Raw genomic sequence first — 57,671 nt, 5'->3', positions numbered from 1 at the left:
CACCTTAGCCCCGAGTTCTTTCATGGTGATTCGTCCATTTGCCGTTAACTCCTCGATGATGGCAAAGTCGGTTTTATCAAGCATCGTCTACACCTCTTTCATAAATCAAATATTCAGCGGAATTTGTTTTCGTTTCTCTGTGTACCCCTACTCCACGCTTCGTTAAGATTATGATATCAAAAGTAAAGGGAGAGAAGCGATTTGAAACTGACACAAGTTCGCAATGCAACTTTAAAACTTGAATTTGGAGGAACCTGTTTTTTAATTGATCCGTTCTTCGCTGATGTTGGTACACTGCCGCCATTTCCGAACACACCGAACAGTGACCGGTGGAACCCAATGGTGCCATTACCGGTTTCGGTCGATTCGTTGTTGAATGTCGATGCAGTCATTGTTACACACATGCATCCTGATCATTTCGATGAGTCTGCAGTGCAAGCAATTCCAAAAGAAATGCCTATTTTTGCTCAATCAGAGGCGGACGCTTCGGCTATGCGAGAAAAAGGGTTTGAGCATGTAGGGTTGTTGAAGAAGGATATGAGGATTGGTGACGTAGTCCTGCATAAGACGTCTGGCCAACATGGAAAAGGGGAAATTGGCAAGCAGATGGGTCCGGTCTCGGGCATTGTTTTTCATCATCCTGATGAAGATACACTATACATTGCCGGAGATACCATTTGGTGCAAAGACGTTGAGCAAGCCATTAATACGTATCAGCCAGATGTAATTGTTGTGAATGGAGGAGCTGCCCAGTTCCTTGAGGGTGGCTTGATTATTATGGGTCAAGCAGACGTGTTGTATGTACATGAAGCGGCGCCAAGCTCAACAATTGTCGTCTCACATATGGAAGCGATCAATCATTGTCTGCTCACAAGAGCAGAACTTAGGGCGTTTGCCGTAGAAAAGGGACTCGAACGGACGCTCCTCGTACCGGAAGATGGAGAAACACTCATTTTCCTTCAAGATGGTCTTTCGCCGCTTGAAGCTTAAGCTCAGCAGAATAACTGCGGTTATGGGTATGAACTTTCCTTTTGATCACAAAAATGCCCCCTACAGTAACAGGTTTTATTCTTTCACCTGTCTACCGTATGGGAGCATATCAAAGGAAATATAGAGCGTCTTGTTTTTAACAAGCTTGTTACCTCAATAAATCAAAATTCCCTTGTCAAGAACAGATTTGTTTTGCACTTGATTCCCAAAAATATATAGCTTCTGCAATTTGGGCAGGTTCACTAAAGGCTCTATATTGGAAATCGCGTTATTTTCCAAATGAAGCTCCTCAATTTGCTGCCAATTTTTCATAAAACTTAACGATCCAAGCGAGGTATCCTGCATCGTAAATGAACGCAGAGCCGTAAAATCAGCAAAGTAAGGCATCATCTTGTCTGTTTCATGCAGCCAGTCTCCATTGCCTATGCGAAAATATGGGTTATTTAACGTTAAATGTTCCAGCGTCTTATTCGCAAACGGCTTCTCATCATTAAATTGAAACGAACATTTATTACAATTTAACGTTTTTACATGCTGCAAATTGAATAATGCATCCGTTTCACTGAAAAAAGTCGTCTCATCCAAATTCAGTGTTTGCAAATTCGGCAGACGGTTTAAAGAACTAAGGCCTGCAAATTCTCCGCGCTCTATCAATGAAAGCTGCCCCATCTGGGGAAATTTCACTAAATCCGCCCCATCCAGATTATCAATCGACCCGAGGTGAACTGTTAAAGACTTTAAAGCGGGCGCCTCTAACTTTTGCAAGAATGAGTCTGCTAGTTCCGCCTGCTTTACATTTGGTGCTGTGATCGGTGATGCAGTGCCACTGTAACCCGTTATTGTTAATTCGGTCAGTGAAGGCAGACTATTCACAACCTCAAAAGATTCCACATGATAGAGAGAAGCTAACCGCAGCTTCGTTAATGATTGCTTATTTCTCAGGTGTTCTAAATTCGTAATGTCAGCATTTTCAATATCAAGCGACTGCAGCTTCGGCATATTTTGTAAAAAATCAAGTGTTTTTAAATTTCTGACCAACGTAAGCTTTAACTTTTGCAATTGACTTAGAGCATAAAACGAACTGAAATCTGTCGCATCACTATTATCGAGTGTTAATGACGTTAAACCAGTTAATGAAGACAGCCACTTCAAATCATTGATCATTGCTAAAGACAAGGATTTTAATGATGACAGCTGATTCAAGATATGGAAGTCGGTAACAGACTCATCGACATATGAAATTTCAAGCGACTGCAGATTCGGGAACTGTAATAATAAAGCCATTTCCTCATTACTTCGAATTTGTGTGGAAAGTTCTACGATATTCGCTTTATCGCCAAAATAATGGGCAAACGAACTAAATGATTCGTTAAAGCCACCTTTATAGCTTTTCAGCCCTTGTAAATGCCGAAAGCTAACTTGGTCACTTTGTGTAATTTCGTATTCACCATTCAAATTTAACACGGATAGCCCGCTAAATGCCTCAAAGTCTTTCTGTTCGATTCTTTGTTTATTCAACAGCTTATCTTTGATTACATAGCTGGAAATCTCAGCTTGCTCATTCGTGAACGGATCGTCAAAGCTGTAGCCTATGTGCCACTGATCATCATCACGATAAGCGGACAAATAGCGGATCGTTGCGATTTCCTCTTCTGTCGGCATCGCTGCCCCTTTATTAAAAATATCCTTTAGGAAGAACAGGAGAGCTTCGCTTTCAGGCATCGTTCGGACAGGTATCTCTTTTTGAATGCTGTACTCTGTTTGATTGTTGGCCAAAAAGAAATATCCAACTACCGCACAAATGATGATCAACGGCAATAGGAGGATCTTTGAGTTCGAGTTCGATTTTGGCCGTGCCTGGGCAGGGGTGGTTCCATAATAATTATTAATCGTCTGGTCCACATAATAGACGTTATTCTCCTTCAACAATAATTCGGTTCCACAATACGGGCATTTGATCTTCTTTCCTTCTTTATATTCAATGTTCCCCTGACAATTGGGACAACTTAATTTAATTAATTCCACTTGCCGCCCTCCTAATATCCTTATCTACTAAAGCAAATTCGCTTGTCTTTAAAATCATATCACAAATTGGCGAATATTGGGCGAGTTACGGAAGACGTTAATTATGAGATTCATCAAGATTTACTTATTCATAGCAAACCTGCCCGCTACTTCACCAAATAAAAAGGAACCGCCGTTTGGCAAGCTCCTCCGTAATCGTATCCCGTTAGTTATATTTATTTTTCCCTAGTCTGACTAAGTCCGGGCCTGGTTCCACACATGGGATGTTACAACCATATGGCACAAGCAGTTCTATTGCTTTTCCACTACCCGCACCAATCTCAAGAATAATAAATCGATAAGCGCCGCGGCGCATAGTTTTCAACCGACTCACCATTCATAAAATGTTCCTTGAGCAGGGCACCTCAAACAAATCCACCAACGGGACCCTGGATGGTCAAGCTACGATGAACGCTCGTCGATCAACCGTTCTAAAAACTCCGCAAACGTCGAAGCATACGTGTCGATCAAGTCATTCATGAGATCATAACACATAATCGGAAATTCACCCTGTTCATCTTTGGAAGACGTATCAAAAAAATAAAGCTCGTCACTATCCGGAACGAACAAGTCTAGTCTGTGGGGAAACCGGCTTACCCACCAGTCCTCAGCCAAATTCAGCCTATGTATATAAAGAAGGTCGCTGTCGTTAATTTCTCTGTGTTCCGGAGATGCGATCGTTAGAATATTTCCACCATTCAACTGGGCATTTCCATAATGAACCAACCACCAGCGGTAAGACGGAGGCAGGCTGAATCCTAATTCCTCTTCCACTTCCGCTATCCAGCTCTCTTCCGCCCCATGACCAGGAAACCATTTTAAAGCGGAAGTCGTCTTCAGTTTGTCTGCCAAACGCTCATACATGGGTTTCATCCTCTCTCCCTGCAGCTGTTTAATTGCCAACTTTCATCCTATTGTATCACATGAAAATTACTGGCATCAGTGCCCAATATCCCAACTCTTCAATGTCACTTAGGATACTTCTCGGCTTAACGGATCGACCGGCGATATCCGCCGCAGCGCTTATCCGCCAACCTTATATACCCGATCCAAGGGCTTCGTCTAATGAGCACGGGGTCTGCTTTTCTACGACGCCCTCTCTTTCCCGCCGTTGACTGAAAAGATATGAAGTGGTCGATTCGGCGAAATATCGACCTCAAGTGGAATGTTCAGCTTCCATGCGGCTATATGCAAATTTTGCAGCAGCGTGAACCATTCTGCGTCCGAGCATGCATAATTTTTCGTTTTGATGGTCAAGTTCCTGCCATCCTGCTGCTGGAATGTGATCTTTATGCCTCCAATATTTTCCATACTTGCATTGCAATCTACGACGATTTTCCTGATTTGATCTGTAGGCAATTGATTTTTTTCAGAAAAAATAATCCGGTTATGCTCATAATCTACGACGATCCGCTGGGTCTTTATTGTGCTGTAAGTAAGTGTTAATCGAGTCGTGGGGGATATGGACGAATCTGTACTTGCTTGCAACTGCGCCGTTGCTTCAAGCGCCTCCAATCTCCGATTATTCAGCTGTTCATTTATTTGCAACAACCGATCCTCCACTTTATAATGGCCCTCGATATATCTAATAGGCAGTTTGATGACCTGCTCGGGCGTATAAAGAATGTATTCTTGCAACCAGAAAAAACTAAAGCGTGCGATTCTGAATTTTTGCTCGACCCCGATCAGTTCATCGAACGCCACATCGTAGCGGCGGCCCCATTTCGAGAATTGAATCCGATCATGCGACTTTACGATGGAATACGGTGGCCGCAAGTAGCCGGATAGCGCTGTTCCGCTTATGAACAAAAAAATGCCCAGACACACAGCTGAAGCATTGATCGCCAGCATTTTCAGATCTTCCGACAGAAAGGACAACCATCCCATGAGGGGAAATTTTACCGAAAGGATCAGAACCGAAAATATTCCAATTAAGAGAAGTGACACAAAAAGTGATATCAATGCAGCAAATCCAAGAGATTTAAACAACGATTCCCGCCTCAGTGTTTCAGCCGGCGGTTTGTTCTCTTGCTCCCATTGCTTCAGTTTACGCTGATGTTTCGTGTTTATTTGTTTATTCATAGTTAAATTATAACACTTCCCCTAGTACAGATGAAGCGTGCCGGAATAAATCGGGCGATTAATCAATCATTGACTGGGGGACTATTCTGATTAATCTCTTTAAATGCTAAAATAGAGAGATACGGCCAAGGAATTGCAGTGAAAGTGCTTGCTTTATAAGAGGGAAGAAACTATACAAATATCTGGAGGAATACGATGATTCTACTGTCTCCCACGAAAATGCTCGTAGGCTCTTATGGCTTTTGCGCGAGAAACAATGAGGCACCCGAGGTCTTTTTGTATGACAAGGAATGCAGATTATACCGCCTTGATGAGGGCTTGACGCTTCATGAAGCAGGGTGTATTTATAACCATGCAAAGCTCCATTTCAACACCATATCGTTTCATCCGTTTATGGAGCGGGCTGCCTTTATGATGGAGGAAGATGCACTTGGCGTAGGAGATTTTGCGGGTCAACTGTTGTGGAGCAAGGTCGGGGAATTCGCATGCGTCTTGTTCTCGCGTGATGGGAAGCTGATTTGGACTGCACAGAAGTTGGACGAGAATCGTCTTCAAATATTGGTGTATCGTAGCGAGGATGGCACGCTGGTGCATGCACACGAAATGGAAGATCCGCTATGTGACAGTACGCTGCGAATGATGGATATACCTGCCTCGGACTCCGTAACGCTTGAGCTTGCGGCTGGTCAGGATGGCGTCTCCGTATACGAATTGTCGATTCAAGGGAACAAGCTCTGTATCCAAGACATGTTTCCGAATAGATGCTATATTACACCTGCATGGCATCCTGGCGGCAGAAAGTTGTTCACACTAGAAAACGATATGTGTTTGTTTGCTTGTTTTTCTTACCCTGGATTGGAGCTGTCCAAGGAACAGCTTGAAGAAGACCACGATTACGAGGACTCCGATATGAACCCGGGCTATGAGATGCTCTATCTGAAAAATGGTCTAACCGTTACGCAAAATATGAACAATCGGTTTTTCCTGTTTGATCCAAGTCAAATGGAGCAAATTGACGAATTAGCCTTCGCTGGATATGAGCCTGTACCAACGAATAAGGTATTCCCGCGTTTGGAGGAAGATACTTCCCCCTACTCGCAAATTAGCTCGTTTGAGAGAGTCGGCAAGCTATTCATAGCCAAAACCGGCTCACTACACGAAACACAGCATGTGCTTATTATTGAGGAAGCCGCAGTGGTTGAGGCAATCAGCCTTCATTTACATCGACTTTCATAATGCAGGCGATAAGAAGAAGGGATGAAGGAAATGCCAAATAATAACCCAGCTCGGCCCCCCGTTGGTTCTATTAAAGAAGATGGTCGTTATCCCATCGATCTAACAGGCCCTCACAGCCATACGCTTGTCATTGAGCCCGGCGTGGGCAGCCTCTCCATTGGACCGTCGCAATTGAGCAAGAAGGCAGACCTGTACGTCGAGCCTGATGCACATATCGATTGGACTGTGTTCGATGCCTTTGCCACGCCGGCCGGCTCGCCCTGGCCACGATTTCTGTACTACACAGGCAGCGACGCCGGATTCTTCGACTGGGCTCGGGAACGCCCCATTGAAGAAATGACGTGGGTTCCGATCTTGTCTGCAGACACGGTGGCTGACGCCAGCCGCTCCAAATTGCATGGCTTGCATATCGAGCTGGACCAGTCTGGAAGCCGGCTGCACCTGAAGCTTCAGAAGCGGCTTGATTATTCCCGCCTAAGTGTGTCCGGCGATCTGTCCCGCTTCTCGGCAGATGGCGATATGCCATACTCTCTGACACTGGCGCCGCGCACCAGCCGACGCAATAATGGCGTTCCCTTCCTGCTGCCCGACCTGGGTGAGCTGCATCAGGTCACGAATCTGACGCTCCGAAACGAACCGTTGGCACAGCCTATCTCGCTGGAGTGTCTAAGCCGGTTCCCAAACCTTACATCACTGAGTTTGTGGGGCAACTTCTGCGACTTGGACCAGTTGGCTCGTCAGGCCCAGTTAACAAATCTGGAGCTGCGCTTCATGCCTGATCTGGGTGACTTGCCGCCCTTGAATACATGGCCGTTGCTTGACAGATTTATCGCCTTTAACGTAGAGGAGATCACGGGCAAGCGTCTAAGGCAGCAAATGAAAACACGGGCTAACATCCGCCCGTGGACCGAGTATACTTCAGTGAGCAAATTGCGAAAGCCTGAGTGGTGGACGACCGAGTTTGGCCGCCCGTTTTCATCCTGGCCCAAACGTCTGGCTAAGCTGGCTAACGAAGCCTACGACGTTGCCCAGGTAACCCTGGCCCAGGCTCGCAGCCTTGCCGAGGCCGAGGCCGCCATTACCGCCTTTACCGTACGCTTCAATTCCCTCAAAGGCATCGAAACTGTTGAGAGAGAAGACCTTGGCGAAGCAGTATGGCAACTAAGCCAGTCTGACCACCTAATCAGCCAGCCTATACCGGAGGAGATGGCTCAACGCTGGTTCGATGCAGCGCGCGATTACTGAATAAAGTGAAGGACCTTCCGATTGAAAGGGACGCTTCCAAAAGTCATATTAAATGACTTAGGGGCGCCCCCTTCTTCATTTTTCCTGCGGGATGCTCCATTCCGCGTGCCCGATCGTGCATCATTTTTTCGATGCATAATCGCCAGAAGCCAGCATTTTAACTGCTAAATTGGACGCAGTAGTTTCGTGCAGTTGATTGGACCCGGCAAACCGGCATATCCGGAAGCATTTGAACGGCTGCGAAAAATCCGCCGCGGCGCATGATTGCATTAGAAAGTGTTGGTATTCACTCTGTATTGCCGACTTTCGTCAATTCGGCCAGCCATTTCGCCTCATGTTCAAACAGCTTATCCGCTTTCGAGGTGCGCAGCGCTTGCAGCAGTTTGTTGACTTCTTCCCTATTCGGCGCGACTTTCCAAAGAAACGATATGCCGTGCATCAGTTCGCTCATTGGAAGTTGCCCGCCCCCTTTGCGCTGCCGCGATACAATCGTTTTGACCCGGCTCAAGACGGTTTCCGTTTCCGAAGCGCCTCCCCATTGGTCGAGAGCTTCCATCGCGCTCCATTTCACATCAGGTGACCTGTCGTTTTCAAGCGCCGTTACAAATAAAGGCACATGAGCGCCATCCCCGAAATCGGCGGCAAAGCGGATCGCGAGACTGCGAATTTCGGCGTTGGGGGATTCGATGAGTGCAAGCACGTCGGGGAGCGCCTCCCCCAGACGGAGCTCCTTCAGTGCCCACAGCGTATAGATGATGTCGTACTCGTCGTTCGAGCGGCGGATTATTTCAAGCAAACGACCCTTCACTTCCTCCGGCCGGCAGCGGGCCAGCACCCGAAGCGCTTCTCTGCGGATCGAACCGTCGCGTGACTCTGACAACGTGAGAAACGGTTCGGCGTCCGGTACTTCCGGCACCCGCGCGAACGACCACATCAACCGGGACTTCGTTTGCATCCTCGTCGTTTTCGCGAACTCGTCCAGCATCAGGCGGACGGCCCTGGAATCCTCCGTATTTTTCGCCAGATGGCTCCATAGGAAGCAGACGTTCACCCTTGTTTCATCGTCCCGCGCTTCCTCTAAAACTTGTGCCGCCGCATCGATCATAGCCGGATCGTCCAAGCGTTCCGCTTCACGCAGCGCCTTCCAAGACACTTGGTCCTGCGAGTTCCGAACTTCCCTCCCTTGCTCATCCGTCTTGATCGTCATGCGGTGCAGCAGGTCTCGAACGTATTGTATACCTTGACTCATAATCAGCCCTCTCCGTTCTTGTTTAACGTTATGTGCGATTATCGGGAACCTATTTCTGATCAAATGGTAATTCCCGTACCCGCTCCAGGGGGTGGAGAACGTAAGCAACTTATAAGAGCTCATCTGCGATCATTTTTGCCTTTTCCGCAAGCTCCTTCATATCTTCAGCTGGAACAAGCTCGGCTAAGTCGTAAGCCAGCGGATTACGGGAAAACTTGTACAATTCATCCCGAAGCAGGCTTCTTTTTTCTTCGGAGGCATCAATATAAAGTTTGCACGGCTGCCTAGCCTCATCCAAGTCATGCAAATCGACATAGCCTGATTTAAGGGACTCCAACACATTAGCTGAAAGATCGATTAGAGCACTGCAGGCGAAATCAAGTTTTACCCGAAACATGCTGTTAGCACTTTTCATATCAAATCCAATACTTCCGCCGTTTTTCAAGTCTCCCTCGGAAAGCAGAACATCGAAACCCATGTCCTTTAAAATCTGAAACGAAATATGTTTACCTTCATCTTAGTAATGACTCATTTTCCTAGCATACTAGTTATCCAACAACTGATAACATTTTTCAATTTTCCTTCTAGACGGTTACCATTAACAATTATATCGGCGAAATTCTTAGTACGCAGTACATATTCTATTTCTCTATGTTTTGCAGCCTCTAGGTAATATGTTGCAACTTCCTCCAAACCCATTCCCCAACTTTTCATATTTCTGCTTATCCTTCGATACATGCGTTCATCTGAATCAAGATCAACAAAGATCTTTAAATCTAACATTTGTCTTAACTTTTCAAAGTATAGTGCGAAAACGCCCTCTACAAGAACGACATCAGGATGCTCTTCAGCATTCAGTAAATTGTTTAAGTACTCCATTAACTTGTTATAGTCCAATGCGTCTGGATGGTTGAAATCGTCGTATTCCACATTTGATACAGGCGACACTATCTTTGGCAAAGTCTTTTTATAGAAATCGTCTGTTGAGACAACAGTTACTTGATATTCTTTGAGTTCTTTCGCCAGTATTTCGCAGAAAGTCGACTTCCCGCTGCCCGAACCGCCTGCAATTCCTACAATAATAGGTTTCAATTTTGCCAGCTCCTATTTTTTTGAATTTGAAATAATTAAACACTTCAATAAAACTTCAACTAGGGAGAGCCATTTTCCTGTCTCTTAGGTTTTCTATCATAAACTTCCCGAACTTATCTAGTGACAGAATTACTGTTATCTGACGAAAACAGCAGTTATGGGAAACTGAACATATCCCTCTTGGACTAAATAATCCATAACTTTGTTAATTATGTGTCTGGATTTATTGGACAACCCCATTAAATCTTGTACGGATAAAATGATATTATCAGTTATAAATACATTAATACTAACAATTATAGTAAGTTCGTCGAGCGATGCAGGTCTCTTGACGGGAGGATAAATTTGGAATACAATAATGTCAGTCACCACTGACAGACATTATGTGTATCCTACAGAAAGGGAGCTGATCATGCGTCAAACTAAACAGAGGAGCGCGGAGAAATTGTTACGGGCTGCGATCGACCTAATTTCGGAGAGAGGCTACCACGGCGTGACGACACAGGAGATCGCCTTATCTGCCAACTTAAGCGAAAAGACGCTTTTTCGACATTTCGGAACCAAGCAAAATTTGCTCGAAGCCGCCCTGGAACGTTTTCAGTATGCCGAAGAGATGCGAGTACTCTTCAACGAGCAGATTGTGTGGGAGTTAGAAATCGACCTACTAGCCATCAGCAAAAAATATCATGACATCATGAACCGAGACCGAAAGCTGATTCTGATTGCCTTAAAAGATGAGGTCCATATCCCTGGCTTTAAAGAACGTCGACTGCAGCATCCTCGCCAACTGTTGACGTTTCTGACAGATTACTTCACTACAATGAGCGAGAATGGAAAAATAGCTTGTTCGAACCCCACCATGCAGGCATTTACGTTCATGATGGCTCAATATGGTGCGTTCATTAACAATTTGGATTCCAGAGAGAACTATCCCAATATCGGTCTTGAACAATTCATACAAGAGAACGTGAAGATATTTGCCAGGTCCCTAACTGTCTAAAAGGAGCTGCAAAATGATGATGAACGAGGAAGTATCCGCATTTATCGAAAATCTTAATCAGCCGTGGCAAATCGAGGTTAGTAACCGACTGCGCCAAATGGTGCATCAATCCATCCCGGAAGCCGAAGAGCGCATGCAATACAAAAAGCCTCATTTTCTAAAGCGTGGACATTACGCGGCCGTTATTTCGCCATCGAAAGATGCCATTGCATTCATGATCATGAACGCAACCGGTCTTGCTTTCCCGAAAGGTTTCGAAGGTCCTGCCGAGCGAAAATGGCTTAAAATTCGCGAAGGAGATACGCCTGATTACGAGCTGCTGTCAAATCTGTTGTTTCAAGCTTCAAGCACGTTGTAGCGAAGAAGAATCACCAGAACATTAACCTGGGTGCTGACACCCTTCCAAAACAAGGAGGATTCTCATGAATAACAATCCGAATCAACCGATAGAAATGGCATTCACGCGAGTATTCGATGCCCCTCGTGAACTTGTTTTTAAAGCGTGGACGGAGCCCGGACATTTCGCGAAATGGTGGGGGCCCAAGGGATTCTCCCTCGAAGTCGCCAAAATGGAGGTTCGACCAGGCGGCATGTTTCTAGGTTGTCAGAAGTCTCCGGACGGGAGCCACGTCATGTGGGGGAAGTTTGCATATCAAGAGATAGTTGCACCGGAAAAAGTGGTTTTTGTTCAATCCTTTTCCGATGAGCAAGGCAACACGATCCGAGCGCCATTTAGCGGGAATTGGCCTCTTGAAATTATTAATATTATCACGCTTGATGAAAACGAAGGGAAAACTATCCTGACGCTGAAAGGCGGACCTCTGAACGCATCCGCTGAAGAGCAAGCGGCCTATGATGCCATGGCACCAATGCTTCAACAAGGTCTCGAAGGTACATTCGATCAACTCGCCGACTACCTGGTCTCCCAGAAGTAAATTCCGATAAAAAAGTTAATAGACCAAATAGAATATAATCACTTTAATGGACATTGCGCATTTATGATTCAACTAAGAAAACATTAGCTCAATACAACAGTGGCAGTCTAAGACTTTATTTCCGAGTCCTAGTCCGCCGCTGTTTCTTTTCTGATACACATTGTCGTGACTTCGTTAGTTTAGTTGTGTTAAGTGATCTCTTTCGCGCCAAAATGAATCCTGACGAGTGTGTCCAGAGTCACTTTGCCGTCATCAATTAAAAATTCCTCGAACCATTTACCCGTCATCATATATTTTTCCTGTTGATCAAACCATTTGTAAAATGCTTTTCCTGTCGGTTCTAACATACGATGTACTGCAGGCGTGACAACAAACAATTCACCTTCACAGTCCATCAAGCTGATACGGGATTCTTCTGTTGTCGATACATTTTTCCCGGTTACGTCCATATGAACCTCATAATAAAATTCCTCTTCCGATACTCCTCCGTTGTTCTGTGCTCGAATCCTCAGACAAGACTGGTCAATGCCTTGAGATAACGCCCAAGCTATCATGACGTCAAATGCTTCTTTCTTTACTTGGTGCCATTTCCTTCCCTTTCTGCCGACAGCCTTGTAAGAAGCAGCCCGGTAAGGTTGAAGTTCAATGATTTCTTTTGTTTCCGTTACTAGAGGTTCGATCGGAATGTAGATCTCCATTTCATGCTTTTCTAGAGGCGTTCCAAGGTGGGTAGCACAACGCATATCATATTGTTCCATAATCGGCCCGGCGGCTGTTTGATACGACGAACTTGGGAACCACTCTCTGAATATGTAGTCATACGTTCGTCCTATTGACTCCCCAACCGGTCCAATCGCCGTAAACCTAGCATATTTTGTTTTTGGGATGTTCCGCACTGTTGTTCCAGGTGGTACATGCTCTACACTTGTTACCTCAATTCCAATAAAATAAGTGTATCCGCTTTCGTCTCGATCGACCGATAATGCGTAATCAATTTCTTTTTCTGGTTCTACTCGTAGATGTGAGATATTGCCGAAGGTTTGCTGCCACTCATCGAAATACTGTTTCCACAGAGCGGTCGAAGATGCATCATCTTCAATTCTACATTCTATACCAATCAGCTTCAAAGCCGGTTTTGTAACAATCACAGTACGAGGCTTGTAGTTCATCACATCTACAGCTCCTTTTTGCTGTTGTGCGAGATTGACAGCGTGGAGTGCAGGCAAAAGAAACCGGTTCCTTCGATAGTTTTCTGGAGTTATTCCATACGTACGTTTGAACGCTCTTCCAAAAACGTCATGGGATTCAAAGCCGAAATCATATGCGATATCAACTATTTTTTCATTGCTTTGGCTTAGTCGTTCTGCAGCAAGGTAGAGCTTGCGGCCTCGTACATATGACATGATGGTGGAACCCGTGTAGGCTTCAAACACACGTAAGAAATGTGACTTAGAGAAACCGGTCAATGCTACAAGTGACTCACACGTAATGTCTTCCTGCACATGCGTCTCAATATAATTTAGTACGGATTGAATTCTTTGCTCATAATCCATGGATGTGCACCTCCACAGCATTGATTGTAGCATGGAGTACAGTTGGCTTCTCGATGTTTTTTCTCGTATTGATGTGGAATTATGGACTGTTAGCTTGATAAAATGAAAATTCCGCCGCGGCTCATAATTGCCATCTGACCCAAGGGCTACAATCAAGCCTTCATAACATGTGCAGAAAGGCCGTCGAAGTACTCGGCGGCCTGGATGTATGTGATTTCAACCAACGTATCCGTCAGCAGAATGGAACTATTATTTACTTACCTTCTCGAAATAACAATGCCCGAACAGCAAAACGAGGCAAGATCAATTGCCGTTTCCACCTTGAAGGTTGTTGGATCAACCTGTAAAGCCACTCCAAGTTTAGCCGTTTCCAACTATCTGGAGTCGCCTTTACTTTTCCGGCAATTACATCAAGACTGCCTCCAACACCAATAGCAATCTTTGCATTCAGTTTTGATTTATATTTATGAATCCATCTCTCTGCATATGGTGCTCCAAGTGCAACGACCAAAATATCAGGCTTCAAGGATCCAATTTCTTCGATTATCTGATCTTCTTCACTTTGTTTAAAGAAGCCATGATGCCTACCCAATATTAAAAGATCAGGATATTTTTCTCCAATAACTTCACATACTTTTTCATTAGTAAGCGGATCCGCACCCAAAAAATAAAATGACCACTTCTTTTGGTTGCCTGAATGTAGTAACTTTAACAAAGTATCGTAGCCAGTAACTCTTTCCGGAAGGTTTCCGCCCCTTAAACGAGATACCATCACAATTCCGATACCGTCGGCTGTAATAAGACCTGCTTCATCGATTATTGAACGCAAAGAACTATCCTTTTGACAAGCCATGGTGATCTCTGGATTAACCGTAATTACATGAAAAAGTTCGGCTCTATTTTCTTGAATTACATCACTGAGAATTTCTACTGTACGGTCTAATGTGTTTTTGGGAAAGTTAATCCCCATTACCCTGGAATATTGTTCCATGATAGCGTATCCACCTCATTTAATGTTACCCGTATTCTAACATGGATCAAGTTTCCATACCATCCTGCCCGTTTAAAAAGCGCCGCGGCACGTAACAGCCAACGTTCTTGCCTATTACAAAAAACTGCGGTTAACGCCCTTTTAAGTGCTCAAGCGAGTTTCACCCCAAAACCCGCTGCCGTTACTTATGGTACGGCTCAGCTTAATGGGTCTATAGGTGAATATAAAAAAACTGACGTTACTTCTTGAGTATCGTCAGTTAAATGCTATGAATGGACTCCAACAACTCCCTGGTGCCAGCTAATCCTTGAGCCTCAAGCCTCGGCAAATGCCGAGAGGCTATCTACTATTGAGGAGGTTTACAACATCCGTTTACTGTATGGAGTCAGTCAACTGCTTCTCAATCTGATCCGCGCCAGCAGCTCTCGCTTTTTTTACATAATCATCGAATGAATCGACCGATTGAGTGCCCGTAATAATTTTAATATACGTTTCGAACGTCAGCTTCTGTATGTCGGTTTTATATTTCCCCATCGCTTCCACGCTAGGCAAGTAAGCTTTCGGCGTGCCTGTGCCTTTGACCCGTTCGGCAAGCTCATACTTCGCTTTATTCCTTTCCTTTAGCACAGAAGGATTTTGTAAGAAGTAACTAAAGGTCGTCACGCCCCGTTGAACTTGTTCGGTCATATTTTTGAGATTGGATGCGATTGAACCGTCCGGGTTGATCGTGTAATCCTTATCTTTAACCCCATAGTTCATCAGCATATAGTAATCCTGATCCGTTACCAACGTGTCCAGCATTTTGAATATCGCATCCACTTTATTCGGATCTTTGAAGGCGCTCGACGTAATGATGATGTTTTCATTGCTATAGCCCCAATAGTTGCCCCCGAATGCGCTGCCGTCTGGGCCCTGAATCGCTTTGCCATACTCGTACGTTTCGCCGAGTTTGGCGTCAGGCTTTACCTTCATAAATTCCTGATACACGGCTCCACCCGGATCTCCCTGAGTCAGCGGCGGCGCCCAGTGGTAGAACATTGCGTTGCCTGTGACACCGATTCTGCCGTTAATAAAGGCATGGGAAGTTGCCCAGTATCCGCCTTTATTCTCGCCGGTCAGGAACTCCGGATCGATGACGCCGTCTTTGTACCATTTGGCCAACAGCCTCAGCGCTTCCTTCATTTGCGGCTGAATGGCGTTCAGTGATACTTGGTTATCCTTAATGGTAAACCATAAGTCCGAGTACGGGGTCGTTCCTTTAAGATTGTCCGTCGGGAACGGACCGAATGCCCCGAATACGGTTTGCAAGGCTGTGCTGGAAATACCATACGTGTCCTTCTTACCGTTTTGGTCCGGATCGTTGTTCGTGAATTTGTAGATCGCATCCTCGAACTCGGAAAGCGTCTCGGGTATTTTGTTAATGCCGACATTTTTCAGCCAGTCCGTCCGCCAGATCAGGCTGGTTGGATATGTCCCATCCAGGTTGAAGTTGGGCAACCCGTAATTCTTACCCTTGTATATGGTTGACTTGAATGCGGCTCCCATTGAGTCGTTATCCATAATCAACTGATAGTAATTCGGTGCTTTTTCCTTGATGAGTTCGAGAGGCACTTCCGCCGCGACACCGCTCTCCACCAACTTCGACAGATCGAACCCCTTCAGCCGGAGAACGTCCGGCAATTCCCCGGAAGCCATTCTAACGTTGAATACTTCATTGTGCTTCTGGCTATCCGCAGTCCATATGTTCATCTTGACGTTAAACCTTTTTTCGATATCTTTGAGCACTTCCGAATTCGGATCGGGAGCCACATCGTTCACGTTGTAAGCAGCCCATTCGATCGTGATCGGCTTTTGCACCTCATGGGATACCGAAGTTCCGCTACCGACTGACGACGGCGGAGACGATGAAGAATCGTTGACGTTATTCCCCCCGCCGCCGCATGCGGCCACTGTTCCTGCCAATAAAGCTGTTATGACGAGACTGCCCGCTTTTCTCCATGCACCTAGCTTCATTTGTTGACCTCTCCTTCATCTTAATTATATATTGTTAAACCATCCGGGTGAGGATAGAATTAACCTTTAAGCGACCCGATCATGACGCCTTTGACGAAATATTTCTGAATGAATGGATAAATCACGAGAACCGGGATCAAGGAGACCATTAGCGCCGCCATCTTCATCGTGTCCGTATTCACCGAGATCGTATTGGCGACTTCCGTCGCCGTAGGATCCGTTCCATCGAACAATATTTTTCGAAGCACGAGTTGAAGCACGAATTTTTTGGAATCGGTCAGGTAGATCATCGCGTTAAACCACTCATTCCAGTGATAGACGAGCGTCCAAAGTCCTACCGTAGCGAGAATCGGTATCGACAGCGGCAATACCATGCGTACGAGAATGACAAACTCGTTCGCACCATCGATTCTCGCCGATTCCATCAGTTCCTCCGGCAACGACATGAAGTAATTGCGGATGATCAGCATCGTGAACGTATTGATTGCAGTGGGCAGAATAAGCGCCCACATGCTATTGTATAGCCCGATTCCTTTGATAAGCAGAAAGTTTGGAATGAGTCCGCCGCTAAAGAACATCGTGAATACCATGAAAATCGTCCAAAACTTCCGATGCTCCAAATTTTTCTTGGATAACGGATAGGCGGCTAAAATCATCAGGGTCAGGGAAACCGCCAAACCCAAGACGACCCGAATCAATGTATTCGAATAACCTGCCCATATTTGCCCGTATTCGAATACTTTGCGGTATCCGTGGAAATCGAATTCAAACGGAATCAGATGAACGCCGTAACTGCTGGCTACATGGGCAGGACTCATCGAGATGGTGACCACCTGCATTAACGGGACTATCGTACACATGCTCAGGAAAGTTAACGAGACGTAAACGAACGAATCCACGATCCAATCTTCTGCCGATCTTCTTCTCTTATTGCGTACTGCTCTCATGCTTCAACACCTACCATAGTGTGTAATCGTTCGTTTTCTTGGCGACGTAGTTAGTCAGAACGATCAGCATGAAGGCGATGATGTTCTTGAACAACCCGACTGCCGTCGCATAGCTATAGTCCGCCTTGACAAGCCCGACCTCATACGTGTACGTCGAGATTACATCTCCGACGGACAGAACCGAAGCGTTCAACAAATTGTAGATTTGGTCGAAATCGTCATTTATGATATTGCCGACTGCGAAGATAAACATGATGGTGACGACCGGCACGATAGATGGCAGCGTAATATGCCATATTTTCCGCAATCTCCCTGCCCCGTCTATGTCGGCCGCGTTGTACAGCTCCGGGTCCACATTCGTAGTGGCGGCAAGATAGATAATCGTCCCCCACCCGATTTCCTTCCAGATCGAAGAGGTGACCAGAATCGTCCGAAACCAGACCTCGCTAGTTATGAAATATATCGGTTCATAACCGAATGCCGAGATGATCGCGTTCACCACGCCTCTTGAAGGGGAAAGCACTTCGACGACGATGCCCCCGAGAATGACCCATGAGATGAAGTGGGGAAGATACGTAATCGTCTGAATCGTCTTCTTGAAGAAGACGAGACGGACTTCATTTAGAATGAGACAGAGAATGATCGGTGCCGGGAATCCGAATATCAATTTGTAGAAACTTATGATGAGCGTGTTCTTGAGCACAGGCATAAAATAAAGGCCAGTAAATAGTTCCTTAAAATGCTCCAGACCGACGAATTCGCTGCCCTGGATGCCTTTAACCGGGTAAAAATTTTGAAATGCGATCACGATGCCATAAAGTGGCGCATAGTGGAAAATTAAATAATAGGCGAAGACGGGCAAGAGCATCAGAAAGAAATATTTTTGCTTCCAGTAACGGTAGATCAAGTTCCGCTTCGGCATCTTTCCCCAAGGTCGGTCCTTCACCGGCGTTGAAGCTGCGGCCGCGATGTCCATGTTGCAAATCCTCCAATTCGTTAAGGTGACTCCATCATAATGCCCCTTCCCACTCTTGCCAACGAACAACAATTTTACTTAAGGGGGCTTTTTTTTGCTCAATTGGCATCATCCCACCCGTATGTGGGCATTAGCTTCTTAAGAGTCACCACTTTTACTTGCGGCCACAATGTTTACCTTCACACAAAAAAAAGAGACTATGATGAAGGTTCATCATAGCCTTGGATTCAGGCTGTCGCGGTACTTCTGGGGCGAGCAATCATACTTCTCCTTGAACAATCTCGCAAAATACTTCGGGCTGGCGTAACCGAGCCGCTTGGCAATTTCCTTGATCGGCAAATCCGATTTCAATAGCAGCTTCTCGGCATGCTTCATCTTGACATGAGTCAGGTGCTCCGAGAAATTCATGCCAATCACCGATTTGTAAATGCGGCTCAAGTAACTGGCATTCATATGAATACTTTCGCTCAAAGACATTAACGAGATTTCGTTGTATATATTCCGTTCAATATAAGTCAAAATTTGCTGCTTAAAGGGGTTGGAGGTGTCGTCTGGGACTTCCGCGAGCGCAGGGGTTAGAATCTGATCGACGACTTCGGACAGCCAACCTTTCAACTCCGTCACGTTGTTCAGCTTTTTACCGTAATCCCGAATATCGTAGCCGAGCAGACGCTCCAAATCGATATCCAGCGAAATGGCGGACGTTCGCACCATTGAGACCGCGTCAAATATCGTATTTCGGCAATATTCGATTCCATACCTTCCGGATACAAGCCCCTTCTCCAGTATATCGAGTATCGACGCCACCCGGTCTTTGTTGCGGTTACGAATCGCCGCGGAAAGCTGTTCGATCAATTGCGAACTGCTGCCGAAATCCTTCCGCATCTCGATCTGCAAATCTTCATACACGATCATGCTTTGCCCCGGCATAATAAACGAATATCGCAAGCTTTCGCAAGCCTCTTGGTAGGCAATGGCAATGTTGTCATACGAGGTTTCATGCTTCCTGCTGAACGCGAGCACAAACTCGCCTTTCACTTGGCTGCCGATGCTGTCATGAATTTTCTCTATATCCATCCGGCTCGTATAATTCCATACGGCTACGATACTGCCGGCGTGATCGATGGTAGAGAAGAGATGTCCGTCCTGATCCTTCTCCAGATTTTGCAAAAGACTGTACTGAACCACCATCTCGTTCTCGAAACCGATGGCACCCGTCCCGAATACTTTGAGCACCATGCATGTGATGCTAGGGTACGTAAAATGAATGCCAAGTGATTGCTCCAAAAGGCCGACTTGATGGTCGTCCGGATCAACATCCCCGTGCAGCAGCCGCATAATGAATTTATCGCGGATTACCGGTTTGTTTTGCTCCCATTGATCATTGAGGTCCGCGATCTTCTCGGATACGCCATTGATGACACCACTTAGCAGCTTATATTCGTTATTCACGCCTTGCTCAATGACGCTTTGGTCCCTGCCCAAATTAAGGATCGTCTGAACGACCCTCCGCAGCGGCTTGTTCGCCCAATAAGTCAAGTAGACGGACAAAGCGCCATTCACGAAAAGCAGGATAACCGTCGCGGTAACCAGATAAGTCTGCATCTGTTGGGATTTCTGGTATAAGGAATTTACCGAGTTTACAGAGATGTATCGCCAGTTGTTGTAATTCGATTTCGAATAGGAAATGATGCTTGCCGCTCCGTCTACCGTTGAGTCGAAGGTGCCTTCGTCCGCATTTTTCAATACTTTTCCGGTAAATTCCATCTCCAAAATATTCGTATCTTGCCACTTATCGTTGCTGTCGACGATCACGTTGCCTTCCTCGTCCATAATGAGCAATTGCTGCTCATCGGAGGATGGAGAAGATCCGGTTAAATTTTGAATGGCACTCTCCCTAATATTGACTGCGATGACAGCTTGTTTTTGCTTCTGGTCGCCCATTAACGGAATGTTGGATAAATAAGTGATAACACGGGTATCCGACGGCCGCGTAATTCGGGGTTTCAGCCACCGGTTGGGCGTCTGGATATTTTTTAATTGCTGAATCCACTCGCCGTCTAGCCCCTTAATAGAACTTTCCGAATTGAGATACGAATTGAACCGGTCGTTGATATACAAGTTCCCTTCCGTGTAAAGAACCTCGACCGATTGCAAAAACGTGAGCTTGTTGGGGATGTCCGTGAGAAAGTTGCCCACTTCGGCGATTTTCAGACCGTCCTGGCTTATATCGTGCGTCAGAGGGTACACGAGCGTTTCGTTGCTCGGCAAATCCGTGAAATAAATGTTGCCGAATCGGATCACGCTATCGAGAATCGTCTCGTCCACGACATATTTCAGTTTTCTGACATTTTCAGCGCTCTGATTGTTGATTTCTTTGTTGTAAGCGCTTGTAAAATATTGAATGAAAAGCATCTGTGGACCTAACGAGACGATAATCACAATCATCAGATTAAAAATAAGTATGCGCGCGCCGATCGTATTCAGCTTGGATCGGATTTTTAACATCGCATGACCCCCCAGAAGTTTAACCCGGAAAGAATCAACATCCCACCGTATACTCTATCGTAATATCAGGAGCTGCATCTGACAACGTCAAAGATATTTACCTTCGGTGTCTTTATTTTACTTGGCTTTCCAAGCCTTATCGCATAGCTGTGCCGAACTCCACCTCTTGCGCCCCTCACCTTTCCGGAACGCAGAAAAAGGGCTACGATGATATACCCACCATAGCCTGCTTCCTGGTTACTGTACGGTAACATTGTCCATATACGCTTTACCCGGAGCTGTGGCACTCGACTTATACAGAAAGATATCTGCATAAGTATTGCTTGCCCCCGTACTGAAAGTAATGGAGACCAACTGATAGCTCGTGTCGGTTACGGTTTGGAAGAGTTCCATCCCGCCGTAATTTTTAACCCCAACGTTCACGGAATCGCCCTCATGCTGTACTTTAACGTAGGCGGAATAGGTATAGGTCGTATTCGGGCTCAAACCTGTGATCCGCTGCGTAAGACTGCTCGATTGTGTAACGTAGCCTGCCGAAACGCCGTCGAATACGTTGCTGGAACTATCCGTGCCTGCTGTATGCCAAGCCGTCCATGGGGCCTTGATACCTGTTTCGAAATCGCCATTCACTGCATAATTGTGCTGCAAGACCGATGCATGGTCGATGTATGCTTTCCCTGTGCCCGTTGCTCCGGATTTGTATAGGAATACATCCGCGGAAGTGTTGCTTTCTCCTGTCTTAAAGGTTACACTCATCAACTGATAGGCCGTCGAAGTTGCCGTTTGAGAGAGTTCAGCCCCTCCGAAATTATTCACGCCCATTAGGACGGAATCACCGCCGTTCTGCAGCTTCACATAAGCGGAATAGGTGTATGTCGTGTTTGGGCTCAAGCCATGAATGGTCTGGGTTAAGCTGCTGCTGCGCGTCACATAACCACCGAAATTGCCGGAGAATGGTTGCGTGCTGTCGATCCCAGCCGTATTCCAGGAAACCCAGGGGGACATGCTGCCTGTTTCAAAATTGCCGTTGCTGATCTTGTTGCCTGGAAGGTTTCCTTCATCCGGAGTCAGCACGATGAGCGATACCGCATTAACGCCAAGGGCAACCATCAAATCGTCATCTCCCAGAGGTTTGACACCATCCATGACTTTGGAAAGACTGGACGATCCGTCATAAGCATAGTTACTGTGCGTAGCATCGATAAGATATTGTTCATATTTGATCGCTTTACCGGCAAAACCCGCAGGTAAATTGCTGATCGACAGATTCACATCATAGGTATTGGTCCCGGTATTCTGGTAGTTCCAGAGAAGTACCGCTGCCCGATTATCGGACTTCGTAGCGAGCACACCAACTCCCTTGCCATCCGTCTCTTGACCGCTGCTTATCGTCGCAGGCACTCTTGTATCCTCCAGCATACTCCACAATCGATATACATTGCCAGCCGGCAAAGCTTCTGAGCTTCCGATGACATCCATCCAGTCGGTAAGATCCTGACTGACTCTGATTTTGAACTGCTGTTGTCTTGCGGCGCCGTCCGCAAACGCGATTTTAACGTAACTTATCGTCTGCACGGCGCCTAAGTCCAAAGTGACATCCTGATCTTTGCCGCCCGACCAGTAGGTTGACAAGTTTCCGTCATAAACCGACGCTTTGTTCTCCGCATCGGACGATGCGTACGAGTCCCCAATATTCAATTTATTGTTATTATTGTCGTAGACCTCGATTTCGGAGACTTTGGTCACCGGGTTGCTGCCAGACACGTTCACTTGCAACTGAACATATCTGGCCGGCGTATTGGTAAAATCAAACGTTTCAAGATTCGAAGATGTTCCGCTCGATTTCTCGAACCGATAAACAATCTGGCCTTGGGCATCATTCCAAGGAGACTTATATTTATAGTAGATGCCATGGATGTTCTGATTGGTCAGGTTGAACATATGAGCTGCCGTATTGGCCGCCGCGAGCGCGGCGAATGTGTTGGTAGGTGGATTCACGCTCGTCGCGTAGCCCCAGTTAAACTCCGTAATCCACATTTCCGTATTCGTAAAGCCTTTCGTATTCAAATAGTTTCTGATATTGGAATAATCGGGAATCGACTTGTAGCTGTAGTCATGCCAAGATACGAAGTCGAGCGGCAAGCTATTCGCCGTACAGTAGTCAATCAATGCCGTAACCCGATTCGGATTGCTGTCCGCAAACCCTCCTACCTTGAGCTTATTGCCATTGGTAACGGTACTGTTCACGTATTCTACTGCCTGCGTCAACAATTTGTAAAGTTGAGAAGCCCGGGCTAATCCTTCACCGCTTTCGTTCCAAAATTCGATGTATTCCAAATTAGCGTGCTTTTCCTTAAAATATTTTATGGCCGTTTTCAAATTGTCCAAATACGCCGCATCATTCGGCGCGGTTCCGTAAAATTGTAAATTCAACATGAACGATTGCGAATTCTTAGCTACATTATCGATCGAATGCGCGTTCTCCGGAACAAAGTGGTTGGCGGTAGGAAACAGACTATCCATATACGCATACGCATGCATGAGCGTCATACCGTTATGGTTCATCTCGGCATAGTCGCTTTTTCCGGGTATAGGATTGATATTGCTGTTATTATAACCATTCTGATGAATATAACTGCCTAACGTTTGCGAGAAATCGATTGAAATGTCAGACGGAGCCGCAGCAGATGTGCGAAGAGGCACACACGCAATCCCTATCATCACAAACAAACATAACCATACAACCAACCTTCTTCTAATGATCATGTAAAGCCCTCCTTTTTCATGATCTTTCAATCTCATCATAGTACCCAGCCGTCCGATTGTCGTCGGATCATTATTTTACAAGCGGGGGCAAATTTTTTACTCTTTCTACTATCAGCCCACTTACCGCATGAAAGTATCTTGGTGCTGATTCGATTTTGTCCATCGGATCATCGGAATCGGACGCTTCCTTATATATACCTGATGCTTGGGCCGCTTCTCTTTTTGGTGCCCCCTACTGCCATACAACAAAAAAAGCATGGTGGATTTATTCCATCACGCCTTTTTTTGAAAGAGTCTATACGTAGATGATCTCGCCCACCTCGTTTTGCAGCGTCGTATACCTGGCTGGCGAGTGTCCTATGAATCGTTTGAATTCCTTTATGAAGTGCGCTTGATCGTAATAGCGATCGTTGAAGTGTCTGCTTTGCAGGAAGCCGCGCTTGTCTCGGAGCAACGCCTGGAAGCTCGATTGGAAGCGAACGATCGAGGCGAATGTTTTGGGGCTGATGCCCAGCCGCTCCGCAAACTTGGCACGAAGCCACCGATCGCTTCGTCCCGTCTCGTGCGAAAGCGCAGCCATCGAGATCAGGCCGTGCGCGTTCATGATAGCGGCTGCGCCGTGTTCGAATGTCGTGTCCCTCTCCGTCCGCGTGAGTGCCCCAGTCAGGTATTCTTGAAGCAGAACTGCCTTATGCGCCGGACTCGACGCCAGATACATCCGCTCTTCCAGCATGCTTGCAGCCAATGTGCCGATAAGCTCGCCAAATGGCACGATTACATTGCGCAATTCATGTTGCGGAACGGCGAGCAAACGATATGCGGCAGCGGGATTGAGTTCGATACTGATGCAGCCGAACGGCTTGCCTCGATTGAAATCAGCGATAGTAGGGCAGTCGGAGACCCCTGCGACGAACAGCCGATGTCTCGGCATCAGAAACGAATGGCCGCCGGTCCGGACCGCAGCAACATGCCCCTCATAGTACAAGATCAACTTCACGGAGCCGTTGGGCGCGATGATCTGCATCTCGTCTTCGGCAAGCCCTCCATTGCTCTCAAACACCCAAATGTCTTTGATACATTCTTTCAGAGCAAGGCGTGGGGATAAGCGTCCGATGGCAAGCTTGTTCATGAGGATCTCACCTCCAAGATTTATTGCACAAAGAACGATAAGCGGCAACCTCTTTTTGACGCTAATGTATCACAAAATCCATAGTTTGAACAGGATTGGCTTTGCAGCACTCATCAAACGGAAACTAGAGTATATTTTTCGGAAAATATGGTGTACCGTTCAAGAAACGGCTTCACCGAAATTATAGCATGAACATAGAACTTCCGATTCGTACAATACAGATTGTCTCATTTGATGTACCTTAAAAGGAACGCTAGAGAAGTATTAATCGCAACTCGAAACGAGGCGTTTTTCAACGCGATGATACTGGGACGGACGAGCTGCTTGGCGAGCGCCCCACACGATGCGCATAGTGTACGCAGTAAAACAAAAATACTTTTGAGGTGATCGAAATGGCATTGACATCAACCCACATTTTTGTGAACTTGCATGTGAAAGACGTAAAAAAATCGATGGCGTTTTTCACGGGGCTCGGCTTCGAGTTCAACATGCAGTTCACAGACGAAGAAAAAGCGGCTTGCCTTGTGATCGGCGACAACATGTTTGCCATGTTGCTAGTGGAAGATTACTTTAAATCGTTTACAAAAAGGGATGTTGTCGACACCGGAAAATATGCCGAGTTGACCATCGCGCTGTCCGCCGAAAGCCGGGAGAAGGTCGACGAAATCGTAAACAAGGCGGTCTCCATAGGAGGGAAGTTGTACTGCGATCCGGTAGATCACGGATTCATGTATCAGTGGGGCTTCCAGGATCCGGACGGCCACATTTGGGAAATTGCGTACATGGACATGAATGCGTTCGAAGGCCAGAGCCAAGAGTAAATCATCCCGCCAAGCGGACGTAGCCTGCACAATATCACTCTAACTATTAACCGACGAACCAAATCCACCGAACAAATTGAGTTCACGATAAAGATACAGAAAAGAGGCATTTAGCGATCTGCTAAGTGCCTCTTTTTCGTTTCCTAACGCTTTAAAGAATTTCAACTGCTTCTGATGTGGGAGGTAATTCTATTAAGGATAATCAAAACGCAAAATTGCATTGAGCACATCCGCCGCGTAAAGGCGCAGCCCGAAAGCTATCTCGCCCGTGGTATATTTAAGGTTCGCACCGGTATTCCTGTCGTTTCTTCCTTTATTCTCCGTCAAGTTCTGATCGTGTGTCTGATTGATTTGTGGCTCCTGCTCAAGAACTGCGAATTTCCGCGATGATGGAGCTGAGAAACTTTTGCTGTTCAACGCTCACTTTTTCACATATTCCCCATATCAACTGATTTTCATGTTCGGTCAAATCTCGATTGAGCGTCGAATGAATTCGTTGCTTTAAGTTGAAATATTCGCCTTTTCTTCTACCGCCCGAAAATAATGCCCATCAGGATCGTAAAAGGTGAAATAGCCGAATTCATTAGTAAATACAGGTTCATTATCAATACGGGCGCCTGCTTGTTTAATCCGTTCATGCAAAGCAAGCAAATCATTCGTTAACATTTCAACCATCGTCACATGCCTCGCGCTGTTTGTGATCCAGAATGAATGCGGAAATTCGAACTTCAAATGAGTAATATCTTCCGGCTTGGTTTCCATCAAAAATATACCTGGACCGTTTCCATTTTTCAATGAAACGTGTGCTTCTCCAAATGAATAGTCTGCCGAAATCAATTCATAGCCCAACACATTGCAGTAAAAATCTACCGACTTTTTCAAATCCGTAACTGGAAATCTCATGCAACAGTAACCGCTCACATCCGCATTATTCGTTTTTTTGCTCAGCATATGCTACATTCTCCTTTTTCAATTGCATTCTTTGATTTCCATTACAGAATCTGTCTATTCGCTAAATTTATCAAATACAGACGAGAAGACTCCTTCCTCAAAGGGGAAGCTTAGGTAGGAGATGAATCGTCTTCGGACAAGGTGGTAACTGTACCATCTTAATCGTCCGACATGATTTTAAAGCAGTCCCTTCGCTAATTGAAACCGAACTGATGTTCTGATATAATAGTAGATATAGGGGGTGGAAATGAGTCTGAATACGATTACGATCAAACTTCCTTTGTATCGGCCCACATTGGTGAAACAAGACATGTATAGAGCCATGCGATCCCACTTTTCACAAGCTAGCAACCAAGCCCTTCTGTACCTACAAGAAGTCCCAGTACGTAAGGCAACAGAGCTGGATCGCCTGCTTCGTTCCATACCACTTCCATCCACATTGCTTCAAGAAGCAAGAAAACAGGCGGTCAGCCGGTATCAGGATTGGAGGAAGCATGCAAATACTAAGGGTTTTCCTTCCTTTCGAGCAAACATCTCGATCCTGTTTGACAATCAGAACTGGCGGCTCCGTTTCGATCAAGGACACCTGAAAATCGGCATCCCTACCATCGAAGGCCATCTAACCATCGATAAATATGTGCCTGTGAGCGCCAACGATTATGCTTTGTTTTGGGTGAACTACCTTCTGACTGGGGAAATGGATCCAACCAGCAAACACTATAAACCTTCTTACAAAGGAATCTCGAAACCGAAAAAAGGGAATGTGCAGCTTTTTGAGCGCAAGGGAAAGTGGTATTTTGCTTTCACCCTTTCTTTTCAACTTCAGGAATCGCCGAAAACGAACAAAGCGATTGGCGTTGATCGCGGATTACGCCTCATTGCGGTTGCTGCCGATGCCGATACGGGGAGATACCTGACCTTTAACGGCAAACGTATCGGCCATATCCGTAGGCGGTATGCCCGTTTGCGAAGGGAAATCCAGCAAGCGAAAAATATGAAAGCGCTCAAACGACTCGAACATAAAGAACGGCGCATGATGCAATATTGGAACCATGTCATGGCCAAAAGTATCGTGCAATTTGCGAGTGTGAGCGGGGCGTCCATCATCAACTGGAAGACCTGAGCCGCATCCGTTCGATGAAGAAATATTGGAAGCGTGCAGATCGCAATATTCATGCCTGGGCGTTCTATGATTTGGAACAAAAGATCACCTATAAAGCCGCATTAGCCGAGCTAAACGTGGAAAAGGTGAATCCCTATAAAACCTCTCAGGAATGCAGTCAATGTGGAATCATTCGGAAAAACCATCGCAGGAAAGATCAATTCCAATGCTCTTGCGGCTATCACGATAACGCGGACATCAATGCCGCCTTCGTCATAGCCCGCAGACCATCACTTGTCATATAAGACAAAACGACGGCGTAAAAGCCGTTGTGCAGGGCTAGATACCTTGCATAAGGCACCTGACTGTGCTGAATACCTAACCGAGAAGTTCTATCCGTCACACCAAAGACGTTCAACATGGACGGAACTGAACCCCGGAGTTTGCTTGGATACAGAAGCGAGAGTAAGAACCTCTTCTGTGATCATGGAACAAATTCCTAAGGTAACGGTAACTGAACCTGCTTCTCGCTAATGAGTGAATAAGGGGAATCCCCTGCCTCTAAGCAAAGCGTAGGCGGGGGAGGATGTCAATATTCGGCAAAAGTATAGTACTTCCTTCATAATATCCTGGGCGTTAGGCCGGTTAGAAACTTGCCGTCACTTATGATACGGCTCAGCTTAACGGGTTCATCGGGAAAAATCCGCCGCGGCGCATGATTCTCGCTATGAAACCGTTCCCTCTTCCTTAATACTCTTGTCCTTGAACCTGCTTTACAGCCAGAGAAAACCAGTGGTAAACTGAATAAAATTGGAAAAGCAGGAGTGAACACTAATGAGCTGGGATGTTCTCATCATGAAAGAGAAATATGATTTCGACACACCAGGGGAGAATCAACCAGATATTGCGCCTCTCGGCAAACGGGATGAAATCATCGAAAAATTGACGCAATGTATTCCTAATTTGGATTATCGGGATGAAGCGTGGGGAATCTTGAATGACGAAGGTTACTCGATCGAGTTTAACACAGGAGACGAGGAGATTGTGGATTCCATTATGCTGCATATCAGGGGCGGAGGAACTGTGATGAATACCATCCAACTGGTTTGTAAGACGCTGGACGCATATGCACTCGATACATCTGACTGTGCCTATATTGATTTTAAACAACCTGATCAAGCAGAGGAATCATGGGAGCGATTCCAGAAGTACCGGGACAAAGTTTTAAACAAAGTGAAATAGGTGCGGAACTTATTCATGGTAGTGAAACGACGACAACGGGGAATGCCATAGGTCCAAACGAAAAGCCTGCTTTCGTTCTTCCTAAATGCCATCCCCCTTTTACAAGAAGGTCATATGCGTCAGTCGTCCTGACTATTTCCAATCTTTATCGGATTAAAGAGCCCCTACCCCCAACAATCGGCAGCGGGCTCTTTACAGTGCCGGAACCGTTAGAGCCTCTGAATTCCAAGTCTTATCCTTTTACGCTCCCCAGTACGATCCCTTTCATGAAATACTTCTGCAGGAACGGATAAGTCAACATGATCGGGAGAGCCGCGAGGAAAATCTGCGAGGCCTTCAGCGTCCGGTTGTTGATATGGGAGAGCAGTTCTGCTTCCTTGACGTTCATAATTTTCAGATCGAAGCTGATGACCAGCGTCTGTAAGTAGCTTTGCAGCGGATAATGCTCGGTCTTGTTCATCAGGATCAAGCCGTCGAACCAGGAATTCCAATGTCCGACCAACGCGAATAAAGTAATCGTGGCGATAGCCGGAGCCGATAACGGCAGGAAGATTTGCCAGAGAATTTTCCAATGGCTGCAGCCGTCGATCAGTGCAGCTTCTTCGATTTCCTTCGGGATGCCGCGGAAGAAGTTGAGCAGCAGGATAACGCTGAACACCGGCACCGCACCGGGAAGGACGAGTGCCCAGAACGTATCGAGCAACCCCAGCGTCTTGACGGTCATGTACCAAGGGATAAGCCCGCCGTTGAACAGCATCGTGAAGATGAACGCCCAGGAGTAATACTTGCGCCACCGGAACAGTTTGTCGTCCTTGGACAGCGGATAGGCGACGAGCATCGTCAGAATGATGTTCACCGGAGTTCCGATCAGAATCCGCTTGAACGAAACCCAGTAGGCCGCCGAAAATTCGGGCTTACTCAAAGCATACGTATAAGATTTCAAATTAAAGTCGATAGGCCAGAACTTCACAAGGTTGGCGGTTGCCGCCGTGCTGGAGCTGAACGAGATCGCCAGAACGTTGACTAGCGGCAGCAAGCACAGAATGGCCAGTCCAATGAGAAACGTATAGTCTAATGTCAAAAATAGCTTTCTTCCGAAAGATAACCGCGTCATTTTCTCCCCCCTTAAAAAACCCGGTAATTGGCGAATTTCGACGCCAAGACGAACGAGGTGATGATCAAGACGCTGGAAATGACCGATTTGAATAGGCCAACTGCGGTCGCCAGTCCGTATTGCGCGTTGACCAGCCCCATTCGGTATACCCAGGTGTCGATGATATCCCCGGTGTCCATCACGCTCGGATTAAGCAGGATGAACACTTGGTCAAACCCGGCGTTAAGGACGTTGCCCAAGCTGAGGGTGACCATCAGCACGACGATCGGCGCGATCCCCGGGAGGGTGACATGCCAGGTCTGGCGCCACCGGTTCGCCCCATCGATGACCGCCGCCTCATAATGGGTCGGATCGATGGAGGTCAGTGCCGCCAAGTAGACGATCGCACCGAACCCGAATTCCTTCCATACGTCGGAAAGAACAAGCGTAAACGGGAACCATGAAGAGCTGCCCAGGAAAAAGGGAGACTTTATGCCAAGCAGGCTGAACGCCCAACTGACGACCCCTGACGACGGGGATAAAATATCGATCAGAATGCCGCCAAGGATGATCCAGGACAGAAAGTGGGGCAAATAGACGAGCGTCTGGATCGTTCTCTTGAAGAAAGCTTTGCCCAATTCGTTCAGCAACAGCGCAAAGCCGATCGAGGCGATCAAACCCGAGACTATCTTCGCGACGGCGATGACGACTGTGTTCCGGATGATCTGGGCGAAGTCCGGCTGCTCGAACAGAAAACGGAAATTATCGAAGCCGACCCACGGGGAACCAAAGATTCCCTTGGACGGAATAAATTTCTCAAAAGCGATTACAATGCCCGCCATGGGCACATAACTGAAGATAAGAACCACCAGCAAGCCGGGCCAGACCATGATGTGGAAAGGCAGTTCCCGGCTCAATGAGCCTTTCATTTCTGCATTCCTCCTTGCGATGTCTATTAACGGGAAGGGGGAGCGCCGCGATGGTGACGGCTTTCCCCCTTCTCGTTAACGTTAGGCTAATGAGTGGCTTTCCACTCGTTAATCTCGTTCGTAATCTGATCCCCGCCGAGCTTGTTCCACTTCTCCACGAAACGGTCGAATTCGTCCACGGAGCTTTCTCCTACGATGATCTTGGTGAACGTCTCCAGTTCGAGCTTGTCGAGCGTCGCCTGCTTCGTCTGCTGCGTGGGCACGGGCGCGCCGTAGAATTCACCGATCTTCATCATGCTGCCTTCAACGTATTTCTTCAGCACTTCCATCTCGGAGCCGCCTGGCCCAAAGATCAAGGCGTTGCCGAAGCTCTTGATGTCTTTGTTATCCAGATAGGCCACGACGTTGTCGTAATAGCCTTTCTGTTCTTCGTTCAGCTTGGAAAAGTCTTTAGCCTGGTAAGCTTCCGTAACCGCGATTCCGGCTTCCAAGTTTTTGCTGGGCGGCTCCATGTTGATGACCGGATACAAGTAAAACGGCGTCTGGTCTTTATCCGTATTGTAGATCTCGGCTTGAGCCTCGTCACTCCAAGCGTTTTTGAGCTGGATATTCGCTAATTTGACCGCGGCTTCCGGATGTTGGTAGCCTTTGCGGATGACATAATATCCGCTCACCGGAATATTGGTGGAGGGTGAAGCAGCTTGGCCGTCCTTGGACAAAACGGGATATGGCTTCCACGTCATGCCGCCCGTCGCGTTCGCATTCATCGCTTCCTGCAGCGGCCACAGCGAGTTCCAGAAATTAGCGTAGACCAGGCCGATCTTGTTGTTCATGATGTCTTCGGCGATTTTATTGCCGTCTTTGACGCCGAACTCCTTATCGATCAGACCGCGTTTATACATGTCCTGAAGGGTGGTCAGTGCTTGCTTCATTTCCGGCTGAACGCTGCCGTAGACCAGTTTGCCGGAAGCATCCTTTACCCAGATTTTGGGATAGGCGTGGTAGGCGTTGGCGATTCCTTCGATGGTCGCCAAGCCGCCAAACAAATCCTTATTCAGGCCGATGCCATAGGCTCCGGGATGCTGCTTCGTGAAAGTTTCCGTGATGCTCAAGATGTCATCGAAACTTGTCGGCTCGGGCAGATTCGCTTCCTTCAGCCAATCCGTCCGCAGCCAGATCACCGGCGTCCCTTGTTCGATGCTGCCAAAACCCGTAATTCCCATCAACCTGCCATCGACGGTCGCCGCTTTTTTCATCAGCCCGTTCGCGTCCTGCTCCATAATTCTTTTCAGGAAAGGGGAAGCGTATTTGTCATAGGCGGCCGTCAGATCCTCGATTTGATCGCTCTCAAGCAGCTGCTGGAATTGCGCAGGCGAGACGAACATAAGGTCGGGCAAGTCGCCGGATGCGATCGTCACATTCATTTTGTTCTGATACTGAGCTTCGTCGATCGTCCAGACGTTCTTCACTTTAATGCCGAGTTCATTCTCATAAGCTCTCGTCCAGGCATTATTGTCCAGTGATTCTCCATCCAAAAACTTGAAGCGGGCGCTCGTGCTTCTAACGGTCGTAATCTCAATTGGCGGGTCGTATTTCTCGAATGGATCGGCGGGCTGCACCACTTCTGGGGAATCGGCGGAAGGGCTTGCTTCCGATGCTCCACCATTGCCATTGCCGCCGTTGCCATTGCTGCAAGCGGATACAAATACGAGCGATATGGATAAAGCGAGACTTGCAAGCATCGTTATTTTTTTCTTGGCAGAAACTTTAGTCATTCTCTATCCCCCCGTAACCGGTAACTAGTAGGCGCGCGCAGCCTCTGTATTAAGCATAAGGCACCCATGGGGTGCCCACAATATTCAAAATCGTACCTCCGGAGGAGCAGACTATTCCATTTTTGACTTTTTCGTGCGGATGAGTTCGCGGTACTCGTAAGGGGTCAATCGGGCATATTTCCGGAAAAATCTTGTGAAGTTCGTGGCGGAGGTGAAGCCGACCGCCTCCGAGATGTCCTGGATCTTCATATCGCTGTTTTCCAGCAGCGAGATCGCTTCCTTCATGCGAAGCTCATGGACGTAATCGACGATCGTCATTCCCGTCGTTTTCTTGAACAGCCGGGACAGGTAAGCGGGGTTGAAGTAGACGATGTCCGCCAATCGCGTCAGGGAGACGTCGCCCGCCAGGTTGTTTGCGATGTAATCTTTGATTCGGTCGATGACCCGGGACGCTCTTCGATCCCGTTCGTTCTGCCTCAGCTCGAGCAGCAAGGGAATCAATCTAGTCGCATAATCGAGGGCAAAAGGCAAAGAATCCGGCTGGTCCACCCGCAACAGCTTGGATAAGCCGATCTCGTCCCCGTGACGGCTAGCGATTCCGGTACGATTGATATAAGAAAGAAGGGAAACCGTGATCCGGTAATAGACCTCCATCCCTACCCCCGTATCACCCGGCGACAACCGGGAGAGGACGGATCTCGCTTGCCCAAGCAGGGAGAGCAGTTCGTCTGTCCGCCCTTCGTCCAAGTAGGCATCCATCATGCCGATTTTGTTCAGGACGAGACGAACCGCTTCATTGTCCATCCGGTGTTCGTCGTCCCCCTCGTCGGTCTCGCCGACCGTCACAATCGTCTCGGAATCGATGGAAGACCGGTAATCCAGCGCGTACTGCAACTGGGCGAACGTTCTTCCGGCCTCCTCCCACGAGGTATGCCGATCGCTGATGGCGAAGGAGACAGGGACCCGGACCGCCAGTTCGATCGCTTGCTGGATAACGTCCAGCATACCCGTCGCGATCAGTGAAACCTTCTCGAACGCCGACTTCCCCTCATCGGATTCGACGGATGAAGCAAATGGCTGCAGGAAGCAGACCAATCGGCTGCGGTCGTCGATTGCGCATTTGATTCTCATGGCGGGAGCAAGGTGGCGCTCTACAATGAGCTGAATCGAATAGCCTATTCTCGATCTCTCGGTATATGTCGGCTCCCCGGCCCGAAGCGCCGGGATCTTGCCTACCAGAAGCAGTATCGGCAGTCCTGGATCCAGGGGCAGCTTTAATTGTCCGAATTGCTCGCTTCGGTCCGCGGCCGAAGCGCCATTTAATAAATGGAGAAGGTACTCCTTCTGCAGCACTTGGTTGGCCGCTTCCATCTGCTCGTTCACTCCGGAGACCAATTCGCTCCATTGTCTCGATGCCCGAATTTCGTCGATGACGCTTTCGATGACGGAGATGACCTTCGGGTAGCCTTCCGTTTTCAGCAAGTAATGCACACCTTGATTCTGAATGGCTTCGTACACGTAGTCGAAGTCGTTGAAGCCGGTCAGGAAGACGACCCTGCAATCCACCCAGGTCGATCGTATATGCCGAAGCAGTTCCAGACCGTTCATGCCGGGCATGCGGATGTCGGAAAGGACGATATCGAACCGGGTATCCTTTAGTTGGCGCATAGCATCCATTCCGGAATAAGCTTTATAGAGATCCAATTCTAGGTGGGTTAATTGCTGCAACGTTTCGAACAAACCATCCGCGATAATCGGCTCGTCGTCCACGATCAGTAAACGTATCATGATTCCGCTTCCTCCCTAGTCGTAGGTATGAGAATAGTTGCCTTTAGGCCGCCCTGCGGACTGCGGGAAAGCCGCAGCTTCCCCTGCTGGCCGAACTTAAGCTGCAGCCTTCGGTGAATGTTGAGCAGCCCGACTTCCTCTCCGGCCTCGACCTCTCCCGCCAGCATCGCTTGTACGCCTAGCAGTTGCCGGTCAGACAGCGATTGCCCGTTATCTTCCACGACGATAGCCAGGCGGTCGTCTTCTTTCTCGAAGGTGATGGAGATCCAGCCTTTCTCGGACATTTCCTCGAGTCCGTGAATGAAAGCGTTCTCGATGAGGGGCTGGACGATCAGCCTTGGAACGCGGATGTTCGCATAGACCAGAGGTAGTTCGTCGAAGACGACCTTGATACGGCTTCCAAACCGCAAGCTTTGGATGTCCGCGTAGGTGCGTGCATGGCGGATTTCTTCCAAGAGCGGGATATCGTCGTGATTGCTCTTCGTCATGAATCGGAAGTACTCTCCGAGTTGAATGGTAAAATACTCAAGATTATCGTAATCGCCCGTTCGAGTCATCGTATTCAGAATAAACAGGCTGTTATATAGAAAATGAGGGTTAATCTGCGACTGGAGCTGCTTCAGCTCCGCGTTCTGAATGAGAAGCTTCTGCCGGTACGATTGGTCGATGAGCGTATTCAGGTTTTTGACCATGTCGTTAAATTGCGTAAATAAATATTGGAACTCGTCTTTGCGATGGTGCTTTATGAAGACGTTGAAGTCACCGTTCTCTACACGGGAGAAGGATCGTACCATCTTTACGAGCGGCTGGTGAATGTACCGAAAAGCATATAGAGAGAACAGAACGAGAATTAGGATGCCGGTCAGAGAATAACACCAGATCCAGATGCGATAGATTTGGATCGTTTGGAAAAGCTCCGAAACTCTCACGTATTGAACCGCCTCCAGCCCGAGGGAGGAAGAACGGACCTGAAACGCCTGGTACTTGCTGCCCGCGATGGAGATGTCGGACTCCCGATCCAGAAAGCTTATTTGGCCGCGCAAGGCTTCTTCGCCCGCTCTCCCCATATCGGAATTCGTCGCGCTTACGAAGAAGCGGGATGACGAATCGCGAAGAAAAACGCCGCTATTCTTGTACTGCAGGAGGGGGAGAAGAGAATCCTTCAGCTCCTTCTCCGAGAACTCGACGACGATCATGAAGTATGGGCGGGTCTTGTCCGTCTGCTGTTCAAACGCCTTCATGACGATGTAGGGGCGATTGTCCCGATAGAACATTCGCGACCGGTCGCCGTGCTCCAAGAAGGCATCGTACTCTTGCTGGCGAAAGTTCTCCGGCCAGGCTGATGCGGATAACGTCCGGTCAAGCAGCGGGATGTGAATGCGGACGTCCGAAATATAGCGATTGCTGTTTCTGACGGCGAGAAGCTGCTTTTTCAGCCGTCCGACCATTTGGAATTTCTCGTATTCCGAATATTCCGCTGCAGATTGGGGAAACAGTGCCAGCATAGCCAAATCCTCATCGTTCATCAGAGTTTCGAACAAGAGGGACTGCGTTCGCTGGACGTCCTGGTCGAAATTGTCTAGCACCGACTCGAGAGAGGCGCGGATCGAACCTGACAGCTGAGTCTTGACCGCGCCGATGCCCCAGCTGTAAAGCACGATTCCGAGTGAGAACAACGGAATGAGGATCAGAAGGAAGATGAGCAGCAGCTTGCTGATAATCGAATTTCTCCACAGGATCCGAAACATGTTATCCCCACCTCTCTTTCCGGTATTTCGTATGCATCGTCACTTCCAAGTGCAAATGGCTGTTCAACGAAAAAAACATGCAGTTCACCTCTAAGATTTCTTGACGAGCCCATTTTTTTATAACCAAACTATATCATGAAAGGGAAGGAAGGGTGTGTGGTAATAACAATATAAAAATAGAGCGGAGGTGTCGAGGAGTTATGAACTATATGCCGGCGAACATATTTTTATAGTGATGGACACTAAGGTGATGGAGCAAAAAAATGCACCCCCCAGAATTTCATCGGATTAACCAGAGGTTGATTCCAATGTCATTCTAAGGGGTGCAACTGCCCGCCAATCATTACCGAAGGGAGGGGGTAATTTGTTTACCGAATTGACAATTCCGTTTATATGCTGCTCTCGGCTGTGCTGAACTGCGGCAAATAATCCGCATTTGCACGGAGAATCTCTTCCAGTACCGCCTTTGCCACCTGCTCGTCACCAACCAGCGGATGTACGGTTAGCGCTTGCAGGGCGGCGCGATAATCGCCATGCACGGCAGCTTCTACCGTTAGTTCCTCGTAAGCCTTTACCACTTGCAGCAGCCCGCGAATTTGCGGCGGCAGCGGCTTGCTTAGCGCCAAAGGATGCGGCCCGTCGCTCTTAATCACACAATTCACTTCAATCGCGACGTCGTCGGGCAGGCAGGCGATGATGCCGTTGTTACGCACATTCACAACCTGAATGTCGCCGGTATCATTGTAGATCGATTTCATCAGTTGCACCGCCGCCTCCGAATAATAAGCTCCTCCGCGCTTCTCCAGCTGCGGTGGCTTCGACGCAAGTTCAGGCTGTTTGTACAGCTCGAACAGCTCAGCTTCCACTTCCTTCACATCATCCGCTCTTGTTCTGCCCGTCTCCCGATGTTTGATACACATTTCGCGGAACATCTCATCCTTCATGTAGTAGTACCGGTGGTAAGCGCATGGGAGCGCCCCCAATGAACGGATGAACGCCGCATCCCACTCTAAATCAGGAATATTTTTCATCGAAATGCCGCTGGCGCCTGCCACCCGCTCCAAAAAGTCCGCCGTCTGGTCTTTACCGTTAATGACGAGCCGCGTCGTCCAATTCAGATGATTAATGCCTGCCATCTCGACGAACAGCTCCGACACGTCAACGCCGTACAGCTCTGCGATTTGCATCTTGGTACTGATTGGCAGATTGCACAAGCCGACGCTGCGAATACTGGAATATTTCGAGACCGCTTCCGTTACAATACCGGCCGGGTTAGTGAAGTTGACCAAAAAAGCATCCGGAGCCAGTTCCTCCATCTCGCGGCAAATGTCAAGAATGACGGGAATCGTACGCAGCGCTTTGGCAAAACCGCCCGCACCTGTCGTCTCCTGGCCGATTAGCTGATACGACAGCGGGATCTTTTCGTCCCGCGAACGCGCATCGAGCATACCGACCCGAATTTGCGTAGATACAAACTGGGCGCCGCGAATCGCTTCCCGGCGGTCAAGCGTAACATGCAGCTTGATAGGCTTGCCGCTTGCGGTGATCATGCGCTGTGCCAGTTCGCCAATAATACGGAGCTTTTCTTCCCCCTGCGCAACATCGGCCAGATACAGCTCGGAAACCGGAAATACGTCATGATAACGGATTAAACCTTCAATAAGCTCAGGCGTATAAGAAGAGCCTCCGCCAATAACAGCGATTTTAAGCGGTTTAGTTTTCATGCTGATCTCCCCCAAATTGTTCGTAATTCGCGATAACTTTATCCGTAACAGGAAGGCCAAGCCGGTCCATTGCCAGCAGCACCGCGCCGAAAACCGGGGCAAGCGCCGGGATGATGAACGAGCAGTCCGCATGCACCGTGCCGGCTTCTTCTTTTAGAGCATCTAACAGCAGCGGGCTGCGGCCATTTTGCAAAATGCTCCCCGTCAGTACGACCGGTACCGTTTCCCCCTTGAAGCCGCCCAGCTTGCGAATGACAGCTGCGGCCGACTTGCCGAGCTCCCGCCCCATCTCGGTCAGCAGCTGACAGGACAGCCAGTCGCCTTTCCGGGCAGCCTCATGTACAATCATTACCAGTTCCAGCGGCGCTTCGCTTATATCATCGTCCAAACAACGCTGTATCATGGCTTCCATACCGGTAAATCCCAGCCCTTCGGGCACCATCCTCACCAGTTCACTGTAAGGCTCCCTGCCATCCCATGAGCGGATCGTACGGCCAAAAGCTTGCCGGGCCAAATAATAGCCGCCTGCCCGGTCGCCGAAGAGCTCGTCGAAGCCGCCGACTTGAACGACCGTACCTTCGCGGTTTCGACCGGCCGCATTCGTATTGCTCCCGCATACGAGCACGACGCCCGTATAGTCCGGACTCCCGATGCGCAGCCCCTCCATCGTGTCGCACACAATATCCCACTGACTGACCTGGAACTGCCTGGAGATCTCCGGCTGGAGCAGTTCCAAATCAAAAGGCCGATCCGCGCCGGCCAAACCAAATTGGACGAAGGCCAGTTCTTCCTCACAAATTTCCGCCTGATGCATCGCCTGCACAAGCGCCTTTCGCATATTTGCTAGCGCCGCCGAAGCGCCAATCATCTGATGATTGCCACAGCCCGACAATCCCGACCCCATCACGACGCCATGCTCATTCGTAATGATGGCGAACGTTTTACTTCCTCCGCCATCGATTCCCGCAAGATACATGCTGATCCCCCTTTGCTGTATAACTGCACATTGCCCTTTAAATGGATAAAGTAAGATTATAGAACAACTCTTAAAATTTGTTACTACCAATATATGAATACTAATATTCATCACTTCGAATGTCAATATGTTTCCACTGAGGCGTCCACACCTTATTCCATGTTAAAAACTAACGTTTCGCTCCTAATATTGTCTATGTTATAATGAGTCCAGTCTATTGTCGGAGGGAATTTGTAATGACAAAGAGAACAAACAACTCTTTATACTTTAATATTAAGGAGCAATTACTCAAACAAATCCAATCAGGCGTCTACACAGTCGGGCAGAAGCTGCCTACGGAAGCAGCCCTTTGTGAATTATATAGCGCCAGCCGCACGACGATCCGCCTTGCCCTTAGCGAGCTGGAAGTGCAAGGCATTCTGGAGCGGATCCAGGGGAAGGGCACCTTCGTCAAGCGTAAAGAGCTTCAACTCATTCAGACACGCAGCTTCACCGAAGACGTACTGATGCAGGGAAAAGAGCCGACAAGCAAAATTATCGAGGCCAAGGTTATTCCGGCGGCAACGCCCTTGAATGAGTTTCTTCAAGTTCCGCAGGATGCCCCGGTCAGTCAGCTGCTTAGGGTCCGCTATGCCGACAATGAGCCGCTTCTTTACGAGCATACCTACATCGCCTGGAACCTGGCTCCCGGCCTTGTGAATGATTTTACAGACGGCTCGCTATTCACCTTCCTGGAGACGAAGCATAATTTGAAAGCACATCGCTCGATAGAACAGCTCAAGCCCATATTGGCCGATAAGATGGCAAAAAAGCTGCTTGGCATCAAGGAAGGCGTCCCCTGCCTGCAAGTCAAGACGTTCACCTACCTGGCGGACAATACGCCGCTTGAGTACAGTTTTGGTGTATTCCGCGGGGACTTCCCCAGCTATACTATCGAAAGACACTTCTAACTCTGAAAAGCGCCGCTGTTTAAATTGGAACCGGCCAAGCAACGATCACTGTCTGCACGTTAGATCCGGATGTGAAGAAGATCGCCCGACGTCGGCGATCTTCTTTTCTTTGGCTGGCACTTCAACGTTTTCTATTCTTGAATAATACCGAAATAGCGCCCCATCCAGTAAGGGAGTGTGAATACCGAGCCGACCTCCATTGAACCGGTGTAATAATTGTAATTCGGATTAAGACCACCGGCTTGTTCGTCCGCCGAAAACGGATTGCCGTTGTTCTTCATCGTACGCCGCTCGTCGGACGGCAATACGTAATTGGTTTGCTTCCGGCCTTTATCGCGGTCGCCTGGCTCAATATAGAAGACGTCCTGGCGGTTATACTGCACCGGATACGAAATTTGGAACTCGGGCAGCCGATACAAATAACGCACCGCCGCTTGCAAATCAATATCGGTCCGCTGAGGATGGGCCAGCTGGTAGAGGAAGGTGTAGAACGGATTTTCTTCCCGCTTCTCATTTTCAAACCATTGATCGAATGCACTTACAATCTGCCTGCGTTTTCCCGGCTCCTGCTCATGCGTGACCAGAATAAAGAGCGCGAACCATGCCAGCTCCTCATCAGAATAGTTGATGTATTGTGTCCAATCGTTATGCAGCGTCGCATTTGCATTCGTGTTATACTCCGTCACGTTGTCCCTGGTGACGACTTTATTGCCGTTGTCGTTATAGGCGTTTGTCGCTTGCCGGACGAGTCTGCGTTCGATGTATTCATTGGCCATTCCGATATAGCCCTTGCCGTTCAAGTAAGGTGCTTCCTTGCTGTATTCCCCGTCGAAAGCCTGATTGTAGGCGACTTCATATTTCGCCGAGTCTGCCGGATAGCTGGCGGCCGTTATAAAGCCGGCGGCCTTCAACACTGCCATTACTTCAAGCGCATTTAACGGGGCGTCCTCATACCCGTAGGAAAGCGCATCATTGCCCCCCGGCCCGTCAACGCCTACTTTTGATTTCCATTCTTCCTGCCGTTCCATGATCGCAGTATTGTCATTGAAATATTTGGCAAACCATTTGGACCATTGGGTCGATTTTCCTGTGGCGTCTTCAATATAATAATGATCGTCCTTCAAGATAAGCTCTGTCATCCGATGCGTCGCTTCTTCAACATAGCCCTTCAGCTGCTGCAGCTCCGGATCGGTGCTGTTTCCGATAAAGTATTTGTACGCCGCATAGAACAACGCATAATGACCGATCACTTCGTCGGAAGAGGTGTCCGCCTTGTAGACGATCTGGTTCATATCAATATGACCGTCTACGATAGCTGTAGCCGGGAACAGATCGTTGAAGAACGTTGGAATTTGTTCGTAGACCGGCACTGTCAGCTGGAATAATGGCTTGTTTCCTTCGCTGGTCGTTTTATCGTCCTTTGCCGCCGCATTATTTGTAGCCGCCGTAATGACCGGCAGCACTTGATAAACATCTTTGCCGTCAACGGTATCCACCTTGGTGCGAATATCAGTTCCCAGCTTCTGGCCGGCAGGACGCGTCAAATTCAGCTCATCGATCGCTTCCTGGCTCAAGCCGAGCCCGTTGTAGTTCATGACATCCGTCCCGCCTGAAGGGAAGAGCATGGAGCCTTTTTTCGTCATGGCATCCTTCGTGACGCGAACCAGCGAATATCCGATCGGCTGTGTACCGTCACTGCGCTTCATGCTTGGAATAATGCCGTTCGGATTAACTGCGCCCGGCCCCGTAAAATGCTGAAACCAAAAGCCGTTCTGACTTTGGTAGCCATAGACAGAGCTGCCTACTGTCTGCGCGGACGCCTCACTCGTCAGCATGTAGGAGCGCGCGGGAAAACCATTGCCCCGGCCCGACACATAGTCCAGCAGCAGCACAGCCTTTGTGGCCCGCATTGCCGCTTTTTTCGCCGCTGCAATTTCATCGCGCTGTGCCGGTGAAGGACCTGCGCCATACTGCTCCTCCAGCGCCTTGTACCTGAAAATCTCCCCAATTGCATACATACTCGTCCACAATCCGTCATTATCATCGGTTTCGGGGGTGCCGCTAAATTTCCCGGTCGGTGAATTGTAGTCCACAGCATCAAAAGCCGGGTTCGTTTCACTGAAAGTAAACGCTGTTCCCGTCACCATACCGCGCCGGTCATGGACAGGCGCGATCAGCTTTTCATACGTGAACGACTTGTCGTACAAAGTCCGTTTCGGCATGGCGATATGAGTCACGCCGCTGGCCGTGCGAACCCAAATGCCGCCTGCGCCGTCGCTTGCCAAACCGGTAACATGATCGTCCCCTCCGTACAAATAGCGGGGTCCCGCCATATACTGCACGATGTCCTTCGCGTCTTTTTCCTTAAAATAAACCCGCTGCAGACCGTTCTGCGTGCCAATCCAATAGACGCCGTCCGCATCCTTCACGACACTCGTCACATCGCCGATGACCGACAACGGCAAAAATTCAAGCGCCTTCGTATCGGTCACCCATTGAATGGTGGCAGGAATAGAGGCGGAACCCGTCTTGTAATAGGTCATTTCCTTCATTGGCGCCGCTTCCAGTTGAACGGTGCCGTATCGTGCGGACGCATCCTTCGCCGCATAAGCCGGCAGCACAGGAAGCGTGAATAAAACGGAAGCCGCCAATACGCCCGCGATCCATTTGCCTTGCTTTTTCAAGATAGACATGGAGGAGTCCCCTTTCTTTTATTGGTAAATATGTGCAACGCCGGTTTTGGTAATGGCATAAACGCCTGTGCTCCCGTCAGCAATCAGCAGCAGTACAGTATCGTCCGGCAGCTGCTTGTTCTCCTTCGTATAGCTCTTCATCGCATTATTTGCCAAGCTGATTTTCGTCACACCGCTATCCGTGCCGATCCAAAGCGTTGTACGCCCCTCGTCCAGCACAGAAGTGTTGACATTTCTAAGAGAAGCAAAAATAGACGGTTTCATATTAAATTCAGCGTTGACGAACGTGACCGCATTCGTGAAATCAGGCATGGAAGTGCCCGGACTTGCGATCGATGGCGTATATGTCGGGTCATCGAGAAAGGCAAGGTATTGCTTGACTAAGCCTTCAGCACCCGCATTCGCGAATTTGCTCCGCACATCGTCGTAGCTGAACAACCGGGTCGGCTGATCTACCGGCGGATTTGTCCCGGGATCGCCGGTACCGGGATAAAACCCGCCCGGAGTCCCTGTGCCGGAGGTCGAATCATACCCCTTAGTCACTGTTTCACCGCCGATCTTCACTTCGCCGCTGTCCAGTTTCAGCTTGCCCGGCTTCTTGGCCAGCGACACGCCCGATGCTTGAATCTCCGCCGCCGCAATGGTCCCTTCGCCTGTGACCGTCGTACTTGCGTGCGCTATGAACTGGTCGACCTTGGTTTGATCGTCCAGCGCGATTCGGCTTCCGCCTCCGCGGACCGATACCGTCAGGCTCCCGATCGTCGCCCGTTTAGCAGTCAGCGCTGCTGCCGCGTTCACATTCAGCTGCTTCACCAAGCCTGATACGCCGACTTCCTTGGCACTTTCGATATTAAAGCTTTCAATGCTGTTGTCTGTGGTATTATCTACTTGCGCCTCGGAGATCACATCGACAACCGAAACCGAGGAATTGCCGCTAAGCACAGCCCGTACGGAGGCTGAGCGATTGTTCACAACAATCCTTTCCGCTTTGACATTGTTCAGGTTAATGATGCCGCCGCCATTCACATAGATTGTGCCGCCGATATCGGCGTTCTCGATCGTTACGTCGCCTTCTCCGGCACCGGCCGTGATGTAGAGGTCCCTCGACAGACTGACAGCGGACAAAGTGGTTCCTGCCGAATTCACGACAAGATTTCTACCCGACAAATTGGAATGTGTGCCTGCCTCTGCAACCAGCTTGCCCATTACATTGTTGATCATCTTCACCGCTTCGGCCCGGGTCAGCTTCTTCTTCGGCTGGAACGCTCCCCCCGGTGTTCCTGCCAGATATCCGGCTTCCTTCATGGCGTACACGGATTCCCTGCTCCAGGCCGCAATATCCGCGTCATCTTGAAACGGCATAACCGCTTTACCCGGACCGGGAATGAAAAATACCCGGAACAAAATAAGGGCCGCCTGCTCACGCGTTAATGTATCGAGCGGAGCGATTTTACCGTTGGCATCCCCCTCCAATGCCCCGGCAGCCACCGCTTTGGCGATTTCGGGTGCGTACCAGGCGCTCGCCGGTACGTCCGGAAACGACCGGTCGCTCTTCTCCGAATAATTGAATACCCGGTTAATAAACGTAATAAACTCACTCTTCTTAACACTGTCATTAGGCTTGATCATCCCTGCCTCATTTCCCTTGAGCAGACCAAGCGCCTTCCACTGGGCAATTTCCGCTTCCGCCCATGCAGGCATTTTCTCTTCTGTTATCACCGCAGATGCTCCTGCGGAAACCGGTGACAGCGACAATGCCATGACCGATGACAAAGCAAGCGCAGTCATGCCTTGCTTCCATTTGTTCTTCATGCCTTCTCCTCCTAACATGTACGAACCTTATCTGCTGGCTTGCGCCGCAAATTTGGTCCGCTCTAAAATTGGGCTGCATGACTTTCCCCTGGCTGGCTTACAAAAAGAAAGCGGTATCAAAAGGACTGGTTTAGTTCCTTGCTTCCGCCTCACCCCCTAATTACAGTCCATCGCTTTTTGTAGTAACATTTCAAACACATTGTATTTTCAACTATAACAAATTGTCAATGCATTTTATTTGTTTATAACCATAATTTTCGATCGGCATGTCCTCTTCTTCACTGGATTGCCTGATTCGAAGCAGCCGCAAAGGCCGTAATTAATCGCTGAAATAATCGTCACTGCTGAGGATATTGCACGAATTAAAATAAGCTTAAAGAAATAGATTGACATTATGCAGGGATCATTAATAATATTAAAATAGTTGTTACTACAAATCGACAACAATGCAAATACAAGGAGAGGGAGTCCGGGGCAACGCCGTTAGTATCCGGTTTATCCGACAAATGAATGAAAACGCATGCAAACAAAAAATAAAGGGAGCGATTACCGATGAAAAAAATGACACTGGGATTGGCAGGCGTCGTACTGGCCATGGGAGTGGCGGGCTGTTCGGGAAATGCCGGCACAGGGGGCGGCAGCGGCGGTGAAGGCGGGAATACGGAGAACGCAGGCAAGGCGGCCTCCTCCGGCAAGGATCAAGCCGTGACGCTGCGAATCGCGATGGGCTCGCCCGGCGAAGGGTTGATCAAAGTGTGGGAGGATATTGGCAAGCAATTCGAGAGTCAGCATGAAAATGTTAAGGTCGAATTCACCTACCAGGATGACGACACCTACAAATTTATCGGCCTGACTAACCTGTTGAGCGGCAAAAACGCCCCCGATCTTTATTTTGAATGGGCCGGAGAACGGCTGAAGAAGAAAGTGGAGGACGGCTTTGCCGCGGATTTAACCGAGAAGCTCAAGAGCTCCGGTCTCGGGGACATGTTCGAGGAAGGCACATTCAACGGTATGGTGGTGGATGGAAAAACGTACATGATTCCGACTGCGGGTGACGTCACCAATGTAATGTTTTACAACAAAAAAATGTTCGCCGACCAAGGGCTTCAGCCGCCCGCGACTTGGGAGGAGTTTCTGGCGCTGTGTGAGAAGCTGAAAGCGGCGGGCATCACCCCAATTGTGACAGGCAATAAAGACTTGTGGCCGGCAGGCAACTGGATCGGCCATTTGCTCTCTCGCGTTGTAGGCGAACAGGCATACAGCGATGCACTGCAATTAAAGAAGCCGTTCAACTCCCCGGAATTCGTAACGGCCTACGGCTACGTACAACAGTTGTGGGATAAAGGCTATGTGAATGACAGCGCAAATGCCATTGCCGACAATGAAGGCGACATGCTGTTCTTGAACGGCCGGGCCGCGATGCATCCGATCGGGAGCTGGCTCGTTTCAATCGCTGTAGAAGAAGCGCCGGAACTGGAACTGGGTTATTTCAATCTTCCGTCTATCTCCGGCGGCAAAGGCGACCAGAACAGTGTCATCGGCGTGCTTAACGGCATGGTGATCAACAAGAACTCCAAACACATTGACGAGGCGATTGAATTTATGAAGCTGTACAGTTCCGCCGAATCATCCAAGAAGCTGACAGACGCGGGTGCGGTGCCCATTACGAAGGACGGAATCGACGAATCGGCCATGCATCCGCTGTCGCTGAGCTTGAATGAACTGATGCAGAATGCACCGACGCTCGTTTCTCCTCCCGACACAGGCTACGCCATCGAAGTGGCCAATGCGCTGAACATGGCAACCTCCCAAGTGCTTGGCGGCGTGAAGACCCCTGAAGCCGCACTGGAGGAGCTGGACAGAACTGTAGCACCGCTAAAAAAATAACAAACGCCCAAGGAGGCCGGACGGCCTCCTTGTTATACGCTTTCTGGAGGTGGGTAGATGTCCCGCAAATTTAGCTTTTCGCCTTATCTTTTTGTCGCCCCCGCCGTTCTTTTGTTCGCCTTCACGATTCTCGTTCCCATCGTGATGACCTTTGCATTCAGCTTCTACGATTGGAACGGCGTCGGCAGGATGACCTTCGTCGGCTTGGACAATTATGCTCGCGCACTTCAAGATCAGATCTATTTGAACTCCTATTGGCACATTTTAATTTACATCGTTGCGACGGTGCTGTTGGAAGTCGTCGTCGGGCTGGGCCTCGCCGGACTAATAACATTAGGCCGGAAGGGCAGCGGCTTGTTCCGGGTCGCTTTCTTCATGCCCGTCATGCTGCCGATGATCGTCGTCTCCTACCTGTGGAAGTTCGTCTATAACTCAGATTTTGGGCTTATCAACTCCGTGCTGAACGCCATCGGTCTGGAAAGCTGGACCCGCGTCTGGCTTGGAGACCCGAAGACGGCACTGATCGCCATTTGCATCGTGTCCGGTTGGGTGTATGCCGGCTTCTACATGACCATTTTCTATTCCGGCATCCAGCGGATTCCGAAGGAAGTCTACGAATCGGCTTATCTGGACGGCGCAAGTGAATGGCAGATCTTCACTAAAATCAAAATTCCGATGATCCGCGGCCTTGTGGATACCGGGATCATGCTCTGTGTACTTACCGGCTTTCAGGCCTTCGATCTGTTCTACGTCATGACGAACGGCGGGCCGTACAATACGACTGAAATCGTTACGACCTATCTCGTAAAAGTTGTGTTCACGAATATGAGCATCGGCTATGGCTCCGCCTTGGCAGTCTTGATGACATTAGTCATTGCTCTGATCGGTCTGATTACGAACAAGCTGCAGCGGAAAGATTCCGGAAAGCTGGAGTATTAGCAGATCAAATCACGCAAGCTTATTTTACATTTTTTAGAAAAGAGGTGCCGTTCATGGCGACCGCAGCCTGGAATATCGGCGACCGCAACAGCGGCAAGGGGCCAAACCTCGGACGCAAGCGTTTCTCCCATTTCTTTTACTACTTTTTTACAATCGCCATCTCCTGCGTCTTCTTCTATCCGATGGTCTGGCTTGTGCTTTCTTCCTTTCGTGAGAATCGGGAAATTTTCACAACACCATTCGCCCTGCCAAGCAAAATCAACCTGCAAAATTGGGCTGAAGCCTGGAATGTCGGCAATATGAGCACCTACGCCAAAAATAGCGTTATCGTAACCTCTATTACGATTGTCTTCATTTTGCTGTTTGCCAGCCTCGCGGCTTTTGCGTTCAGCAAGATGCGTTTTAAGGGGAGCCAGCTGTTGATGCTGCTTTTTGTGTTTGGCCTGTTTATGCCGCTGCAATCGTTCTTTATTGCGCAAAGCTACATTTTTGAACAGTTGAATTTGAAGGATAGCTATATGGGCCTCATCCTGCCGTATATTGGCGTGGGGCTGCCGCTGGCCATCTTCCTGCTAAAGGCTTACCTTGACTCTGTGCCCAAGGAATTGATGGAGGCGGCCCGTATAGACGGATGTGGAGATCTTGTCTTGTTTTCCCGTATTATATTTCCGCTGCTTATCCCCAGCATGGCGACGGTCGGGATCTTCTCAGCTTTAAATACGTGGAATGAGCTGCTGCTCGCGATGCTGTACATCCAGAATGACGAGCTTAAAACGATACCGGTCGGACTAATCGCTTTCTCCAGTCGCTACATGACCGACTACAAGCTGCTGTTCGCAGCGCTGGCTATCATTACCATTCCGATGATTTTGCTTTATGTGTTCTTCCACCGGTATATTGTCGACGGTTTAACAGAGGGAGCGCTGAAGTAAAAGCTGCGAATGCTTTTTTACCAGATACACCCAGAATAGACGTCTCTTGGGCAAATTTGCACGAGCAGCCCGAGAGACGTCTTTTTTGCTATCCATATGCATTTGATGTTTCAAACCGGCCTTCATATTTTCAGGGGAATACCCCATTGTTCTTGTAGGTACTTACTAGGTCAGTCCTTTCCGAATAACTTCTTTAGGATCAATTCCGCGCATTCCTCTGGAGTATTGAGATGCGTGTTGACAGTACAATTATATGGTATATCTTTTGCCATTATTTTATTTTGCCAATCTGATTGATCTTCAGCTCTATCTCCACGTTCAATATTTCTTTGGCGGCAAATTTCCAAAGGGCAAAATACTTCAACAATATATAGTGGGTATCCAGAAAAAATGTCCTTCACTTTATCATAGTGAGGTTTAAGCTCAGGCCTTTCTACCATAATGCCGTCAATCAGTACATTTTTACCGTGATCTGAAAATAGTCGGGCAGTATGATACATCATCATAATAGCATCACTTAAATACTTCCAATAATCTTCACGAAGATAACGTTCGCCTATCATTTCTTCAAAAAGGTCATTGGCAACAACATAATAAAATTCATCCGACTTTAACTGAATTGCGTCTACTATAGATGTTTTCCCCGAACTGGTTATACCGTTTAAAAATAAAATTTTTCCTCTGTCCATCTCTCATCTCCTATTCGTTCAATATAAGAAAAGTTTAACAGTTTCTACTAATAAGCAGAATTGAGAAAACAATTATAATTGAACTATGCTGCCCGGTAGCTTAAAAACGAACAGGCGCCGCGGCGCTTAATGGCCAATGTTCCTGCCTAAGTACCCGGTTAAAGAGTTGAGTGATATTAACTGTACCATTTAGGCACAATTAACTTAAAGTCGTCGTGGTCATCCATAACCTTGTGTACCTTTATTAACATTGAATCTAACTCATCTGGTTTTACCTTCAAGACCCATACGACAGATGAGATAAGAGTCATGGATAAATAGAGAGAATACAGTTGCCAAAACTCTTCGTTAGGTTCAATGTGATTATTGTATCCCCGAATTTGACCAACAGAAAAAGGGACACTAACTTCCGAACTGAAAATACCGACTTTTACAAATTCGTGAATAGGATCTCCCCAGTCGTACCTATTGAAATCAATGATACCTGATAGGTGCCCATCCTTAACGATAAGATTTCCAACGTGGTAATCATCATGTTGAAAAATATTGGGTCTACCTTTCATTAAGTGGATCTTTTCATCAATAAAGGATAACAACCTCACATCGTTATTTATCGAAACTCCGCATTTAGCATACTCCATTCGGTATCGATGATGCTTGGCGAGTATTCTCTCATCCCAGGGCTTAATATTATCAGGACAGATAACCCGATGAATCTTCTTTAATTCTAATCCCGATTGAACTCCTACCTTGAACTGCTCTTCTTCCGTTAAAAGTAGTAGCTCTTCTGATGCTTCATTCCCCTCAATAAATGAGACAATCATGTAACCAAGGTTTTGTTCAGATAGAACCCCAATTTCAATAGGTCTAGAGCATTTCACATCATGCTTTTCCATCATCTTGAGTCTGCTGAATTCTAATCTCTTGTCTTTATCTTGATCGATGCTGTAGGTTCTTAATATGTATTGAGGGTCGCCATTGCTGTCATGTACGATGTATTTTCCATCACTTGAGTACCCCTTGTGTATTCGTTCAAGCTTGGTACTGTTACATAGGAGAGGAATCCAATTACGGAACTGTTCATTTTCATTCATGGCATCAATCACGGTTATCCCTTCTTTAGCTAACTATTGTTCCCCTATTAACGTGAAGATGTCCCAACTACCATGTCCAAGTAATTTCTTAAACCATCTTTGGCGTTTGGTCACATTACAATGATGCCGCGTGTTGATGAACATCAAACATATTCCTGAACGGGTCGTAAAATGTGAAGAACTTACCAATACTACCTTCATCTATGATCTTCCCTACTTCGGCACCAAGTTCTAATAAGTAATTATGAAATCCTTCAATGTTCTTTACCTTGAACCCTATTGTATAATGGTCTTCGCCGTTAACAAGGAACGTGGAAGTGGTGGTATCATTTGTCTTCACTAAAAATAAGCTTGGCCCCATTGTGAAATCAACATATGCCCGTTCATTATTTCTGAATCCAAGCTTTGCTCCAAGTTTGTTACAGTACCAGTCTATTGCCTGTTCTAGATCTGAAACTGGAATTTCAGTGTATTCAATGCCCTCAATAAATTGTTGAATCATATAATTCAATCCTTTACGGTAAGTTAGGATGTCCAGAGCTTTTACCAGTTCCAGGAATACTCCATCTCCCTAAATCCAATATCCCATAGTTTTTCATTTCCCTCAAGGGTTATCGTAAGCTCATTTGCCCGTTCGAGATAAATTATGAGCATATCCGGCTCGTGGCGCTGATCTTCTGCAGACACGGACAGGAACTCCTGTCCATCGACGGAAACATTTAGGCTTCCATGAAAATCCTACTGCGGTATCTCTCCGCGTTCCAATATTTCAAAAGTTAGCCTGTTTACAAGATAACTAGCCACTTGGCCTACGTACCTGTGAGAATTGGTTAATTCGCAGGATTCCACTAAACCGCGATCTAGGGCAGAATGAACTAAGAGCTATGAGGTCATTAATTTTAATGCGGGATTAAGATGGGAGGTGGGGGATCTTGCAAAGAATTCCCGGTCATCTATCCCATTGGACTAGGAGAATCGGATCATGTCTGTAATACATGCCTACCTTACGAAGTCGTCAAATCCTTACCCCCACGAGCGTCTTGCCTCTGAGTTAAGCGCCTATTTTGATTTTGAAACAAAGAACGGTCTGAAAATCGGGGTTTCGGCGAACCCATTCACGAAAGAAAGATATGTGATTCTTCGTTGGTCCAGGTGGAATTTTTCGGCACATTTTGAAACTGGCCCTAATGTAGTCGCAGATGCCAATTATGTTGCAAGCGCCCTCAAGGATTGTCCGCCTGAAGTCGAAGACTGTGCCGAGCGCATTCGCTTCGTATTCTCGCCTGATGATGGGAGAGAATTTACGAATCATATCATTTGGGCGATAGACTATTTATCGGCAATACCCGACGCAATCATTTTTGGTGAAAGTCAAAAAACGATAATTGGCTAAAATTCATTAATCCAATCGAATAGAACAGGAGAGATCGCGTTGCAGCTTTCAGATTCCACTTATTCCGAAATTACCGCTCTATGTAAACAAGGCGATGATTTGGTGAAGGCAGGCGATCTTGAAGCGGGAAAGCAAAATTATATTGCCGCCCTCCGTTTATTGCCTGAAAATCATCGAGAATGGGAGGCCGCTACCTGGGTATACGCGGCTATTGGGGATGTCCATTTTCGTTTGAGGAATTACGATAAGGCCTTCAAGTGCTTTTTTAATGCCGTACAGTGCCCAAAGGGGTTGGGTAATCCATATATTCATCTTCGGCTGGGGCAGTTGTATTATGAACAGGAAAGCTTTGAAATGGCAGCTGATGAGTTAACCCGGGCTTACATGGGCGCCGGTATTGAGATTTTTATGGAAGATGACCCAAAGTATCTTGAGTTTTTGGAGACAAATATAGAGATTTGAAATTTCAGGCTGCGCAAGAGATGATTAAGGTATTTTAAAATTTTTTTTACCTTTAGATTTGGAGCTGCGCTGTCACAAGAGGAAGATTTTTTGGGTTATGGATAAATGCCGCCGTCACTTATGGTACGGTTCAGCTTAAAGGGTCTATCGGCGAAAAATGCGAAAGGAGCTGCCGCGGCGCGACAAGCTCCTAGAAATCCATTTGATTAAGTTTTGAATATTATCTAAGACAACGCTTTGGCCAGCAAGTAAAACCGGTGCTGTGTCACCTCAAAGTAACCTTGCCGTTCAATAAGCAGATGAATACTGTATACTTCTTCTCTGTATTTATCGAGTTCGAAATCCAGAATCTGCCACGGAATGGCCTTCAAATAATAGACCAGTGCGCCGACATCATAGAATCGTTGACTAAGAAATTGCTCCGACTGTTTCACGACTTCAAAGTGATTCTCCCGCACACCCCGTATGGCGGCATCGAGCTTCCATTCTGCAAATGCTGTATTTAACGGCACGCCGAATCGTTCGTTGATCTCTAAGCAATCGGTGCCTCCCGACTGTTGAGTGAGGAAGTAACCGCCATCGGTGAGCACCCGCCGAACCTCCCGTGGCGAATACGATTCATGCTTGTTCAGCACCAAATCGAACTGGCCAGTCTCAAAAGGAAGATGCTCGTCATCCTCCACAGAAAGGACAGTCACACCCAGCGGCTCCAATCGTTCCTTGGCGACGGACAAATTCGGTCGATAGCCTTCTGTAGCGCAAACGGATTTCGGCCACGGCCTCAACATCGACAACAGCTCCCCGCCGCCGGTTCCCATATCCAGCATCGACTCGGCATCCTGCATAAGGGGGATGGCCATGCTTCCGTATGACCAGTGCAAGCAGTCGCTATTCATTCGTCCCGTTTCCACAATATAGGAAAAATCCCATCCCGAGAATGGCTGATTCGCTTGCCCAATCCAATGTTCAAATTGCTTGTCTTCTCTTCTCATCTACAAGTCCCTCCAATATCGTGATCTGCAAATCGAATAGTACTCCATTTACAGATACCGTCCGGTGGGCCACGCGCATAAGGAGATAGGACTTAGTATTCGTGTTCGATCAATCGCATAAAAGTGCTCCTCTCAATTCATACAGTCACTACATGTCTCCAACAATATTGACGATATCATCCTGGATTCGCTTCGTTTCTTGGTTTTTCATACGTAAGACTTGAATTCGCCACCGTTATCTATCTATTTTTCTTACTTATCATTATAAAACGAATATTCTGTCCTTTAACGTGGTAGCCTTTGAACTTATAGTTCTAATTGCAGTTCACGGTAATTGTTTTTCATGTATTTATATCCAGAATATGCGGTCAAAGCAGAAGCTAAGATCATGATAGTTAGATCGACTGGAAAATTTGTAATATAGGAAAATGGGAAATTACCTAGTAACACTAAGGTGATTGCTACCACCTGAAACACTAACTTTACTTTTCCATGTTTGTCTGCAGCAAGGGCTACTCCTTTCGCCGCGGCAAGGATTCGAATCCCTGACACCATTACTTCCCGTCCAATGATTACAACCGCTATCCACGAAGGGATCATGTTATGCTGGACCATCATAATTAAAGCTGCCGAGACTAAAAGCTTATCTGCAAGCGGATCTAAAAGTTTACCCAAATTCGTTATCTGATTGTACTTACGTGCAATGTAACCATCTAATTTGTCTGTCGCTGACGCAATAACAAATATTGCAACTGCCCAGAATAAACCATGCTGATTTATGTAATTTAGAAAACCAAACTGCTCTACTATCCATGACGGATACTGTTGAAACACAAGGATAAACAGTGGGATCATTCCGATTCTTAGGATTGTAATTTTATTTGCAAGGTTCATGTACTCACCTTCCACTTTTGTTTTAATTTTACTGTAAGTCCTCCCACAATGAGATCAGACACACCGCTGCAATGGTACCAGTGCGATTATAGATAATACTTGAGGCTAACCGTAATTCTATCTGATCGTTCTCGCTCCCGTTACTAAAATCGTCTATCAGTTTCTGCATGGCAAGTGAAATGTTGTTTGCTCTAGTCCAGGATAAAAACCAAAATTGTAGTATAAAGATTCAGCCGGGTTCCCCACGGTCACGAACAAACGAATAATTTCATACTTTTCATTCAACACAGTTAATGCTTTCTTTAATAACTTGGTCGCGATCCGTTTGCCGCGATATTGGGGAAGCACTGCGATACCTGATATTAAAGGAAGATCCTCCCATAATGATACTAAGCAGACTGCAATCATTTCGCCAGTAGACTTATCAAACACGATGCTTGATGCCGCTTTCAATATCTCTGCTTTATTATGTGAGAAGTAATATTCGAGATCTAACTTCTGTTGATGAATCGAATTATCTGCTGGATACCCAATACTATCAGTGCCTGAATAAGACTCAAAAAATAACTCAGCAATTTTATCTAATTGCTCCAAGGTCGGGGCTGTTACAAAAAATTCTTCTCCCCAATCCTCTGATTCAAATAATTCAGTTGGTCTTATCATTACACGCCTTATTTCAGAAGGTAAGAAGCCTAAGCGCAAAAAATGTTCTGTTTGATAGGGTAATATTCCATAGACATAAATTTGTTTGCTTCGATCAGAACATTGTAACAGAAGCCGTTTTAATTTTAATAACACCCGGTATATATCACTCAACGGCGGTTCTAAGAAAAATGAGGACATTGAATTGGGTTCAATGCAAACTCCACCGATTCGCTGTTTCTTGTGTTTAATCCAGTAACAAGGGGTGTCTTTTCCGAAAATAGACAATCTTCTTTCCCAGCTTTGTCTGAAGAAAATGTTTTCTCGATATGTTGTGTAGTGTATAGCGAATTCTCTATAGTTAGCTTTTACTATTTCAAACTCTTCATCTAGAGTGTATTGTGAACCAATTGACATTTTCTGACCCCCTAACGAGTGACCAACATCTAACAATAACAAGATTATAACAATTAGCCCCTCTTTATGACTGGTACAGTTTCATTTAAACTATTTTGCCATCAATATACAAGAACTCTGTGAACTCTGGTTGTGAAGTACTGCGGTACTTCCATTAACTAGATATGGATTACAATGGATCGACGGGTGACTATACGCATTATGGTTGGAAGAGATCAAGTTACGCGAGGCAGCGCGGGAACAAGCCATCACAGCGGCCATCCTGAAGTTCGTCCTGGAGGAGCAGCATGCGGCCGTGATCAAGCGCATGGAAGATGTGACACGTGAATATTATCGCTCGATTGGCTTAGGTGAAGCTTATGCGCAGATGGAAGCGGGGGAGGCAATGAATGAGTGATACGGGAAGCCACGAGGGAGAACTCCGAGTGGCTCCGCTACCTAGCCTCACAGGGTTGTCTGCTGATTCCGCTTCCCCGAAAATCCTCCTGCAGACCATAGGCCGAATACCCCGAAAAGTGAATACGGTGTTAGAGGAAGTAGTCGCCTTCTTCGATTCCGCCACCAAAATCATTTATATTATTACTTTAAGGGTTGCCCCATACCTTCCGTTTCTTGATACAGGTGAGACCTTACGATTGTATTGGTCAATCCATTCAATTAATGCCTTATACTCTCCTTCACGCCAATTCTCATACTGCCTTATTAGTTCTCCCCATCCTGTTATCTCATCAAAATATAATATTGTACCGGGAACGATCTGGCCGTTAAGTTCATTAAGGATTGTCTTCGCAGAGCTATATAAATCTGAATCAATATTGATAAACGCAATATTTTCTGGATGATCAAATTTAAAAGTAGGCAAAGTATCTTGGAACCAGCCTTTGACCAATCTAACGTTATCACGAACTTCTGGCAAACTTTCCACTGCAAATGTTCCTGCGGGATAAACGATTTCATCATCAACGCTTCGTTTCCACTTCTCCGGCAGGCCTGCAAACGAGTCAAAACCGTAAATTAAAGAAGGATTGATAATATCCGCAATAAAGTTTGCAGAATAGCCTTTACGAACTCCGAACTCTAAGTATAATCCAGAATAAATACTTACTTGTTCTAATGAGAATTTAATGTGATCCATACGATCCTCAATTAATCTGGAATTATACAAAGAATCAATTAGTTCCTTATTACCCATTCGGTCCACCTACTCCTTTATGTATGTATGTCTTAATGCGGCTATTTCCTCTAACATATTATTCACGAACTTCGTAAATTCCCCTATTTTACTTTCATTCCTGAAATTACAATATACCCTGATCCACTTATGATATCACAGGATGGAAATATATAGTGCAATATTTCGACCTTTCCACAGCAAAAACCCTTAAACCAAAGATCGAAGGGGTTAAAACACACTCTATTCCATACGCTCACTGACACCCATACTTCTCGACACCCACGATTTTTCGCCGTCACTTATGGTATGGTTCCCCGCGCTGTCTGTAACGGCAAGTTTAAGAGCCATCCTTCGCGGATGGCCCTTTTTTAGTTCGCTTTCTTCAACTATCGTTAACAGCTAGCGTAACGAAAAGTCGGGCCTAACCCTTCACAAAGCTAAGCAATAAGACTCCTTTAGAAACCGCCTCTAGAATGAATGATTTGGCCGGTAATCCATTGGGAATCGTCGCTTGCCAGAAAAGCGATCAGACGGGCTGCATCTTCTGGAAGACCAATCCGGCCCATCGGGAATCGCGGCAGCAGTGCATTTTTCACCTCTTCGGACATCCAGCCGGAATCGGTAGGACCGGGATCGACCGCGTTGACCGTAATGTGAAACGGTGCCAGCTCTGCGGCCAGTGATTCGGTAAAAACGGAGACCGCACCTTTTGTCGCAGCATAGGCAAGATTGCCAGGCATAGGTCCTTTACCTTGGCCGGAAGTGAAGTTGATGATTCGTCCACCGAGTTCACTATTAGAGGAACGAGCGTTTTTCTCGGCCTCGAGCATGCGTGCGAATTCGGCGGACAACATGAAGGTACCCCTAATGTTTACAGCACAATGAGCGTCGATGAGAGTCTCATTTAATTGACGGAAATCAGCATCAACGCTATACGTAGCATTATTGATGAGGATAGTTGGAAGACCAACCGCTTTCCGGACTTCACCCAACAAATAGGACGCGGAACCCGGTACGGTGAGGTCCAATTTCATGTGTGCAACTTGAACACCCAATTGTCGTAGTTCTCCTGCGAAAAAATCGGGCCAATTCTCATCAGCATCATTTGGATTGATTTCTTTATCGTAGTCATACAGGTGTGTAAAGAACAGGCTGGCACCTTCATTAGCCAATGCCCGGCAAATCGCAGCCCCAATTCCACCTTGACGACTCGCGCCCGTGACTATGGCTATTTTACCTTGCAATCTGGTCAATTTAATATACCTCCCGTTAAGAGAAGACGAGAGAGCCGTTCTTTATATGGAGATGGATAAATCCCGCCGCTAAATAAAAAAGCGGATACATCAAGTATCCGCGCAACAGGTGTATCGAACGGTTGCTCGCATTCCTTGAAATGGTTGAGGATCGTGATATGAACCGGAGGAATGGCGCTAACCATTACCGGATCACGCGATCGGATTTAATCAAACCATTACAAGGTAGTCCACATTGGCTTACGAGTCCCCTTTCCTTCATCTCCATATTTTGTATTATCGAGTAAATTTAAAGTCAAGTCAAGGACTAATGCAATATACTGCTCGTTCAGCTTAAATCCGAATCAAGTAAAACTTCTTACATATATCATATTCGTGAACCATTCATTTAGAGAAACTTGGTTGATATCTATAGTAATCTTGTGCATGAACCGCCTTGAATCCAACCGATTCATATAACCCTAGAGCGTGGTCATTTTTCGTTTCAACTTCTAAGTGTACTGAGTATCCGGCCGAGTTTTGC

At 47.3% G+C, this 57,671-nt stretch carries 52 protein-coding genes (2 of these 52 cut by a window edge); 17 read left to right on the top strand and 35 right to left on the bottom strand.

Annotated features, from left to right (window positions below; genetic code table 11):
- On the bottom strand, nt 1-84 hold the beginning of the coding sequence (locus ACFQ0N_RS31270; protein WP_379333903.1) for an Lrp/AsnC family transcriptional regulator. The gene continues 324 nt to the left of window position 1, outside the view; the window shows 84 of its 408 coding nt (coding positions 1-84); the start codon lies at nt 82-84; its stop codon lies off the left edge, out of view.
- Between the two features lie 117 nt (nt 85-201).
- Here ACFQ0N_RS31270 and ACFQ0N_RS31265 point away from each other — a divergent pair, with 117 nt between their 5' ends.
- On the top strand, nt 202-990 hold the full coding sequence (locus ACFQ0N_RS31265) for an MBL fold metallo-hydrolase (protein WP_379333901.1): 789 nt from the start codon (nt 202-204) through the stop codon (nt 988-990).
- Nucleotides 991-1,143: 153 nt separating this feature from the next.
- Here the strand turns inward: ACFQ0N_RS31265 and ACFQ0N_RS31260 are convergent, their stop codons facing one another.
- The 3 genes from ACFQ0N_RS31260 to ACFQ0N_RS31250 form a co-directional block, all read right to left on the bottom strand.
- Nucleotides 1,144-3,015: a leucine-rich repeat domain-containing protein gene (locus ACFQ0N_RS31260; protein WP_379333899.1), complete on the bottom strand. Its 1,872-nt coding sequence runs from the start codon at nt 3,013-3,015 to the stop codon at nt 1,144-1,146.
- 441 nt (nt 3,016-3,456) lie between these two features.
- Nucleotides 3,457-3,918, bottom strand: a complete 462-nt coding sequence (locus ACFQ0N_RS31255; RefSeq protein ID WP_379333897.1) for an SMI1/KNR4 family protein — start codon at nt 3,916-3,918, stop codon at nt 3,457-3,459.
- Nucleotides 3,919-4,140: 222 nt separating this feature from the next.
- Nucleotides 4,141-4,905 carry a hypothetical protein gene (locus ACFQ0N_RS31250; RefSeq protein ID WP_379333895.1) on the bottom strand — a complete coding sequence of 255 codons (765 nt, stop codon included), beginning with the start codon at nt 4,903-4,905 and terminating at the stop codon, nt 4,141-4,143.
- A 426-nt stretch (nt 4,906-5,331) separates the two neighbouring features.
- Between ACFQ0N_RS31250 and ACFQ0N_RS31245 the strand changes: the two genes are divergently transcribed.
- Nucleotides 5,332-6,372 carry a hypothetical protein gene (locus ACFQ0N_RS31245; RefSeq protein ID WP_379333893.1) on the top strand — a complete coding sequence of 347 codons (1,041 nt, stop codon included), beginning with the start codon at nt 5,332-5,334 and terminating at the stop codon, nt 6,370-6,372.
- A 30-nt stretch (nt 6,373-6,402) separates the two neighbouring features.
- Entirely contained in the window at nt 6,403-7,617 is a 1,215-nt protein-coding gene (locus ACFQ0N_RS31240; RefSeq protein WP_379333952.1) for a hypothetical protein, read from the top strand.
- Between the two features lie 286 nt (nt 7,618-7,903).
- On the opposite strand, the gene ACFQ0N_RS31235 is transcribed toward ACFQ0N_RS31240, so the two are convergent.
- The 3 genes from ACFQ0N_RS31235 to ACFQ0N_RS31225 all read right to left on the bottom strand — a co-directional run bounded on the left by ACFQ0N_RS31235 (nt 7,904) and on the right by ACFQ0N_RS31225 (nt 9,958).
- On the bottom strand, nt 7,904-8,866 hold the full coding sequence (locus ACFQ0N_RS31235; RefSeq protein ID WP_379333891.1) for a HEAT repeat domain-containing protein: 963 nt from the start codon (nt 8,864-8,866) through the stop codon (nt 7,904-7,906).
- 109 nt (nt 8,867-8,975) lie between these two features.
- Entirely contained in the window at nt 8,976-9,356 is a 381-nt protein-coding gene (locus tag ACFQ0N_RS31230; RefSeq protein ID WP_379333950.1) for an imm68 putative immunity domain-containing protein, read from the bottom strand.
- Between the two features lie 38 nt (nt 9,357-9,394).
- Nucleotides 9,395-9,958, bottom strand: coding sequence for a uridine kinase family protein (locus ACFQ0N_RS31225; RefSeq protein WP_379333889.1), 564 nt, complete (start codon nt 9,956-9,958; stop codon nt 9,395-9,397).
- A gap of 412 nt (nt 9,959-10,370) precedes the next feature.
- Here ACFQ0N_RS31225 and ACFQ0N_RS31220 point away from each other — a divergent pair, with 412 nt between their 5' ends.
- From ACFQ0N_RS31220 to ACFQ0N_RS31210, 3 genes are all read left to right on the top strand, one after another.
- Complete coding sequence (locus ACFQ0N_RS31220; protein ID WP_379333887.1) at nt 10,371-10,958, top strand: TetR/AcrR family transcriptional regulator; 588 nt, start codon at nt 10,371-10,373, stop codon at nt 10,956-10,958.
- Nucleotides 10,959-10,977: 19 nt separating this feature from the next.
- Complete coding sequence (locus tag ACFQ0N_RS31215; RefSeq protein ID WP_379333948.1) at nt 10,978-11,316, top strand: DUF1801 domain-containing protein; 339 nt, start codon at nt 10,978-10,980, stop codon at nt 11,314-11,316.
- A 64-nt stretch (nt 11,317-11,380) separates the two neighbouring features.
- Nucleotides 11,381-11,893 carry an SRPBCC family protein gene (locus ACFQ0N_RS31210; RefSeq protein WP_379333885.1) on the top strand — a complete coding sequence of 171 codons (513 nt, stop codon included), beginning with the start codon at nt 11,381-11,383 and terminating at the stop codon, nt 11,891-11,893.
- A gap of 188 nt (nt 11,894-12,081) precedes the next feature.
- Here ACFQ0N_RS31210 and ACFQ0N_RS31205 read toward each other — a convergent pair whose 3' ends face one another.
- From ACFQ0N_RS31205 to ACFQ0N_RS31170, 8 genes are all read right to left on the bottom strand, one after another.
- A complete protein-coding gene (locus ACFQ0N_RS31205) occupies nt 12,082-13,446 on the bottom strand; it encodes an effector binding domain-containing protein (protein WP_379333883.1) in 1,365 nt (454 codons plus the stop codon).
- Nucleotides 13,447-13,699: 253 nt separating this feature from the next.
- Nucleotides 13,700-14,437: a WecB/TagA/CpsF family glycosyltransferase gene (locus ACFQ0N_RS31200; RefSeq protein WP_379333881.1), complete on the bottom strand. Its 738-nt coding sequence runs from the start codon at nt 14,435-14,437 to the stop codon at nt 13,700-13,702.
- A gap of 372 nt (nt 14,438-14,809) precedes the next feature.
- The gene (locus ACFQ0N_RS31195) at nt 14,810-16,450 is read right to left on the bottom strand and encodes a type 2 periplasmic-binding domain-containing protein (RefSeq protein ID WP_379333879.1); all 1,641 of its coding nucleotides are present in this window, start codon (nt 16,448-16,450) and stop codon (nt 14,810-14,812) included.
- A gap of 59 nt (nt 16,451-16,509) precedes the next feature.
- Complete coding sequence (locus ACFQ0N_RS31190) at nt 16,510-17,397, bottom strand: carbohydrate ABC transporter permease (RefSeq protein WP_379333877.1); 888 nt, start codon at nt 17,395-17,397, stop codon at nt 16,510-16,512.
- A gap of 10 nt (nt 17,398-17,407) precedes the next feature.
- Complete coding sequence (locus ACFQ0N_RS31185) at nt 17,408-18,373, bottom strand: ABC transporter permease (RefSeq protein WP_379333875.1); 966 nt, start codon at nt 18,371-18,373, stop codon at nt 17,408-17,410.
- Between the two features lie 213 nt (nt 18,374-18,586).
- Nucleotides 18,587-20,881 carry a helix-turn-helix domain-containing protein gene (locus tag ACFQ0N_RS31180; protein ID WP_379333873.1) on the bottom strand — a complete coding sequence of 765 codons (2,295 nt, stop codon included), beginning with the start codon at nt 20,879-20,881 and terminating at the stop codon, nt 18,587-18,589.
- 237 nt (nt 20,882-21,118) lie between these two features.
- On the bottom strand, nt 21,119-23,647 hold the full coding sequence (locus ACFQ0N_RS31175; protein ID WP_379333871.1) for a carbohydrate binding domain-containing protein: 2,529 nt from the start codon (nt 23,645-23,647) through the stop codon (nt 21,119-21,121).
- Nucleotides 23,648-23,942: 295 nt separating this feature from the next.
- The gene (locus ACFQ0N_RS31170) at nt 23,943-24,776 is read right to left on the bottom strand and encodes a helix-turn-helix domain-containing protein (RefSeq protein ID WP_379333869.1); all 834 of its coding nucleotides are present in this window, start codon (nt 24,774-24,776) and stop codon (nt 23,943-23,945) included.
- A gap of 392 nt (nt 24,777-25,168) precedes the next feature.
- On the opposite strand from ACFQ0N_RS31170, the gene ACFQ0N_RS31165 reads away from it, so the two are divergent.
- Nucleotides 25,169-25,597, top strand: a complete 429-nt coding sequence (locus ACFQ0N_RS31165) for a VOC family protein (protein ID WP_379333867.1) — start codon at nt 25,169-25,171, stop codon at nt 25,595-25,597.
- 501 nt (nt 25,598-26,098) lie between these two features.
- Here ACFQ0N_RS31165 and ACFQ0N_RS31160 read toward each other — a convergent pair.
- Nucleotides 26,099-26,548: a VOC family protein gene (locus tag ACFQ0N_RS31160; RefSeq protein WP_379333865.1), complete on the bottom strand. Its 450-nt coding sequence runs from the start codon at nt 26,546-26,548 to the stop codon at nt 26,099-26,101.
- A gap of 247 nt (nt 26,549-26,795) precedes the next feature.
- On the opposite strand from ACFQ0N_RS31160, the gene ACFQ0N_RS31155 reads away from it, so the two are divergent.
- From ACFQ0N_RS31155 to ACFQ0N_RS31145, 3 genes are all read left to right on the top strand, one after another.
- The gene (locus tag ACFQ0N_RS31155; RefSeq protein ID WP_379333863.1) at nt 26,796-27,671 is read left to right on the top strand and encodes a hypothetical protein; all 876 of its coding nucleotides are present in this window, start codon (nt 26,796-26,798) and stop codon (nt 27,669-27,671) included.
- 14 nt (nt 27,672-27,685) lie between these two features.
- Nucleotides 27,686-27,955, top strand: a complete 270-nt coding sequence (locus ACFQ0N_RS31150; protein ID WP_379333861.1) for a zinc ribbon domain-containing protein — start codon at nt 27,686-27,688, stop codon at nt 27,953-27,955.
- A 529-nt stretch (nt 27,956-28,484) separates the two neighbouring features.
- Entirely contained in the window at nt 28,485-28,892 is a 408-nt protein-coding gene (locus tag ACFQ0N_RS31145; protein ID WP_379333859.1) for a hypothetical protein, read from the top strand.
- A gap of 232 nt (nt 28,893-29,124) precedes the next feature.
- Here the strand turns inward: ACFQ0N_RS31145 and ACFQ0N_RS31140 are convergent, their stop codons facing one another.
- The 7 genes from ACFQ0N_RS31140 to ACFQ0N_RS31110 all read right to left on the bottom strand — a co-directional run bounded on the left by ACFQ0N_RS31140 (nt 29,125) and on the right by ACFQ0N_RS31110 (nt 38,925).
- A complete protein-coding gene (locus ACFQ0N_RS31140; RefSeq protein ID WP_379333857.1) occupies nt 29,125-30,006 on the bottom strand; it encodes a carbohydrate ABC transporter permease in 882 nt (293 codons plus the stop codon).
- A gap of 11 nt (nt 30,007-30,017) precedes the next feature.
- Nucleotides 30,018-30,914: an ABC transporter permease gene (locus ACFQ0N_RS31135; RefSeq protein WP_379333855.1), complete on the bottom strand. Its 897-nt coding sequence runs from the start codon at nt 30,912-30,914 to the stop codon at nt 30,018-30,020.
- 86 nt (nt 30,915-31,000) lie between these two features.
- Nucleotides 31,001-32,689, bottom strand: coding sequence for an extracellular solute-binding protein (locus ACFQ0N_RS31130; RefSeq protein WP_379333853.1), 1,689 nt, complete (start codon nt 32,687-32,689; stop codon nt 31,001-31,003).
- Between the two features lie 111 nt (nt 32,690-32,800).
- Entirely contained in the window at nt 32,801-34,477 is a 1,677-nt protein-coding gene (locus ACFQ0N_RS31125; RefSeq protein WP_379333851.1) for a helix-turn-helix domain-containing protein, read from the bottom strand.
- A complete protein-coding gene (locus tag ACFQ0N_RS31120; protein WP_379333849.1) occupies nt 34,474-36,225 on the bottom strand; it encodes a sensor histidine kinase in 1,752 nt (583 codons plus the stop codon). Before ACFQ0N_RS31120 ends, ACFQ0N_RS31125 begins: the two co-directional genes overlap by 4 nt.
- A 389-nt stretch (nt 36,226-36,614) precedes the next feature.
- Nucleotides 36,615-37,949 carry a 6-phospho-beta-glucosidase gene (locus ACFQ0N_RS31115; protein ID WP_379333847.1) on the bottom strand — a complete coding sequence of 445 codons (1,335 nt, stop codon included), beginning with the start codon at nt 37,947-37,949 and terminating at the stop codon, nt 36,615-36,617.
- Nucleotides 37,939-38,925: an N-acetylglucosamine kinase gene (locus ACFQ0N_RS31110; protein WP_379333845.1), complete on the bottom strand. Its 987-nt coding sequence runs from the start codon at nt 38,923-38,925 to the stop codon at nt 37,939-37,941. The genes ACFQ0N_RS31115 and ACFQ0N_RS31110 overlap by 11 nt, the downstream gene beginning before the upstream one ends.
- Before the next feature lie 236 nt (nt 38,926-39,161).
- Here ACFQ0N_RS31110 and ACFQ0N_RS31105 point away from each other — a divergent pair, with 236 nt between their 5' ends.
- A complete protein-coding gene (locus tag ACFQ0N_RS31105; protein ID WP_379333843.1) occupies nt 39,162-39,875 on the top strand; it encodes a GntR family transcriptional regulator in 714 nt (237 codons plus the stop codon).
- A 131-nt stretch (nt 39,876-40,006) separates the two neighbouring features.
- On the opposite strand, the gene ACFQ0N_RS31100 is transcribed toward ACFQ0N_RS31105, so the two are convergent.
- Nucleotides 40,007-42,568: a hypothetical protein gene (locus tag ACFQ0N_RS31100; RefSeq protein ID WP_379333841.1), complete on the bottom strand. Its 2,562-nt coding sequence runs from the start codon at nt 42,566-42,568 to the stop codon at nt 40,007-40,009.
- A gap of 18 nt (nt 42,569-42,586) precedes the next feature.
- Nucleotides 42,587-44,380, bottom strand: coding sequence for an S-layer homology domain-containing protein (locus tag ACFQ0N_RS31095; protein WP_379333839.1), 1,794 nt, complete (start codon nt 44,378-44,380; stop codon nt 42,587-42,589).
- A gap of 552 nt (nt 44,381-44,932) precedes the next feature.
- Here ACFQ0N_RS31095 and ACFQ0N_RS31090 point away from each other — a divergent pair.
- From ACFQ0N_RS31090 to ACFQ0N_RS31080, 3 genes are read left to right on the top strand one after another with little or no spacing between them, the layout of a single operon-like run.
- Nucleotides 44,933-46,267, top strand: coding sequence for an ABC transporter substrate-binding protein (locus ACFQ0N_RS31090; RefSeq protein WP_379333837.1), 1,335 nt, complete (start codon nt 44,933-44,935; stop codon nt 46,265-46,267).
- 57 nt (nt 46,268-46,324) lie between these two features.
- Nucleotides 46,325-47,206 carry a carbohydrate ABC transporter permease gene (locus ACFQ0N_RS31085; RefSeq protein WP_379333835.1) on the top strand — a complete coding sequence of 294 codons (882 nt, stop codon included), beginning with the start codon at nt 46,325-46,327 and terminating at the stop codon, nt 47,204-47,206.
- A gap of 53 nt (nt 47,207-47,259) precedes the next feature.
- On the top strand, nt 47,260-48,138 hold the full coding sequence (locus ACFQ0N_RS31080) for a carbohydrate ABC transporter permease (RefSeq protein WP_379333833.1): 879 nt from the start codon (nt 47,260-47,262) through the stop codon (nt 48,136-48,138).
- Between the two features lie 170 nt (nt 48,139-48,308).
- Here ACFQ0N_RS31080 and ACFQ0N_RS31075 read toward each other — a convergent pair whose 3' ends face one another.
- The 4 genes from ACFQ0N_RS31075 to ACFQ0N_RS31060 all read right to left on the bottom strand — a co-directional run bounded on the left by ACFQ0N_RS31075 (nt 48,309) and on the right by ACFQ0N_RS31060 (nt 50,608).
- Nucleotides 48,309-48,827 (bottom strand): phosphotransferase-like protein, encoded by a 519-nt coding sequence (locus ACFQ0N_RS31075; RefSeq protein WP_379333831.1) that lies wholly within the window; start codon nt 48,825-48,827, stop codon nt 48,309-48,311.
- Between the two features lie 176 nt (nt 48,828-49,003).
- Nucleotides 49,004-49,933, bottom strand: a complete 930-nt coding sequence (locus tag ACFQ0N_RS31070; protein WP_379333829.1) for an aminoglycoside phosphotransferase family protein — start codon at nt 49,931-49,933, stop codon at nt 49,004-49,006.
- Nucleotides 49,934-50,036: 103 nt separating this feature from the next.
- A complete protein-coding gene (locus tag ACFQ0N_RS31065) occupies nt 50,037-50,423 on the bottom strand; it encodes a VOC family protein (RefSeq protein ID WP_379333827.1) in 387 nt (128 codons plus the stop codon).
- A 41-nt stretch (nt 50,424-50,464) separates the two neighbouring features.
- Nucleotides 50,465-50,608 (bottom strand): hypothetical protein, encoded by a 144-nt coding sequence (locus tag ACFQ0N_RS31060; RefSeq protein WP_379333825.1) that lies wholly within the window; start codon nt 50,606-50,608, stop codon nt 50,465-50,467.
- Between the two features lie 295 nt (nt 50,609-50,903).
- Between ACFQ0N_RS31060 and ACFQ0N_RS31055 the strand changes: the two genes are divergently transcribed.
- Both ACFQ0N_RS31055 and ACFQ0N_RS31050 read left to right on the top strand, forming a co-directional pair.
- Nucleotides 50,904-51,314: a hypothetical protein gene (locus ACFQ0N_RS31055; protein ID WP_379333823.1), complete on the top strand. Its 411-nt coding sequence runs from the start codon at nt 50,904-50,906 to the stop codon at nt 51,312-51,314.
- Nucleotides 51,315-51,353: 39 nt separating this feature from the next.
- On the top strand, nt 51,354-51,776 hold the full coding sequence (locus ACFQ0N_RS31050) for a tetratricopeptide repeat protein (protein WP_379333821.1): 423 nt from the start codon (nt 51,354-51,356) through the stop codon (nt 51,774-51,776).
- Between the two features lie 224 nt (nt 51,777-52,000).
- Here the strand turns inward: ACFQ0N_RS31050 and ACFQ0N_RS31045 are convergent, their stop codons facing one another.
- The 3 genes from ACFQ0N_RS31045 to ACFQ0N_RS31035 form a co-directional block, all read right to left on the bottom strand.
- Nucleotides 52,001-52,768 (bottom strand): class I SAM-dependent methyltransferase, encoded by a 768-nt coding sequence (locus tag ACFQ0N_RS31045; RefSeq protein WP_379333819.1) that lies wholly within the window; start codon nt 52,766-52,768, stop codon nt 52,001-52,003.
- Nucleotides 52,769-53,074: 306 nt separating this feature from the next.
- Nucleotides 53,075-53,662 (bottom strand): CDP-diacylglycerol--glycerol-3-phosphate 3-phosphatidyltransferase, encoded by a 588-nt coding sequence (gene pgsA / locus ACFQ0N_RS31040; RefSeq protein WP_379333817.1) that lies wholly within the window; start codon nt 53,660-53,662, stop codon nt 53,075-53,077.
- A gap of 156 nt (nt 53,663-53,818) precedes the next feature.
- A complete protein-coding gene (locus tag ACFQ0N_RS31035; RefSeq protein ID WP_379333815.1) occupies nt 53,819-54,721 on the bottom strand; it encodes a GNAT family N-acetyltransferase in 903 nt (300 codons plus the stop codon).
- Nucleotides 54,722-54,926: 205 nt separating this feature from the next.
- On the opposite strand from ACFQ0N_RS31035, the gene ACFQ0N_RS31030 reads away from it, so the two are divergent.
- Nucleotides 54,927-55,118, top strand: coding sequence for a hypothetical protein (locus ACFQ0N_RS31030; protein ID WP_379333813.1), 192 nt, complete (start codon nt 54,927-54,929; stop codon nt 55,116-55,118).
- Nucleotides 55,119-55,292: 174 nt separating this feature from the next.
- Here the strand turns inward: ACFQ0N_RS31030 and ACFQ0N_RS31025 are convergent, their stop codons facing one another.
- The 3 genes from ACFQ0N_RS31025 to ACFQ0N_RS31015 form a co-directional block, all read right to left on the bottom strand.
- Nucleotides 55,293-55,913 (bottom strand): TylF/MycF/NovP-related O-methyltransferase, encoded by a 621-nt coding sequence (locus ACFQ0N_RS31025; protein WP_379333811.1) that lies wholly within the window; start codon nt 55,911-55,913, stop codon nt 55,293-55,295.
- A gap of 437 nt (nt 55,914-56,350) precedes the next feature.
- On the bottom strand, nt 56,351-57,148 hold the full coding sequence (locus ACFQ0N_RS31020) for an SDR family oxidoreductase (RefSeq protein WP_379333809.1): 798 nt from the start codon (nt 57,146-57,148) through the stop codon (nt 56,351-56,353).
- Nucleotides 57,149-57,532: 384 nt separating this feature from the next.
- Nucleotides 57,533-57,671, bottom strand: partial view of a GNAT family N-acetyltransferase gene (locus tag ACFQ0N_RS31015; protein WP_379333807.1) — the final stretch only. It continues 728 nt past the right edge of the window; 139 of the gene's 867 nt are visible here — the last part of the coding sequence; its start codon lies off the right edge, out of view; the stop codon is at nt 57,533-57,535.

This window comes from Paenibacillus sp. GCM10027626 (assembly GCF_042676285.1).
GTDB lineage: Bacteria > Bacillota > Bacilli > Paenibacillales > Paenibacillaceae > Paenibacillus_Z.
The sequence above is the reverse complement of the archived record's forward strand: the minus strand, read 5'-3'. Positions and strand labels throughout refer to the sequence as shown.

Coding starts and splice junctions, on each gene's coding strand:
- ACFQ0N_RS31120 (WP_379333849.1), bottom strand. CDS start 36,225: ATGTTTCGGATCCTGTGGAGAAATTCGATTATCAGCAAGCTGCTGCTC.
- ACFQ0N_RS31075 (WP_379333831.1), bottom strand. CDS start 48,827: ATGGACAGAGGAAAAATTTTATTTTTAAACGGTATAACCAGTTCGGGG.
- pgsA (WP_379333817.1), bottom strand. CDS start 53,662: ATGAACCTTGCAAATAAAATTACAATCCTAAGAATCGGAATGATCCCA.
- ACFQ0N_RS31135 (WP_379333855.1), bottom strand. CDS start 30,914: ATGAAAGGCTCATTGAGCCGGGAACTGCCTTTCCACATCATGGTCTGG.
- ACFQ0N_RS31115 (WP_379333847.1), bottom strand. CDS start 37,949: ATGAAAACTAAACCGCTTAAAATCGCTGTTATTGGCGGAGGCTCTTCT.
- ACFQ0N_RS31175 (WP_379333871.1), bottom strand. CDS start 23,647: ATGATCATTAGAAGAAGGTTGGTTGTATGGTTATGTTTGTTTGTGATG.
- ACFQ0N_RS31150 (WP_379333861.1), top strand. CDS start 27,686: ATGAAGAAATATTGGAAGCGTGCAGATCGCAATATTCATGCCTGGGCG.
- ACFQ0N_RS31080 (WP_379333833.1), top strand. CDS start 47,260: ATGGCGACCGCAGCCTGGAATATCGGCGACCGCAACAGCGGCAAGGGG.
- ACFQ0N_RS31160 (WP_379333865.1), bottom strand. CDS start 26,548: ATGCTGAGCAAAAAAACGAATAATGCGGATGTGAGCGGTTACTGTTGC.
- ACFQ0N_RS31110 (WP_379333845.1), bottom strand. CDS start 38,925: ATGTATCTTGCGGGAATCGATGGCGGAGGAAGTAAAACGTTCGCCATC.
- ACFQ0N_RS31250 (WP_379333895.1), bottom strand. CDS start 4,905: ATGCTGGCGATCAATGCTTCAGCTGTGTGTCTGGGCATTTTTTTGTTC.
- ACFQ0N_RS31210 (WP_379333885.1), top strand. CDS start 11,381: ATGAATAACAATCCGAATCAACCGATAGAAATGGCATTCACGCGAGTA.
- ACFQ0N_RS31195 (WP_379333879.1), bottom strand. CDS start 16,450: ATGAAGCTAGGTGCATGGAGAAAAGCGGGCAGTCTCGTCATAACAGCT.
- ACFQ0N_RS31025 (WP_379333811.1), bottom strand. CDS start 55,913: ATGGGTAATAAGGAACTAATTGATTCTTTGTATAATTCCAGATTAATT.
- ACFQ0N_RS31065 (WP_379333827.1), bottom strand. CDS start 50,423: ATGATTCAACAATTTATTGAGGGCATTGAATACACTGAAATTCCAGTT.
- ACFQ0N_RS31085 (WP_379333835.1), top strand. CDS start 46,325: ATGTCCCGCAAATTTAGCTTTTCGCCTTATCTTTTTGTCGCCCCCGCC.
- ACFQ0N_RS31205 (WP_379333883.1), bottom strand. CDS start 13,446: ATGGATTATGAGCAAAGAATTCAATCCGTACTAAATTATATTGAGACG.
- ACFQ0N_RS31255 (WP_379333897.1), bottom strand. CDS start 3,918: ATGTATGAGCGTTTGGCAGACAAACTGAAGACGACTTCCGCTTTAAAA.
- ACFQ0N_RS31180 (WP_379333873.1), bottom strand. CDS start 20,881: ATGTTAAAAATCCGATCCAAGCTGAATACGATCGGCGCGCGCATACTT.
- ACFQ0N_RS31240 (WP_379333952.1), top strand. CDS start 6,403: ATGCCAAATAATAACCCAGCTCGGCCCCCCGTTGGTTCTATTAAAGAA.
- ACFQ0N_RS31245 (WP_379333893.1), top strand. CDS start 5,332: ATGATTCTACTGTCTCCCACGAAAATGCTCGTAGGCTCTTATGGCTTT.
- ACFQ0N_RS31190 (WP_379333877.1), bottom strand. CDS start 17,397: ATGAGAGCAGTACGCAATAAGAGAAGAAGATCGGCAGAAGATTGGATC.
- ACFQ0N_RS31155 (WP_379333863.1), top strand. CDS start 26,796: ATGAGTCTGAATACGATTACGATCAAACTTCCTTTGTATCGGCCCACA.
- ACFQ0N_RS31220 (WP_379333887.1), top strand. CDS start 10,371: ATGCGTCAAACTAAACAGAGGAGCGCGGAGAAATTGTTACGGGCTGCG.
- ACFQ0N_RS31215 (WP_379333948.1), top strand. CDS start 10,978: ATGAACGAGGAAGTATCCGCATTTATCGAAAATCTTAATCAGCCGTGG.
- ACFQ0N_RS31090 (WP_379333837.1), top strand. CDS start 44,933: ATGAAAAAAATGACACTGGGATTGGCAGGCGTCGTACTGGCCATGGGA.
- ACFQ0N_RS31105 (WP_379333843.1), top strand. CDS start 39,162: ATGACAAAGAGAACAAACAACTCTTTATACTTTAATATTAAGGAGCAA.
- ACFQ0N_RS31045 (WP_379333819.1), bottom strand. CDS start 52,768: ATGAGAAGAGAAGACAAGCAATTTGAACATTGGATTGGGCAAGCGAAT.
- ACFQ0N_RS31140 (WP_379333857.1), bottom strand. CDS start 30,006: ATGACGCGGTTATCTTTCGGAAGAAAGCTATTTTTGACATTAGACTAT.
- ACFQ0N_RS31130 (WP_379333853.1), bottom strand. CDS start 32,689: ATGACTAAAGTTTCTGCCAAGAAAAAAATAACGATGCTTGCAAGTCTC.
- ACFQ0N_RS31145 (WP_379333859.1), top strand. CDS start 28,485: ATGAGCTGGGATGTTCTCATCATGAAAGAGAAATATGATTTCGACACA.
- ACFQ0N_RS31125 (WP_379333851.1), bottom strand. CDS start 34,477: ATGATACGTTTACTGATCGTGGACGACGAGCCGATTATCGCGGATGGT.
- ACFQ0N_RS31100 (WP_379333841.1), bottom strand. CDS start 42,568: ATGTCTATCTTGAAAAAGCAAGGCAAATGGATCGCGGGCGTATTGGCG.
- ACFQ0N_RS31185 (WP_379333875.1), bottom strand. CDS start 18,373: ATGGACATCGCGGCCGCAGCTTCAACGCCGGTGAAGGACCGACCTTGG.
- ACFQ0N_RS31095 (WP_379333839.1), bottom strand. CDS start 44,380: ATGAAGAACAAATGGAAGCAAGGCATGACTGCGCTTGCTTTGTCATCG.
- ACFQ0N_RS31235 (WP_379333891.1), bottom strand. CDS start 8,866: ATGAGTCAAGGTATACAATACGTTCGAGACCTGCTGCACCGCATGACG.
- ACFQ0N_RS31035 (WP_379333815.1), bottom strand. CDS start 54,721: ATGTCAATTGGTTCACAATACACTCTAGATGAAGAGTTTGAAATAGTA.
- ACFQ0N_RS31170 (WP_379333869.1), bottom strand. CDS start 24,776: ATGAACAAGCTTGCCATCGGACGCTTATCCCCACGCCTTGCTCTGAAA.
- ACFQ0N_RS31055 (WP_379333823.1), top strand. CDS start 50,904: ATGTCTGTAATACATGCCTACCTTACGAAGTCGTCAAATCCTTACCCC.
- ACFQ0N_RS31165 (WP_379333867.1), top strand. CDS start 25,169: ATGGCATTGACATCAACCCACATTTTTGTGAACTTGCATGTGAAAGAC.
- ACFQ0N_RS31200 (WP_379333881.1), bottom strand. CDS start 14,437: ATGGAACAATATTCCAGGGTAATGGGGATTAACTTTCCCAAAAACACA.